Annotated in this window: 49 protein-coding genes (2 of these 49 cut by a window edge); 31 read left to right on the plus strand and 18 right to left on the minus strand. The window is 63.0% G+C overall.

The window, feature by feature from the left end; genetic code table 11:
- Nucleotides 1-461: the final stretch of a 1-deoxy-D-xylulose-5-phosphate synthase gene (gene dxs / locus HX613_RS07200; RefSeq protein ID WP_235344712.1), read on the plus strand. The gene continues 1,480 nt to the left of window position 1, outside the view; 461 of the gene's 1,941 nt are visible here — the last part of the coding sequence; the start codon falls outside the window, past its left edge; its stop codon occupies nt 459-461.
- A 29-nt stretch (nt 462-490) separates the two neighbouring features.
- Here the strand turns inward: dxs and HX613_RS07205 are convergent, their stop codons facing one another.
- Together HX613_RS07205 and HX613_RS07210 are read right to left on the minus strand one after the other, a co-directional pair.
- On the minus strand, nt 491-1,666 hold the full coding sequence (locus HX613_RS07205; RefSeq protein WP_235344713.1) for an HRDC domain-containing protein: 1,176 nt from the start codon (nt 1,664-1,666) through the stop codon (nt 491-493).
- On the minus strand, nt 1,663-2,277 hold the full coding sequence (locus tag HX613_RS07210; protein WP_235344714.1) for a DUF3000 domain-containing protein: 615 nt from the start codon (nt 2,275-2,277) through the stop codon (nt 1,663-1,665). Before HX613_RS07210 ends, HX613_RS07205 begins: the two co-directional genes overlap by 4 nt.
- Before the next feature lie 150 nt (nt 2,278-2,427).
- Between HX613_RS07210 and hemE the strand changes: the two genes are divergently transcribed.
- From hemE to HX613_RS07230, 4 genes are read left to right on the plus strand one after another with little or no spacing between them, the layout of a single operon-like run.
- Complete coding sequence (hemE, locus tag HX613_RS07215) at nt 2,428-3,474, plus strand: uroporphyrinogen decarboxylase (RefSeq protein ID WP_235344715.1); 1,047 nt, start codon at nt 2,428-2,430, stop codon at nt 3,472-3,474.
- 4 nt (nt 3,475-3,478) lie between these two features.
- A complete protein-coding gene (hemG, locus tag HX613_RS07220; protein WP_235344716.1) occupies nt 3,479-4,873 on the plus strand; it encodes a protoporphyrinogen oxidase in 1,395 nt (464 codons plus the stop codon).
- A gap of 45 nt (nt 4,874-4,918) precedes the next feature.
- A complete protein-coding gene (gene hemQ / locus HX613_RS07225) occupies nt 4,919-5,629 on the plus strand; it encodes a hydrogen peroxide-dependent heme synthase (protein WP_235344717.1) in 711 nt (236 codons plus the stop codon).
- 44 nt (nt 5,630-5,673) lie between these two features.
- Nucleotides 5,674-6,444, plus strand: a complete 771-nt coding sequence (locus HX613_RS07230) for a class I SAM-dependent methyltransferase (RefSeq protein ID WP_235344718.1) — start codon at nt 5,674-5,676, stop codon at nt 6,442-6,444.
- A 17-nt stretch (nt 6,445-6,461) separates the two neighbouring features.
- Here the strand turns inward: HX613_RS07230 and HX613_RS07235 are convergent, their stop codons facing one another.
- Nucleotides 6,462-6,674: a hypothetical protein gene (locus HX613_RS07235; protein WP_143921870.1), complete on the minus strand. Its 213-nt coding sequence runs from the start codon at nt 6,672-6,674 to the stop codon at nt 6,462-6,464.
- Nucleotides 6,675-6,798: 124 nt separating this feature from the next.
- On the opposite strand from HX613_RS07235, the gene HX613_RS07240 reads away from it, so the two are divergent.
- The gene (locus tag HX613_RS07240; RefSeq protein ID WP_235344719.1) at nt 6,799-7,251 is read left to right on the plus strand and encodes a MarR family winged helix-turn-helix transcriptional regulator; all 453 of its coding nucleotides are present in this window, start codon (nt 6,799-6,801) and stop codon (nt 7,249-7,251) included.
- A gap of 32 nt (nt 7,252-7,283) precedes the next feature.
- On the opposite strand, the gene HX613_RS07245 is transcribed toward HX613_RS07240, so the two are convergent.
- Nucleotides 7,284-7,811 (minus strand): GNAT family N-acetyltransferase, encoded by a 528-nt coding sequence (locus HX613_RS07245; RefSeq protein ID WP_235344720.1) that lies wholly within the window; start codon nt 7,809-7,811, stop codon nt 7,284-7,286.
- The gene (gene msrB / locus HX613_RS07250; RefSeq protein WP_198396365.1) at nt 7,808-8,233 is read right to left on the minus strand and encodes a peptide-methionine (R)-S-oxide reductase MsrB; all 426 of its coding nucleotides are present in this window, start codon (nt 8,231-8,233) and stop codon (nt 7,808-7,810) included. The genes HX613_RS07245 and msrB overlap by 4 nt, the downstream gene beginning before the upstream one ends.
- 183 nt (nt 8,234-8,416) lie before the next feature.
- On the opposite strand from msrB, the gene HX613_RS07255 reads away from it, so the two are divergent.
- Complete coding sequence (locus HX613_RS07255; RefSeq protein WP_235344721.1) at nt 8,417-9,616, plus strand: alpha/beta hydrolase; 1,200 nt, start codon at nt 8,417-8,419, stop codon at nt 9,614-9,616.
- Nucleotides 9,617-9,632: 16 nt separating this feature from the next.
- On the opposite strand, the gene HX613_RS07260 is transcribed toward HX613_RS07255, so the two are convergent.
- Nucleotides 9,633-12,287 (minus strand): penicillin acylase family protein, encoded by a 2,655-nt coding sequence (locus HX613_RS07260; protein ID WP_235344722.1) that lies wholly within the window; start codon nt 12,285-12,287, stop codon nt 9,633-9,635.
- 26 nt (nt 12,288-12,313) lie between these two features.
- Complete coding sequence (locus HX613_RS07265; protein WP_235344723.1) at nt 12,314-13,183, minus strand: DUF817 domain-containing protein; 870 nt, start codon at nt 13,181-13,183, stop codon at nt 12,314-12,316.
- A gap of 118 nt (nt 13,184-13,301) precedes the next feature.
- Between HX613_RS07265 and HX613_RS07270 the strand changes: the two genes are divergently transcribed.
- Nucleotides 13,302-13,970: an NAD(P)-dependent oxidoreductase gene (locus HX613_RS07270; protein WP_235344724.1), complete on the plus strand. Its 669-nt coding sequence runs from the start codon at nt 13,302-13,304 to the stop codon at nt 13,968-13,970.
- Between the two features lie 37 nt (nt 13,971-14,007).
- Here the strand turns inward: HX613_RS07270 and HX613_RS07275 are convergent, their stop codons facing one another.
- Together HX613_RS07275 and HX613_RS07280 are read right to left on the minus strand one after the other, a co-directional pair.
- A complete protein-coding gene (locus tag HX613_RS07275) occupies nt 14,008-14,556 on the minus strand; it encodes a dihydrofolate reductase family protein (protein ID WP_235344725.1) in 549 nt (182 codons plus the stop codon).
- 10 nt (nt 14,557-14,566) lie between these two features.
- Entirely contained in the window at nt 14,567-15,382 is an 816-nt protein-coding gene (locus HX613_RS07280) for a L,D-transpeptidase family protein (RefSeq protein ID WP_235344726.1), read from the minus strand.
- A 60-nt stretch (nt 15,383-15,442) separates the two neighbouring features.
- Here HX613_RS07280 and HX613_RS07285 point away from each other — a divergent pair, with 60 nt between their 5' ends.
- The 4 genes from HX613_RS07285 (at nt 15,443) to HX613_RS07300 (ending at nt 20,249) form a co-directional block, all read left to right on the plus strand.
- Nucleotides 15,443-16,618, plus strand: coding sequence for a DUF6636 domain-containing protein (locus HX613_RS07285; protein ID WP_235344727.1), 1,176 nt, complete (start codon nt 15,443-15,445; stop codon nt 16,616-16,618).
- A gap of 244 nt (nt 16,619-16,862) precedes the next feature.
- On the plus strand, nt 16,863-18,635 hold the full coding sequence (gene leuA, locus HX613_RS07290) for a 2-isopropylmalate synthase (RefSeq protein WP_235344728.1): 1,773 nt from the start codon (nt 16,863-16,865) through the stop codon (nt 18,633-18,635).
- Between the two features lie 112 nt (nt 18,636-18,747).
- Entirely contained in the window at nt 18,748-19,476 is a 729-nt protein-coding gene (recO, locus tag HX613_RS07295) for a DNA repair protein RecO (protein WP_235344729.1), read from the plus strand.
- The gene (locus HX613_RS07300; protein WP_235344730.1) at nt 19,473-20,249 is read left to right on the plus strand and encodes an isoprenyl transferase; all 777 of its coding nucleotides are present in this window, start codon (nt 19,473-19,475) and stop codon (nt 20,247-20,249) included. The genes recO and HX613_RS07300 overlap by 4 nt, the downstream gene beginning before the upstream one ends.
- A 352-nt stretch (nt 20,250-20,601) precedes the next feature.
- Here HX613_RS07300 and HX613_RS07305 read toward each other — a convergent pair whose 3' ends face one another.
- Nucleotides 20,602-22,422 carry a DEAD/DEAH box helicase gene (locus HX613_RS07305; RefSeq protein ID WP_235344731.1) on the minus strand — a complete coding sequence of 607 codons (1,821 nt, stop codon included), beginning with the start codon at nt 22,420-22,422 and terminating at the stop codon, nt 20,602-20,604.
- Between the two features lie 337 nt (nt 22,423-22,759).
- Here HX613_RS07305 and HX613_RS07310 point away from each other — a divergent pair, with 337 nt between their 5' ends.
- Entirely contained in the window at nt 22,760-24,139 is a 1,380-nt protein-coding gene (locus HX613_RS07310; protein ID WP_235344732.1) for a glycine--tRNA ligase, read from the plus strand.
- A gap of 178 nt (nt 24,140-24,317) precedes the next feature.
- The gene (locus HX613_RS07315) at nt 24,318-25,577 is read left to right on the plus strand and encodes a YibE/F family protein (protein ID WP_235344733.1); all 1,260 of its coding nucleotides are present in this window, start codon (nt 24,318-24,320) and stop codon (nt 25,575-25,577) included.
- A gap of 96 nt (nt 25,578-25,673) precedes the next feature.
- Here HX613_RS07315 and HX613_RS07320 read toward each other — a convergent pair whose 3' ends face one another.
- Both HX613_RS07320 and HX613_RS07325 read right to left on the minus strand, forming a co-directional pair.
- Nucleotides 25,674-27,065: an aspartate aminotransferase family protein gene (locus HX613_RS07320; RefSeq protein ID WP_096177750.1), complete on the minus strand. Its 1,392-nt coding sequence runs from the start codon at nt 27,063-27,065 to the stop codon at nt 25,674-25,676.
- Nucleotides 27,062-27,547 carry an Lrp/AsnC family transcriptional regulator gene (locus HX613_RS07325; RefSeq protein ID WP_096167274.1) on the minus strand — a complete coding sequence of 162 codons (486 nt, stop codon included), beginning with the start codon at nt 27,545-27,547 and terminating at the stop codon, nt 27,062-27,064. The genes HX613_RS07320 and HX613_RS07325 overlap by 4 nt, the downstream gene beginning before the upstream one ends.
- A gap of 192 nt (nt 27,548-27,739) precedes the next feature.
- Here HX613_RS07325 and HX613_RS07330 point away from each other — a divergent pair, with 192 nt between their 5' ends.
- The gene (locus HX613_RS07330) at nt 27,740-29,068 is read left to right on the plus strand and encodes a M24 family metallopeptidase (protein ID WP_235344734.1); all 1,329 of its coding nucleotides are present in this window, start codon (nt 27,740-27,742) and stop codon (nt 29,066-29,068) included.
- A 34-nt stretch (nt 29,069-29,102) separates the two neighbouring features.
- Here HX613_RS07330 and HX613_RS07335 read toward each other — a convergent pair whose 3' ends face one another.
- Nucleotides 29,103-30,491, minus strand: a complete 1,389-nt coding sequence (locus HX613_RS07335; RefSeq protein ID WP_235344735.1) for an L-lactate permease — start codon at nt 30,489-30,491, stop codon at nt 29,103-29,105.
- A 78-nt stretch (nt 30,492-30,569) separates the two neighbouring features.
- Here HX613_RS07335 and HX613_RS07340 point away from each other — a divergent pair, with 78 nt between their 5' ends.
- The 9 genes from HX613_RS07340 to HX613_RS07380 all read left to right on the plus strand — a co-directional run bounded on the left by HX613_RS07340 (nt 30,570) and on the right by HX613_RS07380 (nt 41,713).
- On the plus strand, nt 30,570-31,118 hold the full coding sequence (locus tag HX613_RS07340) for a helix-turn-helix domain-containing protein (RefSeq protein WP_235344736.1): 549 nt from the start codon (nt 30,570-30,572) through the stop codon (nt 31,116-31,118).
- Between the two features lie 178 nt (nt 31,119-31,296).
- Entirely contained in the window at nt 31,297-32,949 is a 1,653-nt protein-coding gene (locus HX613_RS07345) for an ATP-binding cassette domain-containing protein (protein WP_235344737.1), read from the plus strand.
- 57 nt (nt 32,950-33,006) lie between these two features.
- Complete coding sequence (gene dusB, locus HX613_RS07350) at nt 33,007-34,197, plus strand: tRNA dihydrouridine synthase DusB (RefSeq protein ID WP_235344738.1); 1,191 nt, start codon at nt 33,007-33,009, stop codon at nt 34,195-34,197.
- 2 nt (nt 34,198-34,199) lie between these two features.
- Nucleotides 34,200-35,507, plus strand: a complete 1,308-nt coding sequence (locus HX613_RS07355; RefSeq protein WP_235344739.1) for a deoxyguanosinetriphosphate triphosphohydrolase — start codon at nt 34,200-34,202, stop codon at nt 35,505-35,507.
- Nucleotides 35,508-35,510: 3 nt separating this feature from the next.
- Nucleotides 35,511-37,691: a DNA primase gene (gene dnaG, locus HX613_RS07360; RefSeq protein ID WP_235344740.1), complete on the plus strand. Its 2,181-nt coding sequence runs from the start codon at nt 35,511-35,513 to the stop codon at nt 37,689-37,691.
- Nucleotides 37,692-37,781: 90 nt separating this feature from the next.
- The gene (locus HX613_RS07365) at nt 37,782-38,426 is read left to right on the plus strand and encodes a TetR/AcrR family transcriptional regulator (protein WP_235344741.1); all 645 of its coding nucleotides are present in this window, start codon (nt 37,782-37,784) and stop codon (nt 38,424-38,426) included.
- 11 nt (nt 38,427-38,437) lie between these two features.
- Nucleotides 38,438-40,204 (plus strand): MDR family MFS transporter, encoded by a 1,767-nt coding sequence (locus HX613_RS07370; RefSeq protein ID WP_235344742.1) that lies wholly within the window; start codon nt 38,438-38,440, stop codon nt 40,202-40,204.
- Nucleotides 40,146-41,111, plus strand: a complete 966-nt coding sequence (locus HX613_RS07375) for a D-2-hydroxyacid dehydrogenase (protein WP_235344743.1) — start codon at nt 40,146-40,148, stop codon at nt 41,109-41,111. The genes HX613_RS07370 and HX613_RS07375 overlap by 59 nt, the downstream gene beginning before the upstream one ends.
- Nucleotides 41,108-41,713 (plus strand): hypothetical protein, encoded by a 606-nt coding sequence (locus tag HX613_RS07380; protein ID WP_235344744.1) that lies wholly within the window; start codon nt 41,108-41,110, stop codon nt 41,711-41,713. Before HX613_RS07375 ends, HX613_RS07380 begins: the two co-directional genes overlap by 4 nt.
- 159 nt (nt 41,714-41,872) lie before the next feature.
- On the opposite strand, the gene HX613_RS07385 is transcribed toward HX613_RS07380, so the two are convergent.
- Nucleotides 41,873-43,300 carry a glyceraldehyde-3-phosphate dehydrogenase gene (locus HX613_RS07385; RefSeq protein WP_235344745.1) on the minus strand — a complete coding sequence of 476 codons (1,428 nt, stop codon included), beginning with the start codon at nt 43,298-43,300 and terminating at the stop codon, nt 41,873-41,875.
- 53 nt (nt 43,301-43,353) lie between these two features.
- On the minus strand, nt 43,354-44,394 hold the full coding sequence (locus HX613_RS07390; protein WP_235344746.1) for a YhjD/YihY/BrkB family envelope integrity protein: 1,041 nt from the start codon (nt 44,392-44,394) through the stop codon (nt 43,354-43,356).
- Nucleotides 44,395-44,496: 102 nt separating this feature from the next.
- On the opposite strand from HX613_RS07390, the gene HX613_RS07395 reads away from it, so the two are divergent.
- On the plus strand, nt 44,497-45,198 hold the full coding sequence (locus HX613_RS07395) for a DedA family protein (RefSeq protein ID WP_235344747.1): 702 nt from the start codon (nt 44,497-44,499) through the stop codon (nt 45,196-45,198).
- 55 nt (nt 45,199-45,253) lie between these two features.
- Here HX613_RS07395 and HX613_RS07400 read toward each other — a convergent pair whose 3' ends face one another.
- Both HX613_RS07400 and HX613_RS07405 read right to left on the minus strand, forming a co-directional pair.
- Nucleotides 45,254-46,270, minus strand: coding sequence for a glutathione S-transferase family protein (locus HX613_RS07400; protein ID WP_235344762.1), 1,017 nt, complete (start codon nt 46,268-46,270; stop codon nt 45,254-45,256).
- A 112-nt stretch (nt 46,271-46,382) separates the two neighbouring features.
- A complete protein-coding gene (locus HX613_RS07405) occupies nt 46,383-48,191 on the minus strand; it encodes an AMP-dependent synthetase/ligase (protein ID WP_235344748.1) in 1,809 nt (602 codons plus the stop codon).
- A gap of 190 nt (nt 48,192-48,381) precedes the next feature.
- Between HX613_RS07405 and leuS the strand changes: the two genes are divergently transcribed.
- Both leuS and nadE read left to right on the plus strand, forming a co-directional pair.
- Complete coding sequence (gene leuS, locus HX613_RS07410) at nt 48,382-51,306, plus strand: leucine--tRNA ligase (RefSeq protein ID WP_235344749.1); 2,925 nt, start codon at nt 48,382-48,384, stop codon at nt 51,304-51,306.
- 39 nt (nt 51,307-51,345) lie between these two features.
- The gene (nadE, locus tag HX613_RS07415) at nt 51,346-52,173 is read left to right on the plus strand and encodes an ammonia-dependent NAD(+) synthetase (RefSeq protein WP_328284925.1); all 828 of its coding nucleotides are present in this window, start codon (nt 51,346-51,348) and stop codon (nt 52,171-52,173) included.
- Between the two features lie 34 nt (nt 52,174-52,207).
- On the opposite strand, the gene HX613_RS07420 is transcribed toward nadE, so the two are convergent.
- A complete protein-coding gene (locus HX613_RS07420) occupies nt 52,208-52,903 on the minus strand; it encodes a hypothetical protein (protein WP_235344751.1) in 696 nt (231 codons plus the stop codon).
- A gap of 94 nt (nt 52,904-52,997) precedes the next feature.
- Here HX613_RS07420 and HX613_RS07425 point away from each other — a divergent pair, with 94 nt between their 5' ends.
- The 4 genes from HX613_RS07425 to HX613_RS07440 all read left to right on the plus strand — a co-directional run.
- Nucleotides 52,998-54,305, plus strand: a complete 1,308-nt coding sequence (locus HX613_RS07425) for a UDP-glucose dehydrogenase family protein (RefSeq protein ID WP_235344752.1) — start codon at nt 52,998-53,000, stop codon at nt 54,303-54,305.
- Nucleotides 54,302-55,177, plus strand: coding sequence for a DegV family protein (locus tag HX613_RS07430; protein ID WP_235344753.1), 876 nt, complete (start codon nt 54,302-54,304; stop codon nt 55,175-55,177). The genes HX613_RS07425 and HX613_RS07430 overlap by 4 nt, the downstream gene beginning before the upstream one ends.
- Before the next feature lie 146 nt (nt 55,178-55,323).
- Nucleotides 55,324-56,214 carry a helix-hairpin-helix domain-containing protein gene (locus HX613_RS07435; protein WP_235344754.1) on the plus strand — a complete coding sequence of 297 codons (891 nt, stop codon included), beginning with the start codon at nt 55,324-55,326 and terminating at the stop codon, nt 56,212-56,214.
- Between the two features lie 40 nt (nt 56,215-56,254).
- Nucleotides 56,255-57,671 carry the 5' portion of a ComEC/Rec2 family competence protein gene (locus HX613_RS07440; RefSeq protein WP_235344755.1) on the plus strand. 854 nt of this gene lie beyond the right edge of the window, so only the first 1,417 of its 2,271 coding nucleotides appear in the window; it begins with the start codon at nt 56,255-56,257; its stop codon lies beyond the right edge, outside the window.

Here is a 57,671-nt window from a genome sequence, read left to right on the forward strand (position 1 = left end):
GCCTCGATGATGGCGTCGACGTTCTGCGAGAGGTCCCAGCAGGTTCCTCCAAAGACGTGCTCATCGTCTCCGTCGGGCCGTTCGCCGGGCGCGCCCAGGAAGTGGCCGAAGAACTGGCCGACCAGGGAATCGCCTCAACGATCGTCGACCCGCGTTGGGTTCTGCCTGTGCCAGGCGGAGTCATCGACATGGCCGTCGAGCACAGCCTCGTTGCTGTCATCGAGGACGGTGTCAAGGTCGGCGGAATCGGTTCGCAGATCCGCAGCGACCTACGGGCGGCCGACTCGCGGGTCGGAGTCCTCGAACTCGGTGCCCCAGATGAGTTCCTGCCGCAGGGCACTCGCGACGAGATCCTGGAATACGCAGGACTCGACGTGGCCACAATCGTCTCCGAGATCGTTCATATTCTGCCGTCAGAGGTCAGGAACCGGGTCCAGCAGGGATCACGCAGAGCCGTCTGACTAGCAGGGCCGTCTGACCGGCAAGAACCTCAGGCTGCAGGCAAGGTCTCGATGGCGTCTCTGAGCACCGGTGCGCTCAATTCGACCTGCCATGGCCTGGCCCCGCGTTCGACGAGGAACTCCTCGACGTTGACTCGCGGCTGAGCGCCGAGGGCCTTGACGATGGCGGGCTGCAGCAGCACGTCGTGAGGAATGTCGTGCTCTTCGGCCAGCTCTGCCATCGCAGCTTTGAGAGCCGAGACCCGATCCTTGATATCTGTGTGGCTGAACGGCGTCCGTGTCTGAACTATGTTGGCTTCCCTCCGCCCCGGCAGCTCGTCAACCGTCAGTCGGGTCGCTTTGCGGTAGGCCCGGTAGAGCCGGCCGGAGTCGGCGCGGGAGAGTTTGGGCCACGTTGCCATGATGTCGTCGCTCGAGTGCACTCGGGACTGAGCGAGGGCGACCAGGTCCCGATCACGCAGAATACGCGATGGAGCGGTATCGGTCTCGGCAGCCATCTCATCGCGAGCAGTCCACAGCTCCCGCACCTTGGCGATGTCCTTGCGTGACTTGAGTTTGGTCAATCCGTGTGTCCGGCGCCAGGGCTCAGCGAAGTGTTTGGGCTCGAAATCAAGGAGATGTTCGAACTCCTGCGAGGCGAACTCCCACTTATCGGCATCGATGAGCGCTTCACGGAGGATGTCGCGGATGGGCAGCAGGACCTCGACGTCGAGGGCGGCATAGTTGAGCCACTCCTTCGGCAGCGGTCGCTTCGACCAGTCGGCAGCAGAATGCTCCTTGGCCAAGCGGACACCGAGAGTCCTCTCAGCCACGGCGGCCAGACCGAACTTGTCCCATCCGAGCATGCGGGCAGCGAGCTCGGTGTCGAAGAGCGCCTCCGGCCGCATGCCGCGCTCCTGCAGGCAGGGCAGATCCTGAGTCACTGAGTGAATGACCCATTCATCTGCGCCGAAAGCCGCGTTGAGAGGGCTGAGGTCCGCAAGCACTTCCGAATCGAGCAGGAAGGTTCCTGCATTCGCGCGTCGCAGCTGAACCAGGAATGCGCGCTGGCCATATCTGATGCCCGATGCGCGCTCGGCATCGATGGCGATGGGGCCGGATCCGTGTGCGAGCTCGTCACAAGCCGTGGAGAATTCTGCTTCGGAGTCGACGAGCGGCGGAACGCCATGAGCGGGTGTGGCCAAGAGCGGTAGTTCGGTTGTCATCGACGTCGCCCGGGCAGGGCTGAAACTCCTTCAGGAAGCGGTGGCAGTCCGGCAACTGTGCACAGCAGATCAATCCAGGCTTCGAAGTGATCGCCGATCAGTTCCGGCTCCGCGATCACGGGGGTCCATGAAGCGCGCAGCTCCAAGTCTATCGTGGACGACCGGTCGGCAAGAGTGCCGAAACTCTCGGAGAGGACGCGGGTCGTCGTGCCTCCAGCGGCGACGACCTCGCAGTCATTTGCTTCGAGGGCCTCTTCGAGCCAAGTCCAGGCCACAGGGCCGAGCATCGTCTCATTGCCGAGTTCGTGCTCGAGCTCGGCGCGGATGTAGGACACGACACGGAACTGGCCCTCCCACTCCTCGGGGGAGCTGGGATCATAGAGGACGACGATGCGGCCCGTAGCCAATTCGTCGATCGCTTCGCCACTGGCTCGAAGAAAGGTCTCATCGGCACTGACCTCGGCACCCAACGCGTAGGAATACGGCGCCAAGCGAGCCGGCGCCGGTATTTCAGAGATCGAGACGTTGTTCGTGTTCCGAGCTTCGCGCAGAACCGAAGTCACGGCGGAGAACTCCGACGGAATGCGATTGAGAGGTGAGGTGTTGACCACACTTGCCACGATAGATCAGGCCACGGTAGAGGTGAATCGTCCACGCCGTGATGGGACCAAGAGTTTTCACCCGCACCTGCGATCAAGACGCAGTGTCTTGAAACCGGAATCCGATGGGCATCCATCCGCCCGAGATGGGAGGATGGGGGCATGACTTCAACCTTGTTGCCCGCCCTGCGCGGAGAGCAGATTGCGCACACTCCGGTCTGGTTCATGCGGCAGGCCGGCCGATCACTTCCCGAATATCGCGAGCTTCGTGCAGGAACTGCGATGCTCGATGCCTGCCGCACCCCGGACCTCGTCTCAGAGATCACCTTGCAGCCGGTGCGCAGGCATGGTGTGGACGCCGCCATCTTCTTCTCCGACATCGTGGTCCCGCTGCAGGCGGCCGGTGTCGACGTGGAGATCGTCCCCGGCACAGGGCCCGTGATCGCGAATCCGATCCGCAGTCGCGCCGATGTCGAAGCATTGGCAGAGCTCGAACCCGACCAGATCCCAGACATCGCAGAATCCATCGGCCGGATCGTCGAAGAACTGGCAGGGCAGACACCACTCATCGGCTTCGCCGGTGCCCCCTTCACACTGGCCAGCTACCTCATCGAGGGCGGACCGAGCAAGAACCATGAGAAGACCAAATCCCTCATGGCCGCGGACCCCGAGACCTTCTCCCTACTGCTGAGCAAGCTCGCTCGGATCTCCTCGACCTTCCTCGACGTGCAGCTGGGCGCCGGAGCCTCCGCGTTCCAGCTCTTCGACTCCTGGGCCGGATACCTGTCCCGACGTGACTACGAAGCCCACGTCCTCGAACACTCCAGCGCGGTCTTCGAATCGCTGCGCCATCACGAGGTGCCGAGCATCCACTTCGGTGTTCAGACAGGTGAACTGCTGACCTCCATGTCGCGAGCAGGCTCCACAGCAGTCGGCGTCGACTTCCGCGTCGACCTGACCGATGCCTCGACACGCGTGCAGCCGGGCCAGCCGTTGCAGGGCAACCTTGATCCGGCCCTGCTCTTTGCTCCATGGGAGGCTCTGGCCCCGCGCATCGAGGAGATCGTGAGGCAGGGACTCGAACATGAGGCGGGATTCGTCTTCAACCTCGGCCACGGAGTCCTCCCCGACACCGATCCCGAAGTGCCCGGACGGATCGTGGCCGAAGTCCACCGCGTCTCCGCAGAGATCCTGTCCGCACGGGGCTGAGACGATGAGCCACATCACGATCGTCGGAGGAGGCATCTCCGGGCTCGTCACCGCCTATCGTCTGGCACCCGACCATCAGATCACCCTCCTCGAGGCCGACGCGCGCCTCGGCGGGTGTCTGCACTCGACGACCTTGGCCGGTGCAGTGTCGGTGGGCCTCGACACCGGAGCCGAAGCCAGCCTGTACCGGCGCCCGGAGACGAAGGACCTCGCCGCGGAACTCGGATTGGACGTCGAATTCCCCTCGACGGCACACAGCTCCCGCGTGCTGTCGAAGGGACGTCTCCACCCGATTCCCAAACGCACCGTCATGGGAGTGCCTGGCAACGGCGCCGAGGTCAGGGACCTCCTCGGCGAAGACGTCAGTGACCGAGTCGCTCGCGAGGTCATCACGGACCCGATCGAGGGTTCGGACGTGTCGTTGGGGGACTTCCTGACGGACCGCCTCGGCGCCGATCTCGTCGATACGCTCGTCGACCCGCTGCTCGGGGGAGTGTATGCGGGACGGTGTCGTGACCTGTCACTGGCGTCGACGGTGCCCGCTCTGCTGCCGGCAGCCCTCGAGGGGACCTCCGTGCTCGACCTCGTTCAGAGCCTGTTCGCTGCGCGTGACGCACAGTCCGCAGCCGGCGCAGAGGCCGCGGGCCCGCATCCGGTGTTCATGAGCCTCGTCGGCGGGATCAACCGCCTTGTCCCGGCGCTCGAGCAACACATCCGCGAACTCGGCGGCACCATCCACTCCGGCGCGCAGGTGACGTCCGTTCAGGCCGAGGGGGACCGATGGGTGGTGGCGACCGAGGACTTCGACGTCGATTGCGATGGCGTCGTCCTCGCCACCCCGGCGCATGTGACGAAGGATCTCCTCGCCGAGGTGGCCCCTGAGTCCGCTTCGATGCTCGCATCCGTGCCCTACGCTTCGACCGCTCTGATCCCGGCCCTCGTCGAAGTCGGAGACCGTGAACTCGAAGGATCCGGATTCCTCGTCCCACCGACAGAGAGCTCATTCATCAAGGCCTCGACGTTCGTGTCGAACAAATGGCCCTGGATGCGTGAGCGCATTCCCGAGGGCACCGCCTTGATCCGGATGAGCATCGGGCGATACGGGGACGGGCCGGGAGGCTGGCAGGATTGCGGGGATGATGAGCTCGTCGCGCGCGCCTTCGCGGACTGGCAGTCCATCGCCGATCGCCGCTCAGATCGGCTCATCGCGGCCGAGGCCCACCGGTGGCAACATGCTCTGCCGCAGTATCTGCCGGGCCATGCCGAGACGGTGGCGAGAATCGACGAGGAGATCGCCGGAATCGCCGGCCTCGAACTGGCAGGTTCGGCATACTTCGGTGTGGGCATCCCCGCCTGCATCGACCGGGCCGAGACGGTTGCCCGGAGAATCACCTTTTAAGAACTGACGCACACAGAAGACTGACACACAGCAGAAGGAGCAGGAATGAGTGAATACTCGAAGCCCACGGACGAGCAGATCGAACAGGCGAACAATGAGACGCGCTATATCGCGTACTCTGTCTTCGCCTCGGCGGGCGAACTCGGCGATGCCGACCGTGCCGAACTCGCCGACGAGGTCCACGAAGCTCTCGCCCCATTGCAGGATCAGGGCCTCGTCGTCCGCGGAATCTACGATGTCTCTGCTCTGCGCGCGGATGCAGATGTGATGTTCTGGTGGCATGCGCCGACCATCGAACTCGTTCAGGCTGCCTATTCGGCAGTGCGTCGCAGCATGCTGGGAGGGATCCTCGAACCGGTCTGGTCGGTCGTGGGCCTGCACCGCCCGGCCGAATTCAACAAGGCACATCTGCCGGCGCTGCTGACCGATGACGAACCGGGCAAGTACATCTGCGTCTACCCCTTCGTTCGGTCCTACGACTGGTATCTCCTCGATCCCGCAGAGCGCTCCACGATGCTGCGCGATCATGGTATGGCTGCCGCGGGCTACAAGGACATCAAAGCCAACACGATCGCCTCCTTCGCCCTCGGCGACTACGAATGGCTGTTGGCCTTCGAGGCCCCGGAACTGCACCGCATCGTCGACCTGATGCGCGACCTTCGCAACACCGAGGCTCGTCTTCACGTGCGCGAGGAGGTTCCGTTCTACACCGGACCGCTCCGTGAACTCGTCGATATCATCAGCGACTGGCGCTGATTCTCACCGGCCGTTTCGAAGTGACGCTCACGTAGCCTGTGGTCATGATGACTGCAGATGGCTCGGCCGGCGACGCCGACTACGGGATGATCGGTTCAGGCTACCGGAAGTTCAGGCGCCCGGAGCCGGAATTTGCTCGCGCAATCCAGACTGCGCTCGGAGATGCCCGAAACATAGTCAACGTCGGCGCCGGCGCCGGATCCTACGAACCCGATGATCGCGAGGTCATCGCGGTGGAACCTTCGGCCGCGATGCGGGCACAGCGGACAATTGATCAGGCACCGGTCGTCGACGCCAGTGCGGAGTCATTGCCGTTTGCCGACGATGCCTTTGACGCGGCCTTGTCGACATTCTCGATCCATCAATGGCAGAATCTCGACGCTGGTCTGCGCGAGATGCGGCGGGTCACTCGCGGCCCCGTGGTCATCATGACCTGTGATCCGGAGCGAGTGGAACGATTCTGGCTCAGAGACTTCGCTCCAGAGGTGATCGGGACCGAAGCGCGACGTTATCCGAGCCTCGAACGCATCACAGCGTGTCTTGGGGGTGCGGTCGAGGTCGAAAGCCTGCCGATTCCCTTCGGCTGCGTCGACGGCTTTGCCGAGGCCTATTTCGGGAGGCCGGAGATGTTTCTTGACCCTGGAGCGCGGAAGGCGAACTCCGCGTGGAGTTTCGTGTCAGAGGATTCGGCCCTGCGTTCGGTGAGGAGCTTGGAACACAGTCTCAACGACGGCAGCTGGGACATTGCGCATGGCGGCTTGCGGACCGCTTCGCACTTCGAAGGATCCCTGGTCCTGATCACAGCAGAAGACTGATCAGAGCGAAGGACTGTTCACTCAGGCTGCTTCTTCTCCACCACGTACGAGTGTCCATTGGCGTCTGTGCGCATCTCCAGCCCCATCGCGTCGAGCCGTTCATGTCGCAGGTGCTCGTCCTCGTAGTAGCCGCCGGGACGGGAATTGTCGACTTGTGCAGGCCCGACGATCTTGCGGAAGAAGCGATTGAGCCACGCAACGCGTCGCTGGGGATCGTGTGAGTCTGACATGAGAGTCCATTCGAAGTCTAAAGGCCGAGCTGCGGCACTCTTGAAGCGAAGCTGATGAATTCATTGTACACTAACCATTAGTGCACTAACTAAATGATGTGCCTCCCCGGAAGGATGAGAAGCGATGTCGACCACCCACGATCCTCTGGCTCTGGAGAGTCAGGTCTGCTTTGCCCTGGCCGTCGCCTCGCGCGGAGTGATCTCCGCCTATCGTTCGGTGCTGGAACCGATTCATCTGACCCATCCGCAGTACCTGGTCATGTTGGCTCTGTGGCAGCATGAAACGCTGCCTGTGAGGAGGATCGCCGAGCTGCTCCGCCTCGAGGCTGCGACGGTGTCGCCGCTGATCAAACGCCTCGAAGCACTGGACTACGTGGAGAAGCGACGCAGCAGCCACGACGAAAGAGTCGTCGAAGTCTCATTGACTGACACGGGTGCGAGGCTGCGGGCGACGGCTGAGACGATTCCTGGGCAGATGATGACTAAACTCGATATGGATGAAACACAGCTACGCGAACTTCACTCCACTATGACGAAGATCATCGCCGCAGCCGACGCCTCTCACGCCGCCGATTGAGCCGCCGCGGGACCCCGGGCGCTCGGAACCCTTTAGGCGGACGAGGCATCCGCCGGGCGTGACATCGGGGTGTGCTCAATCCCGTCCTCGAGGAACCGCGGACCATTCGGGCCGAATCCGAAGCTCATGTAGAACCCCTCGAGGTGAGATTGGGCGTTGAGTGTCAGCAGTCGGTGACTGTGGCCGGCAACGAGCTCGCCGATCAGCCGCCGACTCCAGCCTTGGCCGCGCACGTGCGGGTTCGTCACGACCCGACTGATGCTGCGGGCTCCCGGCTCAAAGGCCGGGCCGTCGGGAAGATCGGGCGGGAGGATACGGGCGTAGGCCCTGGGAGCAAGACTGCGCCCCACCTCGGCGCCGTGGCTGTCCTGCATGGTCCTGGCATCATCGGGGTAGAAGGCGTGCAGGGTCTGCGGCAGCGTGTCGACTCCGTCCTGATCGAGGAAGATGCAGTTCTGCTCGACGACGAAGACCTGGGACCGCAGCTGGACGATCCCGTAGAGCTCAGTGACCGTCAGCTCGTCGAAGGACTTGATGACGAGCGGTGATTCTTCGCTCATTCCTGACCGTCGACGAGTCGCAGAGAGATCGAGTTCAGGCAGTACCGCAGATCGGTGGGGGTGTCGTAGCCTTCTCCCTCGAAGAGGTGGCCCATGTGCGAATCGCAGTTCGCGCACCGGACCTCGACGCGCTCCATGCCCATTGACGAATCGCGGAGGTAGCGGACCCGATCCTCGGCCAGGGGAGCGTAGAACGAGGGCCAGCCGCAGTGCGAGGAGAACTTGGTATCGGAGGGGAACAGGTCTGCTCCACAGGCACGGCACTGGTACATTCCGACGCTGGTCGTGTCGACGTATTCGCCGGTGAACGGACGCTCCGTGCCGCCTTCGCGCAGCACCGCGAATTCATCAGGAGTGAGTACGTCCTGCCAGCGGATCTCCTCGGGATTGTCTTCTGTGTTGACGTTCGGCGACTGACTCATCGCGACCTCCGGTGCTTGTCGATATCTGTTGGAGTCCATTGTCCCACCGCTGCCGGACACGCAGGAGTCCGTCTCCGGCGATGGCTGATGGAGCAGCGAGCTGGCTCTGAGAGCCCTCTCACCTGCACAACAGCGTTTGGAGACTTCTCATTCCTTGGGTGACAATGAAGTCAGGAGGTATTCATGGTTCGCGACACTAAATTCCCGACTCGCCTGCTTCTGGCTTCGGTGGGTGTCGGTGCTGGGATCGGCGCCGTGATCTCGGTGGCGTCCTCGGGGCTGGCCGTCTATTTCGCGCGAAAGATCGTGGTTCCCGAAAACGCGCCGGAAGAACTCGAGGTTCTCCACATCGACGGATTCCCGCCCAATATGCGCATCCATCTGCCCGCCGATGAAGAGACGACGGTGCGAGGCACCTATGGCCTCTACTTCAACCAGGGCGCCGGCCATGCCGTGATCGGTGACATCGTCGAGTATGACCCGCGGTCGAGAACCGTCTCTCGAGAGATCCTCTCGGTCACCCGCGGAGACATCAAGCGTGCCTCTCACGGTCGTTGGACGGGCATCGTGTACCCGGAGCCCTTGGCTGCAGGAGTCAACGCCGAGGACATCGAGATCGAATCCGACGCGGGAAGACTGCCTGCCTGGCTGCTGCCCACTGACCATCCCGAACCTCATGACACCTGGGCGATCCTCGTCCACGGCCGCGCCAGCACCCGAGCCGAGGGCCTGCGAGCCGCCCCAATCCTCAATACGCTGGGCGTCCCGGCGATCGCCATGTCCTACCGCAGCGACGCCGAGGTCAGGGTCGAGACGACCTCCCGCTACGGCCTCGGCGACACCGAATGGATCGATGTGGACGCCGCGATCGACTTCGCTGTGTCACAGGGCGCCCGCGACGTTGTCCTCTTCGGCTGGTCGATGGGTGGGGCCATCGCCCTGCAGGCCGCCTCCCGTGGTCGAAACAGACGGTACGTGAAGGCTCTCGTCCTCGACGGTCCCGTCGTCGACTGGGTGAATGTCCTCGACGGCCAGGCTCGGCGCAATATGCTTCCGACGCCCATCGCCAAACTCACGCTGGAGATGATCACCCAACCGTGGGCGCGACCGATCACCGGACTGCAGACGCCTTTGGACCTCGGCAGGCTGGACTGGGTGACACGGGCTGCGGAACTCGACGTTCCGGTGCTGCTCATCCACTCAGACGACGACGAATTCGTGCCGTCTTCGCCGTCCCACGCGCTGGCGTCAGTGCGTCGTGACCTCGTGACGATGCCCGTCTACGATAAGGCCCGCCACACCAAGGAATGGAACATCGACCCAGTCCGCTGGGAAGACGATGTGGCGAACTTCCTCGAAGCGAAGATCCTGCCCAAGACCTGAGTGTCTCGCTCCTCGGTCAGGGGCGAAGTACCAGCGAATCCTCGGTGTGCCGGTCCAGCGCATCGGGTGTGTACGGCCAGGGCCGGGTTGCGCCGGACGCCCAGTCCTCGGTCTGATCTGCATAGTGCGGGTGGAAGGCGTGGCCCGAAGCCCCCGTGAGGTTGATCCACTGGGAGTGGTTGAAGTCCTTGAGGTCGACGATCTGTCGCATCGAGGGCACCCAGTTCGTCTCGAAGCCCACCGAGGCGTCCCAGCCCGTGGCATTGACTTCTCCGGACCCGCCCGAGACTTCGTAGGGGCCTCGATTGAACAGCCGCTCAATGGGTTTGATCCCTGATTCGCCGAGGCTGGCGTTGCGGGTGGTCAGCCTGTGCAGGATGCCCCACCGCCAGGTCACAGGTTCGGAGCCGAGCAGATCTTCGGTCGTCTTCCATGCAGAATCCATGGCTCGAGCCAGCGCTTCGTCTCGATTCTCGACCTCGTCGTCGGCCCACCACTCGGAGTCGGGATCCTCCAACTGGTTCTTGATGATGAGGTACCAACGTGATCCGCCGGCCGGAGGCACCGCATCGGGCAGCTTCGGAGCGAACACTTCGTCGAGGATCGTCTTCGAGAGGACGTTGAAGTAGGCTGCGGCGGCACTGTTGGCATCATCGTGGCCGTTCCAGTCCGCGAGCAGTTCCTGCGCTTCGGCGATGTCGGTGCCCTCGCCGGCATCGATCTCTTCCAGCAGCGGGATCAGGGTCAGTGCAAGGGGATTGAGGTCATCACCCTGAATGCGAGACATGTCGCCCATCGTGACGTCCCCCTGGGCGATCGTGTCCTGCAGCAGCTTCGTGATCCGCCGCGCCCGGTCACCATCGTTGAAGTCATTGCTCAACTGGACCGACTCTCCTGGAGGGGTGACAGGATTGTTCGCCGTCACGATCCAGCCACGTTCGGGGTTGTACAGACTCGGCAGATCCTCGAAGTCGAGGTATCCCTGCCAATCTTCGTCGGTCTTCCAACCGTGCCGTGGGAGCATGCCGTCGCCCTCGCCGCGTTTGGGGATCCTCCCCGGCGCCTGATAGCCGATGTTGCCTTTGGTATCCGCGTAGATGAGGTTCTGGGAGGGGACGTCGAAGAGAGAGGCGGCCCGCCGGAATTCGGTCCAGTTCGTCGCTGCATTGAGCCCGAAGATCGCCGAGGCTGTGCTGCCCGGTTCCAGGGCTGTCCACTGCAGCGCCAACTGGTAGTGCTCGTCGGCGGGACCTGATTTCGTGTCTTCGGTGTTCGCCCCGGTCGAGGCATCGAGCACATTGCGATAGGTTCCATCGAGGTCCGAGATGAGAGGGCCGTTGCTCGTTGAGCGGATCGTGATCTCGCGAGGTTCCTGTTTCGCTATCTTCACGGTCTCCTTGCGTGTGGTCACGGTTTCGTCCCCGGAATCACGGACGACTTCGCCGTCGCGGACCTTCTCGACCACGAGGTCGGCGACGTCGGGCCCCAGGTTCGTCAGCCCCCAGGCGATGCTCTGGTTGTGGCCGATGATGACCCCGGGCAGCCCGGAGAAGGAGAACCCGGACACGTCGAAGGGGCATTCGGGCGTGATCTCGGTGCAGCGCAGTCCGATCTGATGCCACACGGAGGGCATAGCGGGAGCCAGGTGCGGATCATTGGCCAGCAGCGGGGCCCCGCTGGAGGTGTGCTCACCGGAGACCACCCACGAGTTCGACCCGATGTCACGACTGTTGACTCCCAGGAGCACCGGCAGCGACTTCAGGTGCTCCTTGAGCTCACCGAGGTTGCTGGGAGTCTCGGTCCCTCCGCCGTGTCCCGATTGCTGTGTGTTCACAGCAGTCACCTCGCCCCCGGCACGTGCTTCGTCTTCGTCACGTGCTTCGTCTTCGTCACGTGCTTTGGCACCGGCATTGCCGCCGACGATCGTCGGGCGGGTGTCATAGGGGTATTCGGGATAGATATCGGCCATCTGCTCATCATCGAGCGCGGTCTGGCTGATTGCTCGGTCGATTTCGTCCTCGACATTCGAGCGCAGGTCCCAGGCCATGGCCTTGAGCCAGGAAACACTGTCGACCGGAGTCCATTCCTCGATCTCGACCCCACCGGCCTGCAGACCGACGATGCCGTACTCGAGGGACACCTCGGTGGGGGACTTGTCGCGCAGGTAGGCGTTCACGCCCTCGGCATAGGCCTCGTAGTACGCGCGTGTCTTGTCATCGAGTTCCGCTACCTCCGCCTCGGCGACCTTTCTCCAGCCCAGTGTGCGAATGAACTTGTCGGTGCCGAACTGTGACTCGCCGAAGAGTTCCGAGAGCCGGCCCGAGGTGACATGCCTGCGGAAGTCCATCTCCCAGAATCGATCCTGGGCGTGGACGAAGCCCTGGGCCATGAAGAGGTCGTGGGAGTTGCTGGCCTCAATGGTCGGGACGCCCGAGTCATCGCGGGTGACGCTGACCTCGGCGTTCAGGCCCGACAGTGAGATGTCGCCGTCCGTCGTGGGATAGGACCGTTGGACGAGAAAGACACCGAGCAGGGTGAGGATGAGCAGCAGAACGAGGACGGCCGCGAGGATGCGGATGAGGACCTTCGCGCTCACCAAGCGATGCGCGCCGGACGGCGGTCGGACCGCTTCGACCAGAGCACTGGAATCCTCTGAATCCGCGTCTGCCATGTGTCTCCTTCGACCGAGTCTGAGTTTCAGCTCAGAATATCAGTAGACCTGGCCTTATCAGGCGGTTTGGGAGGGTAGACGAAGGTGACGAGGACGACGGAGATCATCATCAGCAGGAACCACGCCACCAGTTTGGTCATCGGCACCATCTGCCATCCGTCGATCTGGGAGGGGTAGAGCCATGCGCCGGTGACGGTGCCGATGTTCTCAGCGATCCAGATGAAGAACGCCACCAGCACGAACGCAAAGAGCACAGGCATGCGCAGAGTCAGCTTGTGCACGTGGAAGTGCATCCGACATCGGAAGAACACCACCCCGACAGCAAGGACGAGGAAGAGACGCACATCGACTATGTAGTGGTGGGTGAAGAAGTTGAGGTAGATCGCGGCGGCGATGACCGCGGTGATCCACCTCGGCGGGTAATGACTGAACCGCAGGTCGAAGAGACGATAGACGCGCACGATGTAGGAGCCGACCGCCCCGTACATGAAGCCCGTGAACAGGGGCACAGCCGCGATGTGGAGGACGCCTCCGGCCGCATAGTTCCACGAGCCCATCGATGTCTTGAAGATCTCCATTCCGGTGCCGACGATGTGGAACAGAACGATGACCCAGAGCTCGCGCCCGGTCTCCAGGCGCAGAAGGAGCATCGCCGCCTGGATCAGGACTGCCAGGATCACGAGGAGGTCATTGCGGGCCAGGCCCGCATCGTCCGGGTACCACCAAGCGGTGAGAATGATCGCGAGCAGCATGAGAGCTCCGAACAGGCAGGCCCACGCCTGTTTGATCCCGAAGACGAGGAACTCCCGTACCCCGTCCGGTACCTGTGAGAGATGCCGATTGGCGAATCGGTCTAGGAGCTGTTCGAGCCGTGTGAGTTCATGCTGATCGGCCATGAGGTCCTTCGACTGAGGGGGAGCGGTCGTGACAGAACCCTATCGCGCCCGGCCCCGCGGTCCTCGGCGCGGGTCGAGCCATCGGAGCAGCGGTCGATTCAGCAAATAGACTCGGGGCATGCACATCCTCATCTTCGGAGCCTCCGGCCACGTCGGCACGGGCCTGGCCCAGCACCTGTCCGCTGACCACCGCATCACCGGCATCGTCCGTTCACAGCCGGAGGCCACGACTGCCTATGAACCCGTCATCGTCCCCGATTGGGTGGATCGACCCCAGGCCGTCATCGACGAACTCCGCCGCTTGGACGCATCGCCGGTCGACGCGGTCATCGCTGCGGTCGGCGGGTGGTACGTGGATAACGCGATGATCGCTCGTGGGATCGTCTCGTTCGATGAGGACTATTCCTCATACCTGCGTGGTCATTTCGCGGCCTGTGCCGTATCGGAGGCGCTCGCCGAGGAATCGGCGGCGATCGCCGAAGAGTCGGGAAGTGCACATGTTCGGCACCTGGCCCTCAACGGTGTGGCCAGCCTCGAGGCCTGCGTCGGATCTGGAGCGATCAGCGTATTCGGCGCCGCACAAGAGATGCTCATCAGGGTGGCCGAGGCCGAGACGGACTCCGTGGACTATCGCGAGCTCAAGGTCATGGCACCCATCGGCGGTGATGACCGCAACGATCTGCGCGGGGGAGTGGAGACGATCAGCCTTCCCAAGGTCGCCGAAGCAGTCAGCGCGGTACTGACTCGACCAGATGAGCACGAGATCAGCACTCGGCTGGGAGTCTAGGCCAGGTCTTGGCCTGTGCTCGGGCTCTGGCTTCTACTCAGGCCTTGGCATAGCGGATGAAGACCTGATCATCGACGGTTCGCACATCGATGACTCGCAAGCTGAGGGTGGCCTCGAGCTGGGAGAAGTGGCTGCCGGTGCCCCGGGAGTAGAGCGGGCTCAGGCTCAGGTGCAGTTCGGCACCCGGGACGGCATCGAGTAGCCGGTAGGCCAGGTTCGGCCCGGACTCGCACACCAGAGTCTCACTCGTGGATTCGACGGTTTCGAGCACCTGCGCGGCAGTGTCGGGAGTGAAGTGCTGAGCTCGGTAGTCGAGGCCGGCCTCGGCGAGCTGCCTGCTCAGTTCGTCCGGGTCCGATTCGGTCAGGACATGTACGGGGGTGTGTTCGAGGGCTTTGCCCGGTGCGTTGATGACCGGCAGTGCGGGATTGAGCGCGGTCCGGCGGTCGATGATGATGGCACCTGATTGTCTGCGCAGGGAGATGAAGTAGTTGAAGTCGGCCTTCGTGGACACGCCTGTCGACCAGCCGTCCAAGGCATACGCTCCGTTGATCGTCTGTACGAGGGAGATGATGAGCTTTCGCATCCCGGTGCCTCTACTTCTGCAGCTGGGACTCGGGTCCCATGGCGATGCGCGGGTGGGCATCGGGGTCGATGGTTCCAAGGATCCATTTGAGGTCCTTCTCCTTGAGCGTCACACAGCCGTTCGTCCCGGAATCGTGGTCGAGGTGCAGCCAGATGCCGCCGCCCTTGTCCCATCCCAGCGGACGAGTCCTGTCGGTGGGTGGGGTGCCCGGCACGCGGTTGTAGTCGATTGCGATGATGTAGTCGAAGACCCGCTCGTACTCGGGACCGTAGGCCACCGTCGCCGAGGAGGGGAGCCGATCATCCTGGGTGTAGGGAAGCGCCGTCCCCGGGTCCTGCTTGTACCCGCCTGCATCGCTGAGAGTGAAGACTCCGACCGGTGAAGTCTTATCGCCCTCCCGGCGATCGGCCAGCCAGCCCTTCTTCCCATTGTGCATGTCAAAGGTCTTGCGCTTCTTCCACTGCCCGTCATCGATGCTGTAGAAGCTCAGCTGCCCGGAATCGGAATTCGCATCCGACCCGCTGGCAACGAGGACCTGTGAGGTCTCTGCGGGAATCTGTGCGGCTGTCTCCGGGCCCAGTCCGGGAACCTGAACGGAGTGGGCTGGACCTGTTGTCTCTGCGGTCGCTGCTCCGGGTGGGGTCATCTGTGCGGGGGCGGCGAAATCCCCGAGGTCATTCTGCTGTGCGGGCGCCGCGACCATCGCGGAATGAGCGGACGCACCATCATCGTCGTCACTGTCGGTCGGCGTCCCGCATGACGACAGCGTCAGGGCCAGAACAGCGATCGTCAGGCTGGTCCCGGCCCGGGTTCCACCACTGAACATGAGGCCATCATCTCACGAACCTTGAGAACACTGCGGTAGTGACTATGCGAAAATGGGCTTATGAGCATTCCACCTGTGCCGAACCACCCTCCGCGCCCCGGGCGTCGGAAACCGGCGGAGGAGTCTCCGGATTCGATCACAACGCAGTTGTTCATCGGCCAGGACAAATCCCCGGCCGCAGATGGCTCGACCCAAGCCCTCAGCGCAGACGAGCTGGCCAGACTCCGGTCGATGGTGTCCTCCGACGGAGCCGATGCCACCGAGGTGCTCAGCCTCGACGAGTTGCGCCAACTCGCCGCAGCCGAGAATGAAGAATCCGCGCTCAGCGGCCCGACACCAAGGAAGGCGAGGTCCGAGGACATCGCCGAGGCGGAGGCCGCCTCCGCACCGAAGCAGTGGAATCCACAGGGTGCCTCGGGCGGACAGTCTCCGAATCCCGAACCCTGGGGCGCCGACTTCGGTGCGCCCGGGCAGCCCGCTCCTCAACCGCATCCCCCCGAGTACCCCGGAAACGAGTCGCACGTGCCCAACGGCGCATCACCCTACGCCCCACATGCTGCAGCCGCCTATGCAGGACACGGTGGTCCCGGACCCGGTGGACCAGCCGGTCCCAACGGCGGCGGTTATGGCCCCGGTGGACCCGGGGGATACGGACCTGGCGGGCCAGCAGGACCCGGCGGACCCTACCGCCGTGAACCCGATACGAAGAAGGTTCCGGGTTGGCTCTGGGCCCTGGCTGCGATCGCACTGGTGATCGCCCTCGGCATCGTCGGCTACATTGCCTGGGACGCGACGCAGGGCAAGGACGACGCCGCGTCCGACTCGTCCTCGCAGGGACCCTCAGACGGTGCAGGCTCCGAGTCCGACGATCCGAGTTCGAAGCCGCCGGTCGCTGCTGAGTCTTTCAAATCTCCGTCCGGCAACATCGCCTGCACCATCGATGCGGATCGCACCCGGTGCGTCATCTCATCCTTCGACTACACGCCTCCCGCAGAACCCGATGACTGCCAGTTGGACAACTGGGGAGGTGTCATAGTGGCCAATGACGAAGGTGCCGGCTTCTCCTGCCAAGAGGCCCCAGGAAATTCCGGCCCCGCTCGGGTGCTCGGCTACGGCGAATCGATCACTGCCGAAGGGATGACCTGCACATCGACCCGCGAAGGTATGACGTGCAAGTCCGATGAGACCGGTGTCGGCTTCAACATGGCGCGTGCCTCGGTCGACTTCCTCGACTAAGGGCCGGGCAGGGAGTGCTGCGAACTGAAGAGCGGCACACGACCACCGGCCACCTCGGCGATATCGGGATCATAATCTTAGGATTTGGACAGGTTTGGGATGGACTGAGCAACCAGGACTATGTTGATTGTGTGGCTCACAGGTTGCTCCTCCTTCCTTGCCGCGACGAGTCCTGATCGGACAGCACACTCGTCGCGGAGTTTTTCCTATGCTGATTAAGCACACGATCAATGAATGAGGAACCATGAAACTGCAGAAGCCGACTCCTATGCCATTCAGCAAGTACAAGTCCTTTCAGGACCGGATTGCTCTCGATATGCGCGACCGGACCTGGCCCGATCAGCTGATCCGGAAGGCTCCGCGTTGGCTGAGCACCGATCTGCGTGACGGCAACCAGGCCCTCATCGATCCGATGACGCCTGATCGCAAGCGCAAGATGTTCGACCTCTTGGTCAAGCTCGGCTTCAAGGAGATCGAGGTCGGATTCCCCGCAGCCAGCCAGGTCGACTTCGATTTCGTCCGCGAGATCATCGAGCAGGACGCAATCCCCGACGATGTGCGCATCTCCGTACTCACCCAGGCTCGTGAGGATCTCATCGAACGTACGGTGGAGTCCCTCGTCGGTGCCCAGAAGCCGACCGTCCACCTCTACAACGCGACCGCGCCGGTCTTCCGCAAGGTCGTGTTCGGCTTCGACGGTGAGGGTTTCGACCAGACTCGTGACATCGCCACCCGTGGCACCCAGGCGGTCATGAAGCACGCCGAGTCACTCCTCGGCGACGCAGACTTCGGCTACCAGTACTCACCCGAGATCTTCGTCGACACCGAACCCGAATTCGCTCTCGACATCGTCGGCAGCGTCCTCGACATGTGGCAGCCGGCCGCGGGCCGCGAGACTGTCGTCAACCTGCCGGCCACGGTTGAGCGCGGCACCCCGAACACCTACGCCGACCAGATCGAATGGTTCTGCCGGAACATGCCCTACCGCGACGAGGTAGCCGTGTCCCTGCACCCCCACAACGACAGGGGAACCGGTGTGGCGGCCGCTGAGATGGGCATCATGGCAGGTGCCGACAGGATCGAAGGCTGCCTCTTCGGCAACGGCGAACGGACCGGAAACCTCGACCTCGTCACTGTTGCGCTCAACCTCTACACCCAGGGTGTCGACCCCGAGCTGGACTTCTCCGATATCGACGAAGTCATTCATACCGTCACCGAATGCAATCAGATCGGCGTCCACGAACGTCACCCCTACGGTGGTGACCTCGTCTTCACCTCGTTCTCCGGCTCGCACCAGGACGCGATCAACAAGGCGTTCGCCGACCGTGAGAAGAAGGCCAACGAGCAGGGCGTGCCTGTGGACCTGATGGAATGGGACATGCCCTACCTGCCGGTCGACCCCAAAGATCTGGGCCGCTCCTACGAGGCGATCATCCGCGTGAACTCGCAGTCAGGCAAGGGCGGCGTCACCTACCTGCTCAAGAGCGAGTACGGTCTGGATCTGCCTCGACGCATGCAGGTCGAATTCTCCCGCGCCGTCCAGCACCACACCGAAGGCGGGGGAGAAGTCTCCGCCGAGGAGATCCGCCGCATCTTCAACTACGAGTACCTGCCCAGCGATGATCAGGACAACGCCTGGGGCCGGTTCCAGATCGTGGGCCTTCGCACCGACTCGGGCACGGTTGATGACTCGGGCGCCTCGGAGCGCGTCGAGGTCGACCTCATCGTCGACGGCCAAGAGCGCACCTACGAAGGACGCGGCAAAGGGCCCATCGATGCACTGGTGAAGGTGCTCATCGACAACTTCGACGTCGACGTTCGCCTCCAGGACTACACCGAGCACGCCATCGGGTCCGGTGCTGACACCATGGCAGCAGCGTACGTCGAGCTCACCGTCGAAGACCGTGTCGTCTGGGGTGCCGGACTCCACCCGAACATCACGAAGGCCTCACTCAAGGCCGTCGTCTCGGCGGTCAACCGTGCCGCCCGTGATCGCGAGGGTGAGCGCGAGCGCTGATCCTTCGAGAGTGGACAATCCGGGCCGGCTCCACCGCCTCGGGGCGCAATCTCACAACTGACACAGAGTGCGGCGGGGATCATTCCCCGTCGCATTCTGCGATAATGGGCAGGTGCACAATTATCGTGATGAAGGCATCGTGCTCCAAGGGCACAAGCTCGGCGAAGCCGACCGCATCGTCACTGTTCTCACCCGCAGCCACGGGCTGATCCGAGCAGTAGCGAAGGGCATTCGCCGCACCAAGTCACGCTTCGGTTCCCGGCTCGAACCCTTCATGCTCGTCGATCTGCAGTGCCACGTCGGCCGCAACCTCGACATCGTCACCCAGGTCGAACTCATCGAGCCCTTTGCACGCGGCATCGGCGCCGACTATGACGCTTACTCGGCCGCGAGTGTGATGGCGGAGACCGCCGCCAGGATCACCGAGGTCGAACCCCAATCGCGCACCCATTTCCTGCTTCTCGTCTCGGCCATCCGGTCCCTGTGCAATGGCGAGCATTCGCCGAGGCTGGCCCTCGACGCGTATCTGCTGCGGGCAATGTCTGTGGCCGGCTGGGCGCCGAGCCTGCTCGACTGCGCACAGTGCGGCAGCCCGGGCCCGCACCGTGCGTTCTCAGCCTCCTTGGGCGGTGCCGTGTGCACCTCCTGCCGACCCAGCGGAGCGGCTCTGCCGGACACCGACGCACTCGAACATATGGCCGCACTGCTCTCCGGTGACTGGGAGCGAGCGGAATCCTCGGACCTCCACGACCAGATCGACGGTTCCAAGCTCGTCTCTGACTGGGTGTCATGGCACTTGGAACGCAATATCCGATCACTGAGAGTTCTGGAGGCCAGATGAGCTATCCCGCGCCGCCCCCGCATCCCAGCGGAGCCCGACCCCCGGGCATCGAGGCGAAGTTCGTCCCGAATCACGTCGCGGTGGTCATGGACGGCAATGGACGTTGGGCCAACGACCGCGGACTGCCGCGCACCGAAGGACACAAAGCCGGAGAGGCCTCACTCCTCGAAGTCATCCACGGTGCCATCGAGATGGGTGTCGACTATCTCTCCGCCTACGCCTTCTCCACTGAGAACTGGAAGCGTTCCCCGGACGAGGTCCGCTTCCTCATGGGCTTCAACCGTGATGTCATCCGACGTCGCCGCGATGAGCTCAATGAGCTCGGCGTACGGATCGTGTGGGCCGGACGCCGTGGTCGCCTGTGGCGATCGGTCATCGACGAACTCGAGTCCGCGGCGGAGATGACCAAGCACAACACCGGCTTGGTCCTCCAGTTCTGCGTCAACTACGGAGGTCGCTCGGAGATCGTCGACGCGGTCAACCAGATCACCGCCGAGGTAGCCGCTGGCAAACTCAAATCGGGCAAGGTCAGCGAGAAGACCGTTCGCTCGCGCCTGTACGCTGCTCAGGTGCCAGACGTCGACCTGTTCCTGCGCTCCTCTGGCGAGCAGCGCACCTCGAACTTCCTGCTGTGGCAGTCCGCCTACGCGGAGATGGTCTTCCAGGACGTCCTCTGGCCCGATGTCGATCGCCGCACCCTGTGGGCCGCGATCGAGGAATACGCCCGCCGTGACCGGCGATTCGGCGGTGCCGTCGACAGCCCCAGCGCCTAACACTCAGGTTTCGACGTTCAGCGCTGCCCACGAAGGATCCTCCCGGCACCAGAAGTCCCAGCGGTTTCGCCGTCGATCACGTTTGGTGCAGTGGAGCAGTTTGCGAACTGCTTGACTGCACCAAACGTGATCGAGGAGTGCATCAAACGTGATCGAATATTCCGCGGTCCTCCATGAGAGGGGGACGCGGAAGGGCAGACTCGTCGTACGGGTGCACTCGTCGTATGCGTTCAATCGCCGTACGGGACGAGATACAGATCGGGCCCGCATCAGACGATGAGGGCCCGAGTCGGCTCTCAGCGCCGGGGGAGTCGGATAGCGGACGCCCCCATACGCTCAGGCTCAGCGATACTCAGTAGCGGTCGCTTGAGCGTTCGCCGCCGAAGCGGTCATTGCTGAACTTCTTGGCGCCTCCACGACGATCGTTGCGGAAGTTGCGGCTGTCGCCGGGCTGCTTGTCGAAGTTGCGCTTTTTGAACGGGCGAGCCGGACGGCCCGAATCCGGACGAATGTCGATCGGGCGGCCCTGGATCTGCGTGCTGGAGAGTTTGCGCATGACGGAGGAATCGAGATCCTTGGGCAGATCGACAAGGGTGTGGTTCGACCGGATGTCGATGTGACCGATCTCCTTCGAGGTCAGGCCGCCTTCGTTGGCGATGGCGCCGACAACGGCACCTGGCTGCAGGCGTTCGTTGCGGCCGATGGCCAGACGGTAGGTGGTCATATTCTCATCACGCGGACGGGATGAGCGTTCACGCCCCGGCTTGCCGTCGCGTCCGCCGCCGTCACGGTCACGAGCAGGCTTGCCACGCGAAGGCTCCGGCATGGGATCGGCCTTGAGGGTGTTCGACTCGAGCACCAGGGACGCCAGCGCTGCGGCGATGTCGGTCGCAGGCACGTTGCGGGAGAGCTCGTACTGCTCGATGACGGTCGCGAGTTCGGTCAGTTCGGTCGTCGCGAGCACATCGTCAATGCGCTTGGTGAACTTCTCCACACGGGTGTTCGTCAGCTCTTCGACGCTGGGCATCGACAGCGGCTCGACCTTCTGCTTCGTGGCGCGCTCGATGGAACCGAGCAGACGCTGCTCACGCGGGGTGACGAACAGAATAGCCTCGCCGGAACGCCCTGCGCGGCCGGTGCGGCCGATGCGGTGGACGTAGGACTCGGTGTCGTGCGGGATGTCGAAGTTGACGACGAGGGTGATGCGCTCGACGTCGAGACCGCGGGCTGCGACATCGGTAGCGACGAGGATGTCGACTTTGCCGCTGCGCAGCATATCGATCGTGCGCTCACGAGCCTGCTGTGGGATGTCACCATTGATCGCCGACGCCTTGAAGCCGCGGGCACGCAGCTTCTCAGCGAGCTCCTCCGTGGCCTGCTTGGTGCGCACGAACATGATGATGCCTTCGTACTCCTCGACCTCCAGGATCCGAGTCAGGGCATCGAGCTTATGCGAGTGCTGGACCATGTGGTAGCGCTGGCGGATGTTCGATCCGGTCTGCGACTTCGAAGCGACCCGGACCTCTTTGGGGTTGTTGAGGTATTTGCCGGTCAGGCGGTGGATCGATGTCGGCATCGTGGCGGAGAACAGAGCCACCTGACGCGAGTCGCCGGACTGGCTGAAGATCTCTTCGATGTCCTCGGCGAAGCCCATCTTGAGCATCTCGTCGGCCTCATCGAGGATGAGGTGACGGAGGTTTTCGAGCTTGAGCGATCCCTTTTTGAGGTGGTCGATGACACGACCCGGCGTTCCCACGACGACCTGAGCACCGCGCTTGAGGCCGGACAGCTGAGGGCCGTAGGCCTGGCCGCCGTAGATCGGGAGGACGGAGAAGTCGTTGAGATTCGTCGCATACGAGGTGAACGCCTCGGCGACCTGGATCGCAAGCTCACGGGTGGGGGTCAGGACCAGAGCGAAGGGACCGTCGTTGGCGCGGCCGGCCTCGGCGAGGTCGGACAGTGCTGGAAGAGCGAAAGCGGCGGTCTTGCCGGTGCCGGTCTGGGCCAGGCCGATGACATCGCGGCCGTCGACCAGCGCGGGGATCGTTTCAGCCTGGATCGGGGTCGGGGTTTCATAACCCTGAGCCTCGACTGCCTGGAGGACGAGCGGGTGGAGACCCAGCTCGGAGAACTTCGGTGTTGTCGGATTGTCGGATGTGGACACATCTGTCATGAGTCTTCTCTCTCACGTCGGCACACACTTGATCGCAGATGACTGTAGTGGCGATCTACCCTGCGGCCGCTTGTGCAATCATCGTGAGCAATCCGGGCCGAAACCGTATGCGATCCAAGGCTTGCTTGGACAGACTTGAAAACCGTCAGTACGGAGAAAGGTTTGGGTGTGCCTCAATCCTACATGCCCCACGTCCGCCGAGGCGGTAATGCGGCCCGGATTAAGTGTGAGTTCCGTCGCCCATGAGTCGAGAACCTCGGACGGGAGCTGAACAGATAGGCTGTACCTGCGAGCCACGGCAGCCGGCCGTCGGCGAACTACCTCAAGGAGAATAAACGTGGCACAGTCCAAGTTGGATGCCGTCATCGCCCTGGCCAAACGCAGAGGATTCGTCTTCCAAGCCGGAGAGATCTATGGCGGGTCCCGTTCGGCCTGGGACTACGGGCCCTTGGGCGTTGAGCTCAAGGACAACATCAAGGCCCAGTGGTGGCAGACCTTCGTCCGCGGTCGCGAAGACGTCGTCGGACTCGACTCCTCCATCATCCTGCCCAAGCGCGTGTGGGAGGCCTCCGGACATGTGGAGACCTTCGTCGATCCGCTCGTCGAATGCCTCAACTGCCACAAGCGCCACCGCGAGGACCACCTCGTCGAAGCCTACGAAGCCAAGCACTCGAAGACACCCGAGAACGGTATGGCCGACATCGTCTGCCCCGACTGCGGGAACCGTGGACAGTGGACCGAGCCGCAGGAGTTCTCCGGCCTGGTCAAGACCTTCCTGGGACCGGTGGAATCGGAGGCAGGTCTGAACTATCTGCGCCCCGAAACCGCACAGGGAATCTTCGTCAACTTCAACAACGTCGTCACCGCGGCACGGAAGAAGCCGCCGTTCGGCATCGGCCAGATCGGCAAGGCCTTCCGCAACGAGATCACTCCCGGAAACTTCATCTTCCGCACACGTGAGTTCGAGCAGATGGAGCTCGAGTACTTCGTTCGTCCCGAAGAGGCCGACGCCTACTATCGTGAGTGGGTCGAGGCCTGCTGGAACTGGTTCATCGACCTCGGCATCTCCGAAGACAACGTGCGCCGCCTCGACGTTCCCGAAGATGACCGGGCACACTACTCCTCCGGCACGATCGACGTTGAGTACCGCTTCGGCTTCCAGGGATCGGAATGGGGTGAGCTGATGGGCGTGGCCAACCGCACCGATTACGACCTCGGCACCCACACCGAGGCTTCGGGTGCGAAGCTGCAGTACTTCGATCAGGCCAGTGGCGAACGCTTCACTCCCTACGTGATCGAACCGTCCTTCGGTCTGACCCGTTCGATGATGGCCTTCCTCGTCGATGCCTACACTGAGGACGAGGCACCCAACACCAAGGGCGGCGTGGACAAGCGCATCGTGCTTAAGCTCGATCCGCGCCTGGCTCCTATCAAGGCGGCCGTGCTGCCGCTGAGTCGCAACGAGAAGCTGACACCGGCGGCCAAGGAACTCGCGGCTCGACTGCGCAGGCGTTGGAACATCGACTTCGATGATGCCGGCGCGATCGGTCGTCGGTACCGCCGTCAGGACGAGATCGGCACCCCGCTGTGCATCACGTTCGACTTCGACTCGCTCGACGACGACGCGGTCACAATCCGCAAGCGCGACGATATGAGCCAGGAGCGCGTCAGCTTCGATCAGGTCGAGAATTACCTGGCCGAGCACCTCGGCATCTGAAAGTCCGCTGGGCTCTGACCACCAGTTGGAGCCTGTCACCGGTGGCTCCTGAGAATCGGGCCCGGTCGGTCGTGAAATCGACCGGCCGGGCCCGTTCGGTTGCGCTGCCGTGGGCACCATCATTGACATCGCCATTCAATTCGCACACCGAGCCCGCGCATCGACACGAAGGTCCGCCATGCATATGACGCTCCAAGGGAAGCCCACAGCCTCGCCGAGGGTCCGCCTGATCATGATCGTGTGTCTCCTTCCGCTGGTCCTCATCACGATCGGGGGCCTGGTCCTACTGTGGCCGCAGGGACCGGAGCAGGACCTGCCCGGCGGCGGTCCGATGACGAATTCAGCACCGGGAGTCTCCCACGCTGAAGCCAGAGTCACCGCCGTGGACGCGTCGAACTGCGAGACCAGTGAGCCCGATCCGATGCTCGAGGCCGACTGCATGGAGTTCACGGCCGAAGTGGATGGGCAGGAGGGGAGCCTCTATGTGACTCCCGACGCCATCGTGTCCGGGGTCGGTGTCGGAGATTCGCTCAAGGTCCTCGACTTCACTCAGTCGAGCGACCGCGCAGAGACCGAGACTGACTATGTGTTCATCGACTACGACCGAGATGTCCCGATCCTTGCCTTGGTGATCATGTACGGGGTCGTCGTTCTCGCCGTCGCAGGTTTTCGAGGCCTGCGTGCATTGACAGGCCTTGCCTTCGCCGGTGCCGTGCTGATTGTGTTCATGCTCCCGGCGATCCTCGACTCCAAGCCGCCGATCCTCGTGGCAATGGTCGCGGCGAGTGCGATCATGATCATCGCCCTGTATCTGGCCCATGGCGTGTCGACGCGGACGACCACGGCACTTTTCGGGACCGTCGCCGGCATCGTCATCACGGGGCTGCTCGGGGCATGGATGACGTCCTGGGCCAATCTCGGCATCGCCTACTCCGAAGAGGGATTCCTCCTCACCGGCACCACGGACGTGTCGTTGGCTGACCTGATCGTCTGCGCGATCCTCGTGACCGGACTCGGTGTTCTCAACGACGTCACCATCACCCAGGCGTCGGCGGTCTGGGAGCTGGCCACGGTGGCACCAGATCTCAAGTCCAGGCAGCTCTTCGCCCGAGCGATGCGCATCGGTCGCGACCACATCGCCTCGACGGTGTACACCATCACGTTCGCCTATGTGGGGTCCGCGCTGACCACACTCCTCATCGTCTCCGCCCACCACCAGTCGTTCTTCGAGACCCTGACATTGGGGGAGATGGCACTTGAGGTCGTGAGCATCCTCGTGTGTTCGATCGGCTTGGTCATCGCCATCCCGCTGACGACTGCTTTAGGGGTGCTCGTCGTACGATCGGGCCTGCGGCCGCCGCCACGCGTTGCACCGACGCAGAGCAGCATCCCACCCTCGCAGGAGCAGAATTCCACGGCCGACCCAGCCCTGGACTGACGCCTGACATGAAGTGCGGATGCCCGATACGAAACTGCCCCGAGACCTCAAAGAGGAATCGGGGCAGTTTCCATGCGACCGAGCTTCAGGCTGCGATCAGAGCTTCGTCCAGGCTTCCGAGAGGACGCCGCGGATGATCTGCTCCATCTCGTCGAACTCCTTCTGACCCACGGTCAGGGGAGGCGAGAGCTGGATAACTGGATCCCCACGGTCATCGGCACGGCAGTACAGGCCGTTTTCATACATCTTCGCGGACACGAAGTTCTTGAGGATGCGCTCCGACTCCTCCTCTGTGAAGGACTCCTTGGTGTCGCGATCCTTGACGAGTTCGATGCCGTAGAAGAAGCCCTCACCGCGAACGTCACCGACGATCGGCAGGTCCTTGAGCTTCTCGAGCGTGAACTTGAACGCGGCGGCATTCTCGTGGACGTGATCGTTGAGCTTCTCTTTCTCGAACACGTCGAAGTTTGCCATCGCGGCGGCACAGGCGACGGGATGACCGCCGAAGGTGTAGCCGTGGTAGAAGGTCTCCTCGCCACCGGGGCCGAAGGGCTCGAACAGGCGATCCGAGGCGATCATCGCACCCAGCGGAGCGTACCCTGAGGTGATGCCCTTGGCGCTGGTGATGATGTCGGGGACGTAGCCGAAGTCGTTGCAGGCGAACATATCGCCGATGCGACCGTAGGCGCAGATGGTCTCATCGGAGACCATGAGCACGTCGTACTCGTCGCAGATCTCACGCACCCGATCGAAGTATCCGGGTGGCGGTGGGAAGCAGCCGCCGGAGTTCTGCACCGGCTCGAGGAACACGGCCGCAACCGAATCGGCGCCTTCGAACTCGATGGCCTCGGCGATGCGGTCGGCTGCCCAGCGGCCGAAGGCCTTCTCATCGTGGGCGTAGGGCTGCGGCGAACGGTAGAAATTCGTGTTGGGCACCTTGATCGCACCAGGTACCAGGGGCGCAAACTGTTCGCGCAGATCCGGCAGCGAGGTCACGGACAGGGCACCGTGCGGCGTGCCGTGGTAGGCGGTAGCGCGTGAGATGATCTTGTGCTTGCCCGGTTTGCCGGTGATCTTGAAGTAGTTCTTCGCCAGCTTCATCGCGGACTCGACCGAATCACCGCCGCCGGAGGTCAGGAAGACGCGGTTGAGGTCGCCGGGAGCGTAGCTGGCCAGGCGCTCTGAGACCTCGATGGCCTGCGGATGGGCGAAGGACCACAGCGGCATGAACGGCAGCTTCAGCGCCTGATCGTACATTGCCTTCGCGATCTCCTCGCGACCGTGGCCAACTTGGACAGTGAACAGTCCGGCCAGGCCGTCAAGGTACTTGTTGCCCTTATCGTCGAAGATGTGGTGGCCTTCGCCACGGGTGATGATCGGTGCTTCACCACCGTTGAACAGTGACTGGTGCGGAGCCATGTGCATCCACACGTTGTTGCGGATGGCATCCTGATAGCCGGTGCCAGCTCTGGTGACATTCTCTGTCATCGCGTCCCCCAATTGTATTTTTGCTTTTCGAGTGAGAGGTACATGAAGAGCTCCGTGTCCACGACTGCGTCGATCGAACGGAGCTCTTGGTTGACGAATTCGATCAGGTGGCGATCCGATTCGCAGACGATCTCGACCAGGATGTCGAACGACCCTGCGGTCACGACGAGATAGTCGATCTCGTCGTATCCGTGAAGTCTGTCGGCGACCTTGGAGATATCGCCCCGAACCTTGACTCCCACCATGGCCTGTCGGGCGAAGCCCAGACTCAAGGGATCGGTCACGGCGACGATTTCCATCACGCCGGAATCGATGAGCCTGGAAACCCGCTGACGGACTGCGGCTTCGGACAGCCCGACAGACTTGCCGATTGCCGAATATGACTTGCGTCCATCGTGCTGCAACTCGACGATGATCGCTTTCGATTTCTCGTCAAGATTGCCCAGGCGGTGACTGCTTCCGCTCGGCATCAAGTGGGCCATTCTTCACCTCCGTGATTTGGGTCTCAGCACAATCTATCATCAATTCGGTCGGAATGCGCATCCTGGTGTGCGAATTCCGTCGAATCCTAAAAAGATTGATTCTGGATCCGTCATGAATCTGCATTTCTACCCGCGACAACACGCGTGTCGCAGTGATTGACATGGTGTGATGCGGCTCACCACACTGTAATCATGAATGAGGGTGAGCTGTTCTACGCCGGAGAAGACAACCGGCCGGATGTGCAGGGAATGCGGCCCGGTGCCCAGCAGGGCCGGGCAGGACAGGAAGTCAGAGCTCGCCCACAGCCGCGGCCAGGCGAGGTCGACACGATCGGCGCGAACAATCTGTCGTTCTCTCCGGACGAGTACTTGGGGCGCATCGCCTCGGTGCGCAATCGGATGGTCGATCAGGGACTGTCTGCGCTCATCGTCACTGATCCGGCGAACGTCTACTATCTGACCGGCTACAATGCCTGGTCCTTCTACACCCCGCAACTGCTGTTCGTCCCGGCTGCGGGTCCGCTCACACTGTTTCTGAGGGACATGGACGCCAAGGGAGCTATGCACACCTCGTGGCTGCCGCCCGAGGACATCGTCGGATATCCCGAACGCTATGTGCAGAGACCCCACATCCACCCCTTCGACTGGGTGGCCTTCGCGCTCCGGCAGCGTTGGGAGGTCGCCCGGGCGTCCTCATCGCCGGTCGGCGTTGAGATGGACTCGCACTTCTTCTCGCCGCGAGCTTTCCGATCGCTGGTCAACGGCGTGCCCGAGTGGAGGCTCGTCGACTCCTTCGAGCTGGTCAACTGGATCCGGGCGATCAAATCTCCGTCCGAGGTGGCGCTGATGCGCAATGCCGCCGAGGTGACCACGGAGTCGATGAACGCGGCACTGGGAACCATCGGGGTCGGTATCGCGCAGAACGAGGTGGCGGCGGAGATCGCTGCCGCGCAGGCTCGCGGACGCGGCAGCTCCTGGGGTGACTATCCGGCCATCGTTCCGCTGCTGCCCACGGGGGAGAGCGCTGACACTCCACACCTGAGCTGGACGGACCGCAAGTTCATCGACGATGAGTCGGTGAGCATTGAGCTGGCCGGCGTCCACCGCCGATACCACGTGCCCTTGGCTCGGACTGCCGTGGTCGGAAAGCCGAAGCAGGAGCTCATTCGTCTCGAAGGCGTCGTCGCCGAGGCGCTGTCCGCGGTTCTCGAGGTCGCCGCACCTGAGGTGCCCACCGCTGAGCTCGCCCGGACGTGGAACCGCGTGCTGGCGCTGGCGGGCCTGGAGAAGCCGAGCCGCCTGGGGTACTCAATCGGAATCGGCTATCCGCCCGATTGGGGCGAGCGCACGATCTCGATTCGGACCGAGGACGATCAGTTCCTCGAGGCGGGAATGACCTTCCACCTCATCTGCGGAATGTGGATGAACGGGTACGGCTACGAACTGTCCGAGTCCATTCTCATCACCGACACCGGCTGTGACACATTCACCGCATTCCCCCGCGAGCTGATCCGGGTCTGACAAGCACCTCGGCGCCGGCAGATCGATGCGGATCTCAGGCCATGAACTGGATCCAGAGACCGAGCGCCACCGCGTTGACTCCGGCTACAGCCAGAGCCCGCCCCTGAACCCAGGCGATGTCATTTGCCGAGGCGGGCGCAGAAGGTTCGGCCATCTGCACCGACATCGCCACACGCGGAGGGGCAGCCAGTGCTGCGAGCGAAGCGGCGGCATTGCCTGCTGCCACCACGGGCAGAGATGGAACGTGGGACGCTGTCGCAACCGCGTCGATGGTGCCGGTGAACATGGAGTTCGCGCCGGTGTTCGAGCCGGTGACGACGGCTCCGGTCGCCGTCAGCCATGGTGTGAAGAGGACGAGTCCGGCGGGCACAAGCGTCCCGATGGCTGCGCTCATCCCGGTTGTCGTCATGATCCATCCCATGAGCATGAACGCGGCAGTCCCGGCGCCGATGGGCAGCCAGGAGCGCACGGCGGACACAGTGACACTGCTGCGAGAGGTGACTCTGAGTGCGGCGATCACACAGGCGGCGGCCAGCCAGAACGGAGGAGAGGCAGCGATCTGAGTCAGCAGGGAAGGGAACGCCGACTGCAGCGCGCGTGCGATGAGCAGGCCCACGGTGAGGGTGGTGTACGGCAGGACTGCCAGGCCCAATCTGTGTGTGAAGCCGGTTCTGCGGCGGCGGATGATGAAGAGGGTGCCCATCACAGCGATGACGAGGAGTGAGCCGATGATGCCAGCCGGAGCCATGCCGACCAGGATGTTCGCGGCGAGGATGCCTGTCCACAGGAGGGCCGCAGCGGCGCCGATTCCGAGGCACGAGGTCAGCCTGGGGCGCATGACGAGGATCACCGAGGTTGCCACGATGATGACCGGTATCGCATTGATCCACGCTGTTGCCACACCGAGATCGTCTACGTTGACGCCGGTGAGCGCGGCTGCGACCGTGGTCCCGGGGCCGAGTGCGCCCCACGGTACGGCGATGAGTCCCAGGAGTCCGAGGATCGCTGATTGACGCAGCGAACAGCCGAGCAGACGGAGAACGGGGACTCCGATAGTCACCCCGATGCCGAAGCCGGTGACAGATTCGGCGAACGGGACGAGGCCGAAGACGACGAGGGCCACGCCGAGCGGTCGGCTGGGCGCCGCCGATTCGACCCAGGCGGAGATCTCGCCCATCGAGCCTGCTGCTTCAAGCAGACGAGCGAGGACCATTCCGAAGAGGAGGATGAGGGCGACTTCGAGGATGAGGGGGAAGTAGTCCGCCCCGGATTCGAGCAGAACCGACATCGACGTCGGAAAGAAGAAGATGACTGCAAGACCGGCGGCGATGACCCCGGCTGCGGCGGAGACCCACGAACTCTGTTTGAGGATGAGCAGGGCGATGGCGAGCATAATGGGGGCAAGCGCCAGCAGTGGAGTCATATGAGAAGTTCCATCATGTGAAGAAGTTTATGTTGATGGAAACAACTCTACTATTCAAGAATAAACTATGATGTCACAATGGCGAACACAGAGGACCTCGGAGCCCGTGTATTCGGCGCGCGGATCAGAGCCCGCCGCAAGTACAACGACTTGACTCTCAACGAACTCGCAGTCCGTGCTGGAATCTCCCGGGCGGCACTGTCGAAGATCGAACGCGGCGAACAGGACACGTCGGTCTCGAACGCCATGGGCCTCTCCCGAGCACTCGGCGTCGAGGTGGGAGAGCTCCTCGCCCCGCCGGAGGTGGTCATCGCCCGGAGCAGCTCCATCCCTGCCCACAGCGGATACGGCAGGGGCACCCTGCGGCGAGACCTTCCCGCGCCGCAGGAGAACATGGAAGTCGTCCACTACAAACTCGATCCGCACTGCGAAACCGCGTCGTTCGCGGCACACCGCAGCGGCTCACGTGAGTCCTTCTTCGTCCTCGCCGGCACGATCGAAATCGTCACCATCGATCGCCGGACGACTCTGCGAGCGGGAGACTGTGCGCAGGCGCCGGGCGATGTTCCCCATCAGCTGACCAACCCGGGTGACGAGCCGGCGGAACTCATGCTCATCATCGTCTGAGACGGCAGAAAGCTGAAGGGCCTGAAGGTGCCCTTGACGAAGCGAACCGACCTCGGGCATCCTGGTGCTGATCCATTCCCGGCGAAAGACAGTCACTTCGTGAAGTAATTCCTCATTTCCGCATCACGCGGGTGCAACGGACCCGCAGCGCACTTCTGTGCACGAAATGAGGACACACATGACTGCTGCCGTATCCATCTCCAATCTCGGCTACCGCCTCGGCGACGACACCGAGATCTTCACATCACTGAGCGCCACTATCCCTGCTGCCACCGTCGGCCTGGTCGGCGACAACGGGGTCGGCAAATCCACTCTCGCCAGGATCATCGCCGCTCTGCTCAGGCCCACTGCCGGGAGCATCACCGGTGCCGAGGGTGCCGTCTACATCGATCAGCTGCTTCCGCACACCGACGACAGCGTCGCCTCGGCGCTGGGAATCACCCCCATCAGGACTGCACTGACGAAGGCGCTGGCCGGTGACGCCGGACTCGAAGACTTCGAGATCATCGGCGGCGACTGGGACATCGAGGAGCGGGCGTTGGAGGCTCTGGCCGACCTCGGTCTGAAGCTCGACGCCGACGCCCTGGATCGTCGGCTGTCCACCTTCTCGGGAGGTCAGGCCATGCGCATCGGTCTGGCCAGAGCCGCGCTGGCGGGCGACCGCTGGCTGATCCTCGACGAACCCAGCAACAACCTCGACGAGGCAGGGCGTCGACGCCTGGCCGCTCTGCTCCAGGGCCGGTCCGGACCGACCCTGGTGATCTCGCACGACCGCGCACTTCTGTCGACCGTCTCGACGATCGTCGAGATGGCGGACCAGCTGCGGGTGTACGGAGGAGACTTCGATGACTACGAGGCCATGGTTGCGGCCGAGGAAGAGGCGAAGCTCGCGGACCTCGTCGACGCCAAGAAGTCACTGGCAATAGAGAAGCGCCAGCGCATCGAACTCGAGACGAAACTGGCCAGGGCGGACCGGAAGGCGGCCAAGGACAAGGAGAACAAACGTCGACCGAAGATCGTCATGAACGGTCTGACGGACTTCGCCCAGAAAAGCGCAGCGAAGCGTCGAGGAGACAAAGCCGCCGACGAGGAGCAGGCCCGCTCCTCGGTTCACTCTGCCAAGGACGCCCTGCGCAGGGACTCGAGCATTCGCCTTGATCTGCCGGAGACCGCGATCCATTCCGGTAAGCGAGTCCTCGACATCTCCGGGGGAGCGCTGGACCAGCCGCGCACGGTGGTCGGACCCGAGCGCATCAGGCTGACCGGTGCCAACGGCTCCGGGAAATCGACGTTGCTGACCGCAATCGCCGGCAGACACGACACCGGTGCGCCTATACACGAGCTGTTTCCGAACATGTCGATGACAGTTCCGGTCCCGATCGGCATCCTCGACCAGCAGTACAGGCTGCCGCCGACACTGACCGTAATGGAGGCGGTGAGGGAGAACAACCCCAGTCTCGGTCCGCACCGCGTCCACGAGGTACTGGCTGCGATGGGGCTGCGAGCGGGCCGGACCGATCAGCTCTGCTCGACCCTGTCGGGAGGGGAACGGTTCCGTGTGGCACTGGCGACGAGTCTGCTCCAGGACCCCGCTCCGCAGCTGCTCGTACTCGACGAACCGGGCAACAACCTGGACCTGTCATCGCTGACCGCGCTCGTGACCGCTCTGGACGGATTCGGCGGATCCATGATCGTGGTCACCCACGATGATCGTCTCGCCGAGGAGCTGCGTCTCGACGTCGAATGGGACATCCGGGAGTTTCTGGCCCAGGAACAGGTTGAAGCGGACAAGGATGAGAAAGAGACGGAGGGGCCATATGCGCGATCGTGAGTCGGCGACATCTGCTTGTGCAGGTGGTCCATCATTTGACGGCTCGGGGATAATGGCATGGTGAGTGTCATCAGCCCTGCCCCAGAATCCGCATCCCCAACCACCGTCGAGCCTCTGCGCATCGGACCCATCGAGCTGTCCTCGCCGGTGGTGCTGGCTCCGATGGCGGGAATCACCAACACCGCCTTCCGCCGCCTGTGCCGCGAGTACGGAGCCGGTCTCTATGTGACAGAGATGGTGACGTCCAGGGCGCTTGTCGAACGTAGCCCCAAGAGCATGCGGATCATCCAGCATGAGCCGTATGAGACACCGCGCTCGGTGCAGCTCTACGGCGTCGACCCGGAGACGATCGGGCAGGCCGTGCGGATGCTCGTGGACGAAGACCGCGCCGACCACATCGATCTCAACTTCGGCTGCCCCGTGCCCAAGGTCACCAGGAAGGGCGGCGGTTCGGCCCTGCCCTGGAAGAAGGACCTGTTCAAGGCCATCGTCACAACGGCCGTGACCGAGGCGGACCGCGGCGGCATCCCTCTGACGGTGAAGATGCGCAAAGGCATCGACAAAGACCATCAGACCTTCCTCGACGCCGGAGAGACGGCTCGCAATGCGGGTGTGGCAGCGGTTGCCCTCCACGGTCGATCCGCGGCGGACCTGTACTCCGGCCAGGCTGACTGGGACGCCATCGCCCGACTCAAGGACCACCTCGGCGACACCGTTCCGGTTCTGGGTAACGGTGACATCTTCGCGGCAGAGGATGCACTTGAGATGATGCGCCGCACGGGATGCGACGGAGTCGTCATCGGCCGTGGATGCCAGGGCCGGCCCTGGCTGTTCGGTGACCTCGCCAACGCACTGGGCGGCAGCGATGAGCGCTTCCGACCCGGCCTCGCCGAGGTTGCCCGCGCCGTCTACAAGCACGGTGAATACCTGGCCGAATATTATGAGGACGAGTTCTACGGAGTCCGTGACCTGCGCAAACACATCGCCTGGTATTTCAAGGGCTATCCGGTCGGGGGAGACCTGCGTCGTCAACTGGCGATGGTCTCCTCGCTCGAAGAGCTCGAGGGGCTGCTGGCCCAACTCGATCAGAACGCACCGTATCCTGGTACAGATGCGGAAGGCTCCCGGGGGCGGACCACCCGCCCGAAGAAGCCGCATCTGCCCGAAGGGTGGCTCGACTCCCGCATCTTCGATGTCAGCGGGAAGTCTCTGCTCTCCGAGGCGGAACTCGACATCTCGGGAGGATGACAATGCCATTCGAATCTCACCCACGCACCTCGGTGCGCTCGGGGACCGTGGCGACCTACACGCCGTGGGACGAGGAACGATGGGTGAGCGAACCGGCGAAGAATCCACGCCGTTCGGCCTTTCAACGTGACCGGGCACGGGTTCTGCACTCCGCGGGTCTGCGCCGACTCGGCGCCAAGACTCAGGTCGTCGAACCAGGCACCGACGATTTCGTCCGTACTCGGCTCACGCATTCCCTCGAAGTCGCCCAGGTCGGACGCGAACTCGCCCGCTACCTCGGCTGCGACCCCGATATCGTCGACACCGCCTGCCTCAGCCACGACCTCGGCCACCCACCCTTCGGCCACCACGGTGAGACCATTCTCGACGCACTTTGCATCGACATCGGCGGATTCGAGGGCAATGCGCAGACGCTGCGTCTGGTCACCCGGATCGAACCGAAGGTGATTGCCGATGACGGTCGCCCGGCCGGGCTCAATCTGACACGGGCGAGCCTCGACGCGCTGACCAAATACCCGTGGTCGCGGAGCGAGGCATCCGTCGGTCGGCGTGACTCCGGTGTCAGGAAGTTCGGCGTCTACGACGACGACAGAGGAGTCTTCGACTTCTACCGCGAGGGGATCGAAAACGGGAAACGGTGCATCGAAGCCCAGGTGATGGACCTCGCCGATGACATCTCCTACTCCGTCCACGACGTCGAAGACGCGGTCGCCGGCGGCCATCTGCACCTGGGAGATTTCGCTGCTGTGAACCGCCGCGCAGAGCTCTTCGACATCACCCGGAAGTGGTATCTGCCGACCACGAGCGATGAGGAGATGGACAAGGCTCTGTCGAGGCTGCAGGCCGCAGCATACTGGCCCTCGGAGACCTATGACGGATCCAGGCGGGCCCAAGCGGCACTCAAACACATGACGAGTCAGCTCATCGGACGGTTCGTCGGTGCAGCGGAGGCCGCAACGCGTGAGGAATTCGGGTGGGAGCCCTTGTCTCGTTACGCAGCCGCCCTCGTGGTCCCCGAACCTACGGCTGTCGAGATCGCCGTTCTCAAGGGAATGGCGACGCTGACGGTGATGGTCGCCGAGGATCGTCTGCGTCTCCATGACATCCAGTCTGCCGTCATTACCGAGCTGTCCCAGTGGTACTCCGAGTCGCCGACAGATCTTGAGCCGATGTTCAGGGCCGACTACTTCGAGGCCGCCGACGATGCGGCCAGGCTGCGCGTCGTCGTCGACCAGATCGCATCTCTGACCGATCATTCCGCCTGGGCCCTGTACCACCAGCTCAAAGCAGGGGCGGAGGATCGTCTCTAGACCATGGCCGGACTGATCAGACGCGAGGACATCGACGAGCTTCGAAGTCGAACCCGCATCGACGAGGTGGTGGGTGAGTTCGTCACGCTCAAGACCGCGGGAATCGGCTCGCTCAAGGGCCTCTGCCCCTTCCACGATGAGAAGACCCCGTCGTTCACCGTTCGTCCTCAGGTCGGGATGTATCACTGCTTCGGCTGCGGTGAGTCAGGCGACGTCTTCGCTTTCCTACAGAAGATCGAACAGCTCAGCTTCGTCGAAACCGTCGAATCTCTGGCCGGCAAGATCGGGATGCATCTGCGTTATGAAGATGGCAAGGGTCCCGATCGTGAGCAGGCCAGCCGGCGCCAACGGCTGCTGGAGATGCACGAGGTGGCGCAGCGCTTCTTCACTCAGTCGTTGGAGGGCGAGCAGGGACAGATCGGTCGGGAATTCCTCGAAGGCCGTGGCTTCCCCAGCAGCTCGAGCCGTGAATTCGGTCTCGGCTTCGCTCCCAAATCCTGGGATTCGCTGACCAGCCAGCTCAAGCGAGCCGGTTTCAGCGAGGAGGAGATTCTTGCCGGAGGTTTGGCCAGTGAGGGTGGCCGCGGCATCTACGACCGTTTCCGTGGCAGGGTCGTCTGGCCCATCAAGGACATGACCTCTCGGACCATCGGCTTCGGCGCCAGGCGCCTGTTCGACGACGACCAGGGGCCGAAGTATCTGAATACTCCGGAAACCGCGCTCTATCACAAGAATCAGGTGCTCTACGGGCTGGATCTGGCCAAGAAGGACATCGCGAAGACCAAGCGTGTGGTCATCGTCGAGGGCTACACAGATGTCATGGCCGCACACCTTGCTGGAGTCACGCAGGCGGTGGCCACATGTGGAACGGCCTTCGGGCCTGAGCATGTGAAGATCGTGAGACGACTGCTCGGCGACGACCCGACGGGACAGGTGATCTTCACCTTCGACGGAGACGCAGCCGGACAGAAGGCGGCACTGCGGGCCTTCGAATTCGAGAGTGAGTTCACCGCCCAGACCTTCGTCGCAGTCGAACCGGATGGGCTCGACCCCTGCGACCTGCGGATGCAGAAGGGCGACGGTGCGCTGCGCGAACTCATCGATGGTCGCAAACCGCTCTTCGAGTTCGTCATCACCACCGCGATCTCTCGCTACGACCTCGACTCGGTCGAGGGCAGGATCGCTGCAGTCAAGGCCAGTGCCGAGGTCCTGACCGACATTCGTGATCGCAACAGCCTCAGCCACTACTATCGCTTTGTCGCCGGCCGCATCGGCGTCGACATCGACGAGGTGGAATCAGCGGTCAGGGATGCCCGAAAGAGGCCGAAGAAATCGCAGCCTCACCAGTCTCGTCAGACTCCGGGCGGATCACCGCAGGCCCCGCCGGAGACCCCTCCCGGACCGGCCCCGGCACAGCCCGGAGCGGCCCAGCGGGTTCCCTTCGGCGCGCAGCGGACGCAGATGAACGGATCGCAGGGTCAGCCTGCCGCGTGGAAGCAGAACCAATCGGCTCCGGTGCAGGCCCGGCCAGGGCAGCAGGCAGCCGGAGCGCAGGCGCCCGGAGCGCAGGCGCCCGGAGCGCAGGCTCCAGGACAACCAGCACCGGACTCCGCCGGGGGAGTCTCCGGCAAGGACGACACCGCCATCGAATACGTCTACGATGAGCGCCCAGATGTGTCGAACCTGTCGGCCCCGATCAGCCCCGCTCGCCTGAAGACGGAGAAGGGGGCCTTGATGGTGGCGCTGCAGCATCCCGAGTTCGTCAATGCCAAGCTCTTCGACTCCCTGTCTGCCCGAGCCTTCGAACACCCGGGCTACCGCCGGATCCAGTCCGCGATCAAGGCTGCCGGAGGACTGAAATCTGCGGGAGGTGTGAACTCAGCCGGATCCGCCGACGCCACGCGCTGGGCGGAAGCCGTCCTCGCAGCCAGTGACGAGGATCTCAAGCCCTATGTCATGCAGCTGCTCGTGTCTCCCTTGCCGGTGGCAGACGGTGTCAGCGCGGAGGGATTCGCCAGAGGCATCGTGGCCCGCCTCTTCGACTACGACCTCGAACGGATCGCCAAGGAGCTGCACTCACGACTGCAGCGCCAGGACACCACGGACACCGATGCGCAGACGACGCTTCTGGGGCAGCTGCAGGTTCTCGAACAGCACAGGGCACGGTTGAAGACACTGATGTGAAGGTGGCGGTTCTCGCCTGAGAACGTGAAATAGTGCACAATTGCAATTTTGCAGTTGGTGAAAAGTTGCATGAGATGCAAAAATGGTCTCATGCGTGAATCCGAACCCGAATCCCTCCGTGTCAAAAAGGCGCGTCAGACGCGTCATGCGCTGCACGACGCGGCAATCACTCGGGTTCTCGACGAGGGACTCGAATGCGCGACGGTGGCGAATATCGCCGCCGATGTCGGCGTATCCACACGAACCTTCTTCAACTATTACGCGACGAAGGAAGACGCCATCGTCGGGCTCGACGAGTCGAATATCGACGCCAAGCTGGTTGATGACTACGTCCACTCTGATTCAGGAGTGGAGGATCTGGCCGAGGACACTGCCCGTTTCGTCCGCGAAGTGCTGCTCATGGGTTCGATGGATCCCAGCCTGCCGGCACGGCGCAGGAAACTGTTCGCCCGCTATCCGGAGCTGGTCAGCAAGCGCTTCGATCGGGCCGAGGCTCTTGAAGAGCTCGTGGCCGAACACGTGTTGGCTCGTCTGCGCTTCCTGGGGCAGGAGTTCTCGACCGAAGAATCGGCCTGGCGCAGCGCCAGGATGCTCACCCAACTGTGCCGGGTGCCCCTGAACCACGCTGGTCAGACGGTCAAGCGCTCACCCGAGCGCATTGACGAGAAGTCCGGCACGCAACCACTCTTCGAAGAATCATTGGGACTCTTCCTCAAGGTTCTGGACCGACTATGACAAAGGCTGAAATGAGAAGCAATCAAGGACTGAGAGCCGGCGGAATGCCGAAGACCCCGGAAGACCGCAGTGAACCCGAGCAGATGAAGACATCTGCGATCATCCTGTTGTTTGTGGGACTGATGATCGCGATGTTCATGTTCTCCCTCAACCAGACGGTGCTGGCGACCGCCCTGCCGACGATCGTCGGTGAACTCGACGGTGTGGACCAGATGCTGTGGGTGTCCACAGCGTTCATGCTCGCCTCGACGATCATGATGCCCATCTACGGCAAGGTCGGCGACCTGTTCGGTCGCAAACCGCTCTTCATGTTCGCGATCTGCTGTTTCCTGCTCGGCTCGGTCTTCGCACTCATCGCAAACGACATGTCGATGCTCATCTTCGGTCGTGTGCTCCAGGGCATCGGCGGCGGCGGCATGATGATCCTGTCGCAGTCCATCATCGCCTCTGTGGTCCCGGCCCGTGAACGTGGCAAATACATGGGCATCATGGGTTCGGCCTTCGCCGTGTCCTCAGTCGCCGGCCCACTCATCGGCGGTTGGCTGACGGAAGGTCCCGGCTGGCGCTGGGCCTTCGCCATCAACTTCCCACTGGGCATCATCGCTCTCATCGCTGCCGCCATCTTCCTCAAGGTGCCCAAACGCGCTCCCGGACCACGTCCGAAGATCGACGTCATCGGCATGGCCCTGATCTCGATCGTCACTTCCTGCATCGTCCTCGTCTCCGCGTGGGGCGGACACGACTACGAATGGGGATCCTGGCAGATCAACGGCCTCATCATCGTCGGTGTCCTCGCGATCATCGGGTTCATCCTCGTCGAGCTCAAGGTCAGCGAGCCGGTCATCCCGATGTACCTGTTCAAGAACCGCGACTTCCTGCTGTGCACCGTCGCAGGCCTGTTCATCGGCGTCGGAATGTTCGGTGTTCTCTCCTACATGCCCACCTATCTGCAGATGGTTCACGGCATCGATGCCACAGTGGCAGGCCTGATGATGGTTCCTATGATGGGCACGATGCTCATCTCCTCGACCCTCATCGGCTTCGTCGTCTCCCGCACCGGCAAGTACAAGAAGTATCCTCTTATGGGCATCCTGATCATGGCTGCCTCTCTCGTGCTGCTGTCGCAGCTCAAAGCAGACAGTGCCGCTTGGGAGACCATGGGCTGCTTGGCTCTGCTGGGACTCGGACTGGGACTGAGCATGCAGACCCTCGTGCTCGTCGTCCAGAACGCATTCCCCGTTGCCATGGTCGGCACTGCCACAGCATCGAACAACTACTTCCGCCAGGTCGGAGCGACCTTGGGCATGGCCTTCATCGGTTCGGTATTCACACAGCGCCTCCTGGACAACATCAAGGACGGGATGGGTGAGTTGGCGAAGGCCAATCCCTCGCAGCCACTGCCCAAGGTGTCCTCGACGGGGCTCACACCCCAGATCGTCGCCGAGATGCCCGAGCCGCTGCACACTCTCATCATCACGTCGTACAACGACGCCTTGGTGCCGCTGTTCCTGTGGGTTGCCCCACTGGCAGTCCTCGGGTTCGTCTTCCTGTGCTTCCTGCCCAACACACCGCTGGCGCAGACCTTGAAGGCTGACCCTGCGAAACGCGAACTCGTGCGTGTCGGCGCAGACTCATCCGCCAGTCTGACGGACGTTTCCCAGAGTCACACCGACTCATCCGATAGTCTGGCTGAGAAGGCTAGGCTGAAGGAGTCGACTCATGACGGTACTGACCATACTCAACGCTCCTGGGACGGAAGTTCCGGACCAGCTCACTGACCTCGGTCGGAAGGAGGACGTCGAGCTGCGGATCGTCGAGGCCCACGAGTTGGGCTCCGCTCTCCCCGGCACCGATGTCCTCCTTCTCTGGGACTTCTTCTCGAAGGCGCTGCGCAGCGAATTCGGACACGCCGACAGCCTGAAGTGGATCCACGCGGCCGCGGCGGGGGTGGACTCGCTGCTGTTCGACGAACTCTCGGCTTCGGAGGTCGTGGTCACGAATGCACGCGGCATCTTCGACCGTCCGATCGCGGAATTCGTGCTCAACTACATCCTGATCCATGCGAAGAACTCGCTGCGATCACTTCAGGATCAACGGGAATCCGCCTGGAACCGTCGATCGACCAAGAATCTGGCCGGATCGCAGGCTCTGATCGTCGGCACAGGTTCGATCGGCCGGGAGATCGCCAGGGTCCTCAGCGCCCTCGACGTCAATGTCACCGGCGCCGGCAGCCACGCACGGACCGGAGACGCTGACTTCGGGTCCGTCATCGACTCGTCTCAGCTGAGTTCTCACCTGTCCGGCGTCGACTGGGTCATCAACATCGCGCCGCTGACGGACAGAACGAAGAACCTCTTCGACGCCGAGGTGTTCGCCGCCATGGACCCGAGTGCCTACTTCGTCAATGTCGGTCGTGGCGAAGGTGTTGTCACCTCCGACCTCGTCAACGCGCTCGAGTCAGGCCAGATCTCCGGTGCAGGGCTCGACGTCTTCGACGAAGAGCCGCTGCCAGCCGACCACCCCTTGTGGCAGGCCGACAACGTCATCGTCACCCCGCACATGAGTGGGGACACTGATGGATGGCGTTCACGTCTGGCCGACCAGTTCGTCGACCTGTTCGAGAAGTACGCGGCAGGGGAGACGTTCCCGCATGCGGTCGACAAGGCGGCGGGCTACGTACGATGACCGAGAAGTCAGACCATGCTGCCCAGCGAGCGTTCCTCGCTCAGGTTGTCAGTGAACTCATTGCGGTGCGCAGGGCACGACTGCTGAGCATGCTCGTGTTGGCCCTTGCCATGCTCGTAGCTGGTCTCGGCGCGGCAATGCAGGCGCAGGGGACCCAGGTGGACACGGTCCTGCTGTTCTCAGCGTTCAGTCTCATCATGATCGGAATCGTGTGTGCGCTGGGTGCGATCATCGCGTGGACGAGGATCAATCGTGACGTCCTCGACTCAGTCGCCTCCGCTAGACCGGCCCGTGCCCGCGCACCCAGAAGCCGCAACGCGGGTATGGCTGTGGCAATCGGCTTTGCGGTGATCGGACTTCTGTTCGGATGGATGCTGTTTTCAATGACACCGATCTTGGCAGTTGCGGTTGTCCTGGCATGTGCGATCCTTGCCTGTCTGGGACCTGTTTGGGCCAATGAACTCTCCAGCGCTGATGATCGCTTCGCCGTGATTCTCGACAGCGACGACGAGCTGGCCGATCGGTTCCGCACCTATACCCCGATCTGGCTTCACGACGCGTTCGAGAATGAGAAGGCAGGCAGCGGCAGAGACCGAACCTGAGCAGGTTCGCCGTTCACCGGTCACATACGGACAGGACATCTCAGCCGCGGTAGGCAGAGAAGCACTCGAGGCGAGCCGACACTTTCAGACAGTGAAGCGCCCGCAGCCATTCATGCTGCGGGCGCTTACGCATGCGATCAGACCCTCGGATCGATCAGATCAGGGGAACGCAGGAACGTCGACTCCGGCCATCTTCGCCACACAGCGAATGACTTGGCAGCTGTAGCCGAACTCGTTGTCGTACCAGACGTAGACGACGACGCGGTCGTCATCGACGATCGTGGCGAGACCATCGACGACGCCTGCTCGCTTCGATCCGACGAGGTCGCTGGAGACCAGTTCGGGGGAGGAGACGTAGTCGATCTGATTGCGCAGCGGCGAATTCATCGAGGTCTCACGCAGGAACCCGTTGAGCTCATCGACGCTCGTCGCATTCTCAAGGTTGAGGTTGAGGATCGCCATCGACACGTTCGGCGTGGGAACCCGGATCGCGTTGCCTGAGAGCTTGCCTTTGAGCTCTGGCAGAGCCTTCGCCACGGCCTTGGCGGCTCCGGTTTCGGTGAGCACCATGTTGAGGCCGGCAGCGCGGCCACGACGGGACCCCTTGTGGAAGTTGTCGATGAGGTTTTGGTCGTTGGTGAACGAGTGCACCGTCTCGACGTGACCGTTGCGGACCCCGTACTTGTCATGGAGAGCCTTGAGCACCGGGGTGATTGCGTTCGTGGTGCACGATGCCGCCGACATGACAGTATCGTCATCGAGGATGGCTGCGTCGTTGACACCGTAGACGATGTTCTTGACGTCGCCCTTGCCCGGTGCAGTGAGGATGACCTTCGAGGCGCCGGGGCACTCCAGGTGCTTGGACAGACCTTCTTCGTCACGCCATTTGCCGGTGTTGTCAACGATGACGGCATCGTTGATTCCGTACTCGGTGTAGTCGACCTGCGAGGGATCGTTGGAGTAGATGACTTGGATCAGCGTGCCGTTGGCCTGGATCGTGTTGGCCTCTTCGTCGACGACGATGCTGCCGTCGAAATTGCCGTGCACGGAGTCACGTCGCAACAGCGATGCGCGCTTGACGATGTCATCGTCGCTGCCCTTGCGCACGACGATTGCTCGCAGACGCATACCTGTGCCGCCAGCGCGATCAATGAGGATGCGGGCCAGCAGACGGCCGATGCGGCCGAAGCCGTAGAGCACGATGTCGCGAACTGCACCGTCTTCACCATTGGTACCCGCGACTGAGGCGAGTTCAGTGGAGAGGAAGCTCTCAACGGAGTCGGACTGCTCCTGCTGTTTCTGGATCAGACGACCCAAGTCGATTCGGGTGGGTCCCAGATCGAGCTCGGTCAGAGCCCGAACGATCTTCAGCGTCACCTCGATGTCAAGATCCTCGCCGAGGAAGTGGCGGGCGTAGCGGTGCGCCTTGATCATTCCGATCACTGACTTATTCAGCAGCGATCGGCCGAACAGCGTCAGCAGCACGTCGTTCTCGCGGTACAGGCGTCCGGTCAGTGGGATGAGTTCTTCGGCGGCTGTCTGCTTGTTCGCCCATTCGTTCAGGCGAGCCGTCGTTGCGTCAGTCAAAGGTCGTGTCTCCTCGGTCAGTTAGCGAATTCTCGCCCAGTCTAACGGGTTGTCTACTCGCGTTTCGTCTGGTGCTCGTCGAAGCGTCGGAATCCGAGCAGCGTGAGTGCGACGATGCCGGCTCCGGCCAACAGGGCGCCGAGGCTCTGGATCTGGACGCGGGGCTCGACGAAGCGGTATTCGGGCGCGGAGTCCTCCTGGAGACGCGGTGGGTTCGCGGTTCCGATCCAGGCCGCCACGAACAGGATGATCCGGGCGAAGATATTCATCGTCAGCATGATCGCGATGATCGATCCGAACACACCAGCAGCTTTGTTGCCGGAGAAGATGTCGATGAGCACAGTGGCTAAGTTGATGAGAATCGTGAAGGCCACAGCACCGAGGAGCGAGCCCCTGATCTTGGCTCTCTTGCCCACAAGGTGGTCGGGCAGCATGGTGAAGAGGAACATGAAGATCAGCCAAGCAGCGCCCAGCGTGATGATGAACGGCACCACCCTGATGACCAATGACCCGAACCCGCCGAGGTGGAGCATCTCACTGATGGCCGATCCCAGGCCGGTGCCGATGACGGTCAATGCCACGGTGAGCAGCAGGCCGATGATGAGGCCCAGGAGAGTCGCAACGTTGTTGAGGATCTTCTTGACGAATGACTTATCGGGCACGACATCGTCGAAGTCTGCGTGCAGCTGTGCTCTCACCGCGGCACCGAGGTTGCCGATGAATCCCTGGCCCGTGTAGAGAGCGGCCAGGATGGCGATGATGCCGACCGACTGCCAGCTGGTGAGGAAGCTCTCCAGTTGTTCCGTTAGCGATGAGTTTCCGCCCACCTGCTTCTCGATCTGCTCGACGACGATCGGAAGAAGGTCCGGACGTGCAACGTCAAGAACGAAGCCCAGACTGGCGAAGGTGAACATCGCGATCGGCATGACTGCGAGGACCAGGAAGTAGGTGATTGCTGCACCGAACTGGTTGCCCAGTCGATCGCCGAAGCGTTTGACGGCGCGCATCAGGTGCGCAGGTCCCGGCTGGTTGATAGCGGTGTGGCCGACTTCGGCGACCGTGTTGCGTGAGGCCAGTACTTTGGCTGGTGCCACTTCGTGCTCCTTCGATCTTGACCCGCAGGTGTCTGTTTCAACACTAGCCGCTGGGAGGGTCCTGGGAGTGGTGGGCCGCGCCTGTAATCTAGACTTTTGACCATGCCGACACCAATTTCGACAGTCCTGCCTTCCGATCTGACGTTGTCCGCAGGCTCTTCAGCGGCAGACAATCTCAGCGGCTTCTCCGCCTGGGCCGTGACGCTCATGGAGACGTTGGGCCCGATCGGTGTCGGCTTCTTGGTGTTTTTGGACAACATCTTCCCGCCGATTCCCAGCGAACTCGTGCTGCCGCTGGCGGGCTTCACCGCCAGCCAGGGAAACATGAACATCGTCCTGGCGATCATCCTCGCCACTGTCGGCTCTGTCGTGGGTGCAGTCATCCTGTGGGCGCTGGGCAAATGGATCGGCCTTGAGCGCATCAGCCGCGTTGCCGTGAAGATGCCGCTGGTCGACGTCGATGACGTGCACAAGACGGTTGGATGGTTCGACAAGCACGGTGACAAGGCAGTGTTCTTCGGCCGGATGATCCCCATCTTCCGGTCCCTGATCTCCATCCCCGCTGGCATGCGGAACATGTCGATCATCAAGTTCCTGGTGCTGACCACCGCAGGAAGCGCAATCTGGAACTCCATCCTCATCGTCGCCGGCTTCTACCTCGGCGAGAACTGGTCGGTTGTTGAAACCTTCGCAGGCTACTTCCAGACGCTGGTCATCGTTGCCGTGGTCGTCTTCGTCGCGGTGTGGATCGTGATCAAGGTCCGCAAGCGCAGGAGGGCAAAGGCTGTGCGGTCTGGAAGCTGAGCCTTCGGCTCGCATCGCTGCGCGGCCGGTATCACTGCACGCCCCGCAATCATCATCACAGCCAGGCGGCAGCGGTGTGCTCCTCCGGAACTTCCTCACCGGCGCGGACAGGTCCCGGGGCGGTGCCGTCGCCGAAGGGTGAGCCACACAGCCTCTCTCGGCCATGAGGCGAGAGCCAACCGGCGAGATCGGGACCCTTGGGAACGATCTGCGTCGGGTTCACATCGACGTGGACGATGTAGTAGTGCTGTTTGATCTGAGTGAAGTCCACGGTGTCTCCGAATCCCGGAGTCTGGTAGAGATCACGGGCATAGCCCCAGAGACTCTCGAAGTCCCGCAACGTCTGTCGATTGCACTTGAAGTGTCCGAAGTAGACGGGGTCGAAGCGAACCAGCGTGGTGAATAGACGGACATCCGCCTCGGTGATGGAGCCGCCCATGAGGTACCGGGAACTGCTCAGACGTTCCTCTATCGTGTCGAGAGCAGCGAAAAGTCGGTCGAAGGCAGCTTCGTAGGACTCCTGAGAGCCGGCGAAGCCACAACGGTAGACCCCGTTGTTGATCTCGGTGTAGATCAGGCGCATAACCTTCTCCATCTCCTCCCGAGACTCGTCGGGCCAGAGATCCGGGGCGCCCTCTCTGTGATATTGCCTCCACTGAGTGGAGAAGTCCTCGGTGATCTGCGGGAAATCGTTCGTCACGACAGCACCACTGGCGATTTCGACCATTGCAGGGACGGTGATTCCGCGGGGGTAGTCCGGGAAGCGTGCGAAGAACGCCTGCTGCAGACGCTCGATGCCCAGCACTGGGTCGACTCCGCCGGGGTCGAGGTCGAACGTCCATGACCGAGCATCGTGCGTGGGACCCGGCATTCCGATGGAGATGACGTCCTCGAGGCCAAGCAGCCTGCGGACGATGATCGTCCGGTTCGCCCACGGGCAGGCACGAGCGGCAATGAGCCGGTAGCGACCGGGTTCGACCGGCCACTGCGAGTCGGGATCGGCAAGGATCCGGTCTTCGATGTAGTTCGTGTCTCGGGCGAATTCCTCGTCCTTGGCCACATAGCTGTTCATCTGGCTGCTGTCATCGGACACGGTCCACTCCTTCGCTCAGGTGCCTCAGCGGTCTCCTCTGAGTCCCAGCCTACGTCTCCTTGCGGGCCTGCGTCCCCTCGCCGGACTGTGGTCAGTCGGCGTAGAGCGCGTCGATGTCGGCGGCGAAGTCCTTGCCGACGAGGTGACGCTTGACCGACTGCTTTGCCGACAGGTAGCCGTTGTCTTCGGTGAGCTCAACGGGCAGGATTGTGAACTTCTTGATGCCCTCCGCCCGTGACACGGTTCTGTTGACGTTCTCGACTGCCTGCTCGATGGTGGCTCTCACGGTTTCGTCGGCAGAAGCCTGGCGCAGGTCCATCTCCGGCAGATCATGATTCTTCAACCATGTCGGCAGCATCTCCGAGTCGAGGAAGATGAGTGCAGAGATGAACTTCCGGTTGTCGCCGACGACCACAGGCTGGCCGATGAGCGGGTGGCGGCGCAGTGCATCTTCGAGAGGTGCTGGCGCGATGTTCTTACCGCTCGAGGTGACGATGAGCTCCTTCTTGCGGCCGCTGATCGTGAGGTAGCCGTCCTCGTCGAGTGAGCCGAGATCGCCGGTGGCGAACCATCCGTCGTGGAATTCCTTGTCGGTGGCCTTGGGGTTGTTCCAGTATTCGCGGAAGACAGGGACGCCCTTGGCCAGAATCTCCCCATCGGGTGCGATCGCCACGCTGACACCGGGAAGGGGAACGCCGACGGTGCCGATTTTGGCCTTTTCCGGCACATTGACAGTGATCGGGGCGGTCGTCTCCGTCAGGCCGTATCCTTCGAGGACGACGAGGCCGACTCCGCGGAAGAAGTGACCGAGGTGGGCGCCGAGGGGGCCGCCGCCGGAGACCGCGGCGCTGACGTTGTTGCCCATGACCGTGCGGAGCTTCGAATACACGAGTTTGTCGAAGAGCGCATGCTGCAGCTTGAGCGCGACCGGGACCTTGCCGGCATCCGTGGCCTTGGAATAGGAGACCGCGACCTGTTCTGCCCGACGGAAGATCTTCTCCTTGCCGCCGGACTGGGCCGTCGCCAGTGCCGAGTTGAAGACCTTCTCGAAGACACGAGGAACTCCGAGGATGAATGATGGACGGAAGCTGGCGAGCGCATCGGTGAGCTTAGTCAGGTCGGACTGGTGGGCCAGCAGAGCACCGGAGCTGATAGCAAGGACCTCGATGAAGCGGGCAAAGACATGTGCCTGCGGTAGGAACAGCAGGGCGCGCATGCCTTCGGTGAAGATCTCAGGGATCTGCTTCTGAGCAGCTTGCACCGTCTGCACGAAGTTCCCGTGTGTGAGGACGCAGCCCTTGGGCTTGCCGGTGGTGCCGGAGGTGTAGATGAGGGTGGCGACCGATTCGCCGGTGACCTGTGAGCGCTGAGCTTCGAGGGCGTCATCGCTGATCTCTCGCCCGGTAGCTTCGAGCTCCGCGAAGGCTCCTTGGTCCCACACCCATAGCTGTGGGGCAGCGATTCCGGCGGCAGCCGCGGCGGCTTCGACCCGGTCGGCGTGCTCACGTGTACTGACAAGGCCGCGGCCGACTTCCGCGTCTTTGATCATCCAGGCCAGCTGGTCTTCGGAAGAAGTGTCGTAGAACGGAACGGAGATCGCGCCGGCGAACCACACGGCGTAGTCGCTGAGCGTCCATTCGAAGGAGGTGGGACCGAAGATCGCGATCCGGTCCCCGACCTCGGCTCCGGAAGCAATGAGCCCCTTGGCAGCTGTGCGGACCTGGGTGAGGAATTCGCCGGCGCTCACTTCCTCCCAGCCGTTCTCAACTGGTTTGGCCAGCAACGGCAGATTCGCGTCCTCGGCAACCTTCGCGAGGAAGACATCGGTCGTCGATGACGTCGTATCAACCTTGAAGTCGACGACCGGGGTCGTGGATTGGGGCATTGTCGCTGGGCTCATGAGGTCTCCTTCGTGGCGTAAGTTACTGCCCGGTTATCCTACTGGTCTGGCGTTGTGAGGTGAAATCGCTCACGTTTGGAGGCTCAAAACCACTTCACGCCTCTATCTGGCAGTCTAGCCAAGTCGAAGCAGGGAATGTTCAGAGTACGATGGTCGAAACCCGCTCACGCCCAGTCAGTGAAGGAAGGTAATGACGACGAATCCTGAGGAGACCGGTTTCCGCTATGACGCGGTGCTGGCCGAGAAGATCGAGAAGTCATGGCAGCACACATGGGAACAGGCGGGAACTTTCCACGCGCCGAACCCCACCGGTGATCTGAGCCGGGCTGACGGAAGTCTCGGTCGACAGGATTCGGAGTCTGCCTACGCTCCGCCACAGGCACTCGGTGAGCGTGAATCCCTCTACATCATGGACATGTTCCCCTACCCTTCAGGGGCGGGACTGCACGTCGGTCACCCCTTGGGATACCTGGGCACGGACGTCTACGGGCGCTATCAGCGGATGCGCGGGCACAACGTCATGCACGCACTGTCCTATGACGCCTTCGGACTGCCCGCCGATCTGTACGCGGTGCAGACGGGACAGCACCCACGCATCACGACGGATGCGAACATCAAGAACATGACACGTCAGCTGCGTCGGCTGGGGCTTGCCCACGACGCACGCCGCAGCTTCGCGACCACCGACGACGACTTCGTCCGGTGGACCCAGTGGATCTTCCTGCAGATCTTCAACTCCTGGTACGACCCGGAGGCAACCACCGAGGGAGAGGACTCCGTCGGTGCCGCACGGCCGATCACCACTCTGGTCGAGGCATTCGAGCAGGGAACCAAACAGACACCTGACTCTCGTCCCTGGGTCGAACTGAGCCCGTCGGAGCAGGAGAACATCCTGCAGGACTACCGTTTGGCCTACGTCTCGGAATCCCCGGTCAACTGGTGCCCGGGACTGGGCACAGTGCTCGCGAACGAGGAGGTCACGGCCGAAGGACTGTCCGAACGTGGCAACTTCCCGGTCTACACCCGCCGTCTGCGGCAGTGGAACATGCGCATCACCGCCTACGCCGACCGCCTCATCGATGACCTGGACGACTTGGATTGGCCTTCTGCCGTTCGCAGTATGCAGGTCAACTGGATCGGCCGTTCCAAGGGCGCCCTGCTGCGCCTGCCTGTGGCCGCATCAGATACTCAGGTCGAGGTCTACACGACCCGTCCGGACACGCTCTTCGGTGCCACCTATCTCGTCCTCAGCCCGGAGCATCCGCAGGTCGCTGAGCTGACTGCAGCTGAGTGGGATGAGCAGACGCCCGATTCGTGGCGCGGTGGTCAGCCCAGCCCCGCCGAGGCGATCGCCTCCTACCAGCGGGACGCGGCGGCGAAGACTGACGCGGATCGTCAGCAGAGCAAGGACAAGACGGGAATCTTCACCGGTTCCTATGCGATCAATCCTGCGACCGGTGAGCATATCCCCGTCTTCGTCGCCGACTATGTGCTGATGGGCTATGGCACTGGCGCGATTATGGCCGTTCCGGCAGAGGATGCCCGTGACTGGGACTTCGCGAAGTCCTTCGGACTGCCCTATGTGCGCACGGTGCAGCCTCCAGCCGACCACGATGAGGACACTCCCTTCACCGGCGCCGGCGTGATGATCAACTCCGCCAACGACGAGATCGACATCAACGGTCTCGAAGTCGATGCGGCGAAGGCGGCGATCACCGACTGGCTGGCCAAGCAGGGTCTGGCCACCGAGTCGACCCAGTACCGACTGCGGGATTGGCTGTTCTCACGCCAGCGCTATTGGGGCGAACCGTTCCCGATCGTCTACAACGAGGCCGGCACACCCATCGCACTGCCCGATTCCATGCTGCCGGTGGATCTGCCCGAGGTCGACGACTTCGCACCTCGGACGTTCGCCGCCGATGATGCCGACAGCCATCCGGAACCTGCCCTGGGGCGCAATCGCGATTGGGTCGAGGTCGAACTCGACCTGGGCGATGGTCCGCAGAGGTACTACCGCGAGACGAACACGATGCCCAACTGGGCCGGATCGTCTTGGTACCAGCTGCGCTACGCCGACCCGCATAGCAGCGATCGTCTCGTGGACCCGGTCAACGAGAACTACTGGATGGGTCCACGCGAATCCAAGCCGCGCGGCGGCGCCGACCTCTATGTCGGCGGTGCCGAGCACTCGGTTCTGCACCTTCTCTACGCCCGGTTCTGGCACAAGATCCTGTTCGACCTGGGCCACGTCACCTCATCGGAGCCGTTCCATCGTCTGGTCAATCAGGGCTACATCCAGGCCTACGCCTATACCGACTCACGTGGGGTCTATGTCCCCGCCGCCGAGGTGGAGGAGAGGACCGATGACAAGGGCGAGTCGAGCTTCTGGTACGACGGTTCGCAGGTCAACCGTGAGTACGGCAAGATCGGCAAGTCGCTGAAGAACTCCGTCTCTCCCGATGAGATGTATGACGCGTACGGTGCTGACACGTTCCGCGTCTACGAGATGTCGATGGGACCGATCGAACAGGCTCGCCCCTGGGAGACACGTGCCGTCGTCGGCGCGCAGAGGTTCCTGCAGCGCGTATGGCGTCTGTTTGTGGATGAGACCACCGGTGAGTCCGTCATCAGGGACGGTGTGGCCGATCCGGAGACGCTCAAGGTCCTTCACCAGGTCATCGCCGGCGTTCGAGACGATATGGACCACCTGCGCTTCAACACCGCGATCTCGAAGCTGATCGTGCTCACGAACCATGCGACGAAGCAGGGTGGAGCCACGGCCGACGTGCTCGAACCGCTGGCCATCATGCTTTCGCCCTTCGCGCCGCACCTGGCCGAAGAGCTGTGGACGAAGCTGGGACGCACATCGACGGTGACCTATGCGTCCTTCCCTGTCGCGGACCCACAGCACCTGGTCGCCGACCAGGTCACCTGTGTCGTCCAGGTCAAGGGCAAGGTGCGTGCCAGGCTCGAGGTCGATCCCGATATCTCGGCAGAGGATCTGGAGAAACTGGCACTGGAATCACCGAATGCCCTCAAGGCGCTCGACGGGGCTGGAGTACGCAAGGTCATCGTTCGTGCGCCAAAGTTGGTCAACATCGTCCCCGACGCCTGAGCGTCGGCGTCTGCCCGGAAGGGTTGGAAACATATGTCAATGGAAGCCACACGGGACGAGATCCGGCACACCTTGGGTGTGAGGCCGACAATCGATCCGGCGACAGAGGTCGCTCGTCGTGTCGAATTCCTTGTCGACTACATCCTGACGACAGGCGTCAGAGGCCTGACCCTGGGCATCAGCGGCGGCCAGGATTCGACCCTGGCCGGACGCCTGTGCCAACTGGCGGTCGAGGAGCTGCGTCGGCGGGGAGCGGGAGCAGAATTCTGGGCGATCCGCCTGCCTCATCACGTTCAGGCCGATGAGAGCGACGCTCAGGACGCAATGGGATTCATCCGCGCCGATCACGAAGTCGTCATCAATATCGGTTCCGCCACAGACGCGGCGGCGGCTGAATATGAGAACGCCACCGGAGACGCCATCAGCGACTTCGGCAAGGGCAACGTCAAGGCGCGGATGCGGATGGTCGCTCAATTCGAGCTGGCGGGGGAGAAGCGGCTCCTCGTCGCGGGCACCGATCACGCTGCCGAGGCGGTCACCGGCTTCTTCACCAAATTCGGTGACGGCGGTGCCGATGTGGTGCCGCTGGCAGGACTGAACAAGCGGCAGGGTCGAGCACTGCTCGACCACCTCGGCGCCCCTGAACATCTTGTGCGAAAGGCTCCGACAGCGGACCTGCTCGATGACGAACCGGGCCAGACGGATGAGTCGTCACTGGGGGTCAGCTATGACCAGATCGACGACTTCCTCGAGGGCAGAGACATCGAGAAGTCCGCGGCTGCGACACTCATCGAGAAGTACCGTGCCTCCGAGCACAAGCGTCGGACTCCGGTGACACCGACCGATTCGTGGTGGATCCGCCACTGACTCGGCTCAGGCGCCTCGGCTCGGGCGACTCGGCTCAGTCGACGAGTCCGAGCTCCAACGCTGTCTGGTTGAATTCCCACCGAGCGGAGACGAACCTGTCGCCCAAGCTCTCGCCGCGGCTGCGTGCCTCTGTGTACTCTCTCCAGCCACCCTTGCGGGAGTCACCTGGACGGATCTCTCGCTTCGTCTTATCGTCAGCCAGCGGCCGCGTCTCTTCGTTCACCCAGATCGAGAGAGCCTCGGCTGAGCGATAGAGATTCATGAATGCGGTGTGCGAGCGCGAATTGTCGAAGCTGGACTTCGAGAATTCCTGCCTGAACGTGTGCAGCGGCTCGAGCTCGTCGACTTCGAGCGCCCCGTAGGTCGCGTCGAGACGCAGCGACTGCACCAAACCGTCAGAATCCGGGAGCAGACCCAGGATCCGCTGTGCTCGCTCTTCGTCGGGCAGCGCAGTGACCTCTTCATCGACGGGGGTCAGCCCCAGAGTGTCGAGGCGCCCGCGCTCGGTGCTCAGCAGCTGGCGCAGGGAATCGATCTGTCTCTGCGCCCGCCGCCACTCGCCATGGAACATGAGCAGGGCGCCGATGACTCCCAGGCACAGAACAAGGCCGAGGATCCAGGCGATCGGATGCAGTCCGGGAACAGCGAAGACCACGATGCCCAGAACGCTGAGCACCGCGAATGTCACGGCTGCCGGTGAGTTGGTCAGGAAATCAAAGAAACGCTTCACAATTCCAAGGGTACTGTTTCAACCTGCAGATATCGTGGAACCTAGTGGCATATAGTGTGGCTGAAATGCCGGGACGAAGCAGGGAGAACACGGGTTGAAGATTTCAGTCATCGGGTGCGGATACTTGGGCGCCGTGCATGCGGCGGCTATGGCATCACTGGGACACGAGGTCGTCGGCGTCGACGTCGACGCCGACAAGATTGCGGCGCTGACCTCTGGTCGGCCGCCCTTCTTCGAACCGGGCCTGAGCGAATTGCTGGTGAAGGGTCAGAATCTCGGCAGCCTCGAGTTCACCACCGACGTCTCGCGTGTCGCGGATTCGGCGATCCATTTCGTGTGTGTCGGGACTCCGCAGAAGCCGGGGGAGTTCGCAGCCGATGTCACGTATGTCGATGCCGCAGCGAATTCGCTGGTTCCCCACCTGACTTCGACGTCGGTGGTTGTGGGTAAGTCCACGGTTCCTGTCGGCACCGCTGAGCGTCTGGCCGCTGTGCTGGTTCCCACGGGTGCGTCTCTGATGTGGAATCCGGAGTTCCTGCGTGAGGGCCATGCCGTTGAGGACACCCTGCACCCGAATCGTCTGGTCTACGGCGTTGCTGAGGGTGAGGCCGGTGAACGGGCCACAGCAGTCCTCGACGAGGTGTATGCGACGATGCTGGCGGACCAGACCCCGCGAATGGTCACAGACTTCGCGACGGCCGAGCTGGTCAAGACCGCTGCGAACTCGTTCTTGGCCACGAAGATCTCGTTCATCAATGCCATGGCTGAGCTGTGCGAAGCCTCGGGCGCGGACGTGACTCAGCTGGCCGATGCGATCGGGATGGATGATCGCATCGGGCGGAAGTTCCTCAATGCCGGCCTCGGCTTCGGCGGTGGGTGTCTGCCCAAGGACATCCGTGCATTCATGGCGCGTGCCGGTGAGCTGGGGGCCGACCAGGCGGTGGCATTCCTGCGTGAGATCGATTCGATCAACATGCGACGGCGCGTGCGCATGGTCGACATTGCCCGGGATACCTTGGACGGCTCGTTCATCGGGAAGAAGATCACGGTCCTCGGTGCCGCGTTCAAACCCAACAGCGACGATGTCAGGGACTCTCCTGCTCTGGCGGTGGCACGGCTGATCGCGACACAGGGCGGTGTGGTGACGGTGACGGATCCGCAGGCCATCGACAATGCCGCACGATCGTTTCCCGAGCTGAACTATGTGGCTGATGCCTCTCAGGCGCTGGCTGGTGCCGATGCGGTGCTGCTGCTGACGGAATGGCAGGAATATCGGGATCTTGATCCTATCGCCACGGCGTCGCTGGTGGCGGGCAAGGTCCTCATCGATGGCAGGAATGTGCTGACACCGCAGGTGTGGCGCTCGGCTGGATGGACATATCGGGCTCTGGGCCGTCCATGAGGATCGGCCTGGTCACTGATTCGACGGCACAGCTGTCGGATGCAGAGGAAGCCTCGCTGCGTGAGATCACCGGTGATCTCTTCGCCGTCGTTCCCCTGACGGTGTTCGTCGGAGGGGTCGCCTTCACTGACGGGGAACTCGCCGCTGGAGACCTGTGCCGGAAGATGGACGAGGGCGCCGAGGTGTCGACGTCCATGGCGTCACCCGCCCAGTTCGCGAACGCCTATTCGACGCTGCTTGATCATGGTGCCGAGTCGATCATCACCGTGACCATGTCCGGAGATCTCTCCGGGACCCGCGACTCGGCCGTGGCCGCAGCACAGAACGAAGAGTCGCTGATCAATGTCGTCGACTCCCGAACCACCTCGGCGGGACTGGCCGGTGCCCTGGCGATCGCGGCCGCTGGAATCTCGCAGGGACACGACGTGGCAACGATCGCTGGCACAGTCGCCGACTGGTGCGCTGGCGAGACCCGAACCGCCTTCGCTCCGGAGACCTTGGAGCACCTGCGCCGAGGTGGTCGCATCGGCGCCGCCTCCTCACTGCTGGGCCGGGCCCTGCAGATCGTTCCGGTGCTCGGACTCAACGCCGGTGTCGTAGCTCCTGTCGCAAGGGTCCGGACACGCACGAAGGCACTTGAGCGCATGGTTGCGCTGGCCGGTGATGCCGCGACAGAGATCAACTCCGATGAGCAGGACGTCTACGTGGAGATCCAACACGCGGACGGTGAACCCTCCCACCCTGATGTGGTCATGTTGCGCGAGAAGATCGAAGGCGCCGGTCTGCCGACGACGTTTCGAACCTTGTCGACCATCATCACCGCCCACGTCGGCTCCGGCACGATCGGCATCACGGTCCAGACCAGACCCTGATCTGTTCACCGCAGGACCACTCACGTTCGTTGAATTGTGGACGACGGGCCGACTCATGTGCGTTTGACGTGTGGACCGGTGAACGGTTTCCACAGGCGGCATTTCGCCCCTGGTGCGATCGAAGCGGGTGCCCTTAGCTTGTCGACATGGCTGTCTCTCCCGATGATCGCTTCGCAGGCCTCATCAACTCCAGCGCCGAACGAGGCGGATGGGTCCCAGGAGACGTCTTCGGAAGCGACAGCGAAGGCGAAGAGGAACCGGTCGAGCCGCGCCGAGTGCGCCTGCCGATCCTCGTCGCGCTGACCGTCGCTGCCATTGCTGTGCTCGTCATGGCCTTTCTCATTCTGCGCCCGGCGCCACAGCATGCCGCCACTGGGGACCAGGCGGGTTCGGCCCCCGGTGGAGGAGCGACGTCGACCGAGACGAAGACGGGAGCATCTCCAGGACAGAACCAACCAGCTGCAGACGAAGCCACGTCTGCAGCCCAGAGCGCCGGTCCCGGCACTGTCGTCGTCCATGTCACCGGGGCGGTGAGCAGACCCTCAGTCGTGAGCCTGAGCACCGGAGCTCGAGTCCAGGACGCCGTGGAGAAGGCAGGCGGACTGAAGGAACAGGCAGATGCGGAGGCCATCAACCTCGCTCGCGTCCTCCAAGACGGCGAGCAGATCCACATCCCCGCCCACGGAGAGGAACCAGAACCCGGAGGCGCCGATCCCGGCAGCGGGGCATCGAACGCGGCAGGGGGCGCAGGGACCGGCAGTGAGGGAGGCAACGCAGCTGGTGCTCCCGGCGGTGGGGCAGACAGCGTTGCCGGTGCCTCCGGCGGAGGGGCTGCAGAGCAGGGCGCGAAGGTGGATCTCAACACGGCTGATCTCGCGACTTTGGAGACGCTGCCGGGAGTCGGACCGGTGACGGCGGAGGCGATCATCGCCCACCGCGAAGAACAGCCATTCACCAGCATCGAAGATCTGCTGCTTGTCCAGGGGATCGGTCCCAAGACATTCGAGAGCCTCAAAGATCGTGTCTCGGTCGGATAGGGCCCAGCGAGAGCGAACGAACTGTTCGAAGGCTCAGTGGGTGAGAGATCGGTGGAGAACCGTACTCAGCTGGGCGCGCTCGGCTGCGAAGGTCTGGCCAGGATCCGTTCGCCTGCTCATCTGCGCGCTGGGCCTGTGGATCACCGCGCTGGCGGATCCAGGGCCATGGGCGCTCCTCGCCGCTCCGTTCCTCGTCAGCCTCGGCTTCCTCTGTCTGCGCAGACACCACCACCTGGGCGTGCTCCTCATAGTGTTCGCATGTCTGTTCACGATTCAGACCACCATGCTCGGTGCCGGCCGCGGAACTGAAGAAGTCACCGATGTGGAAGGCATCGTGGTCGGCCACAGCCAACCAGGGCCTTCGGGCTGGTCTCGGTTGACGGTGCTCACCTCGGGAGGCTTCACCGAGGTGCTCAGCCCCTCCGCTCCACCCGAAGGATCGCACGTGACCATGCGCACGGAGGCTCTCGACGACATCCGCATCAGCAGCAATGATGCGACGATCCTGCGCACACCGAACAGGCTGTGGACGTGGCGAGGAGACCTGCGCATGCAGCTGCGGCATGATTCCCTGGCCTCAGGACACAACGGCGGTGCACTGCTGCCGGGCCTCGTGGTCGGTGACACCGAGCCTCAGGATGCACGGATGGAAGACGATATGCGTGTGGTGTCCCTGACCCACATTTCGGCTGTTTCAGGCAGCAATGTCACGATTGTCAGCCTCGGCGCCGGACTGCTGGCCGGACTGTGCGGGGCCGGTCCACGGACTCGCGTCGGTATCGGGGTGCTCACCTGCATGGGGTATGTGTTCGTGGTCGGATTCGAACCCAGCGCCATCCGTGCGGCGGGTATGGCGATCGCGGTCGCCCTCGTCTTCCTCCGTGGGGGAGGGATCTCACCGGTGGCGGTGATGAGTTCGACCGTGTGCGTCCTGCTCACCGTTGTCCCTGTGCTGGCGACCTCGGTAGGGTTCGTGCTCTCCGTCGTCTCGACCGCCGCAATCATGTTCGTCGTTCCAATCATTCTGCGGCGACTGAGCCTGCGCCTGTCGATGGTCCCCGCCATCGTCCTCAGCGCCCTCATCGTGCCCCTGGTCGCCCAGCTGGCCTGCACCCCGGTGCTCGTGGCCATCGATCCCCGGATCGGGCTGTGGTCGGTGGCGGCGAACGCCCTGGCCGCACCCGCAGTCCTGCCGGCCACTGTCCTCGGGTTCCTATCGTTGGTGTGCGGGGGACTCGGTCTCGTCGGAGTCCCCGGGCTCCTGTGGTGTGCTCAGCTTCCCGCCTGGCTCGGCTCGCTGTGCGCATGGTGGATCGTGGCTGTGGCCAGGATCTGTGCCGGACTGCCCGGAGCTGCCCTCGACTGGCCCGAACCTCCGTGGGGGACACTGGCCGCGCTCGGACTCCTCATCGTGCTGGGTGCAGGCTCCTGGCTGTTGGTGCGCAGAAAGCTGTGGG

The sequence above is a fragment of the Brevibacterium sp. UCMA 11754 genome, assembly GCF_021532275.1.
GTDB lineage: Bacteria > Actinomycetota > Actinomycetes > Actinomycetales > Brevibacteriaceae > Brevibacterium.

Bases quoted from the DNA above. Each gene is read 5' to 3' on its own strand.
- leuS (WP_235344749.1), top strand. From the start codon at position 48,382: ATGACGACGAATCCTGAGGAGACCGGTTTCCGCTATGACGCGGTGCTG.
- HX613_RS07330 (WP_235344734.1), top strand. From the start codon at position 27,740: ATGAATGAGGGTGAGCTGTTCTACGCCGGAGAAGACAACCGGCCGGAT.
- HX613_RS07305 (WP_235344731.1), bottom strand. From the start codon at position 22,422: ATGACAGATGTGTCCACATCCGACAATCCGACAACACCGAAGTTCTCC.
- hemG (WP_235344716.1), top strand. From the start codon at position 3,479: ATGAGCCACATCACGATCGTCGGAGGAGGCATCTCCGGGCTCGTCACC.
- msrB (WP_198396365.1), bottom strand. From the start codon at position 8,233: ATGAGTCAGTCGCCGAACGTCAACACAGAAGACAATCCCGAGGAGATC.
- HX613_RS07205 (WP_235344713.1), bottom strand. From the start codon at position 1,666: ATGACAACCGAACTACCGCTCTTGGCCACACCCGCTCATGGCGTTCCG.
- nadE (WP_328284925.1), top strand. From the start codon at position 51,346: ATGGAAGCCACACGGGACGAGATCCGGCACACCTTGGGTGTGAGGCCG.
- HX613_RS07315 (WP_235344733.1), top strand. From the start codon at position 24,318: ATGCATATGACGCTCCAAGGGAAGCCCACAGCCTCGCCGAGGGTCCGC.
- HX613_RS07325 (WP_096167274.1), bottom strand. From the start codon at position 27,547: ATGGCCCACTTGATGCCGAGCGGAAGCAGTCACCGCCTGGGCAATCTT.
- HX613_RS07240 (WP_235344719.1), top strand. From the start codon at position 6,799: ATGTCGACCACCCACGATCCTCTGGCTCTGGAGAGTCAGGTCTGCTTT.
- HX613_RS07275 (WP_235344725.1), bottom strand. From the start codon at position 14,556: ATGCGAAAGCTCATCATCTCCCTCGTACAGACGATCAACGGAGCGTAT.
- HX613_RS07265 (WP_235344723.1), bottom strand. From the start codon at position 13,183: ATGGCCGATCAGCATGAACTCACACGGCTCGAACAGCTCCTAGACCGA.
- HX613_RS07335 (WP_235344735.1), bottom strand. From the start codon at position 30,491: ATGACTCCACTGCTGGCGCTTGCCCCCATTATGCTCGCCATCGCCCTG.
- HX613_RS07285 (WP_235344727.1), top strand. From the start codon at position 15,443: ATGAGCATTCCACCTGTGCCGAACCACCCTCCGCGCCCCGGGCGTCGG.
- HX613_RS07405 (WP_235344748.1), bottom strand. From the start codon at position 48,191: ATGAGCCCAGCGACAATGCCCCAATCCACGACCCCGGTCGTCGACTTC.
- HX613_RS07230 (WP_235344718.1), top strand. From the start codon at position 5,674: ATGATGACTGCAGATGGCTCGGCCGGCGACGCCGACTACGGGATGATC.
- HX613_RS07340 (WP_235344736.1), top strand. From the start codon at position 30,570: ATGGCGAACACAGAGGACCTCGGAGCCCGTGTATTCGGCGCGCGGATC.
- HX613_RS07320 (WP_096177750.1), bottom strand. From the start codon at position 27,065: ATGACAGAGAATGTCACCAGAGCTGGCACCGGCTATCAGGATGCCATC.
- HX613_RS07430 (WP_235344753.1), top strand. From the start codon at position 54,302: ATGAGGATCGGCCTGGTCACTGATTCGACGGCACAGCTGTCGGATGCA.
- HX613_RS07300 (WP_235344730.1), top strand. From the start codon at position 19,473: ATGAGCTATCCCGCGCCGCCCCCGCATCCCAGCGGAGCCCGACCCCCG.
- HX613_RS07255 (WP_235344721.1), top strand. From the start codon at position 8,417: ATGGTTCGCGACACTAAATTCCCGACTCGCCTGCTTCTGGCTTCGGTG.
- HX613_RS07270 (WP_235344724.1), top strand. From the start codon at position 13,302: ATGCACATCCTCATCTTCGGAGCCTCCGGCCACGTCGGCACGGGCCTG.
- HX613_RS07400 (WP_235344762.1), bottom strand. From the start codon at position 46,270: ATGAACAGCTATGTGGCCAAGGACGAGGAATTCGCCCGAGACACGAAC.
- HX613_RS07365 (WP_235344741.1), top strand. From the start codon at position 37,782: ATGCGTGAATCCGAACCCGAATCCCTCCGTGTCAAAAAGGCGCGTCAG.
- HX613_RS07375 (WP_235344743.1), top strand. From the start codon at position 40,146: ATGACGGTACTGACCATACTCAACGCTCCTGGGACGGAAGTTCCGGAC.
- HX613_RS07245 (WP_235344720.1), bottom strand. From the start codon at position 7,811: ATGAGCGAAGAATCACCGCTCGTCATCAAGTCCTTCGACGAGCTGACG.
- leuA (WP_235344728.1), top strand. From the start codon at position 16,863: ATGAAACTGCAGAAGCCGACTCCTATGCCATTCAGCAAGTACAAGTCC.
- HX613_RS07370 (WP_235344742.1), top strand. From the start codon at position 38,438: ATGAGAAGCAATCAAGGACTGAGAGCCGGCGGAATGCCGAAGACCCCG.
- HX613_RS07235 (WP_143921870.1), bottom strand. From the start codon at position 6,674: ATGTCAGACTCACACGATCCCCAGCGACGCGTTGCGTGGCTCAATCGC.
- hemQ (WP_235344717.1), top strand. From the start codon at position 4,919: ATGAGTGAATACTCGAAGCCCACGGACGAGCAGATCGAACAGGCGAAC.
- HX613_RS07260 (WP_235344722.1), bottom strand. From the start codon at position 12,287: ATGGCAGACGCGGATTCAGAGGATTCCAGTGCTCTGGTCGAAGCGGTC.
- hemE (WP_235344715.1), top strand. From the start codon at position 2,428: ATGACTTCAACCTTGTTGCCCGCCCTGCGCGGAGAGCAGATTGCGCAC.
- HX613_RS07280 (WP_235344726.1), bottom strand. From the start codon at position 15,382: ATGTTCAGTGGTGGAACCCGGGCCGGGACCAGCCTGACGATCGCTGTT.
- dnaG (WP_235344740.1), top strand. From the start codon at position 35,511: ATGGCCGGACTGATCAGACGCGAGGACATCGACGAGCTTCGAAGTCGA.
- HX613_RS07435 (WP_235344754.1), top strand. From the start codon at position 55,324: ATGGCTGTCTCTCCCGATGATCGCTTCGCAGGCCTCATCAACTCCAGC.
- HX613_RS07395 (WP_235344747.1), top strand. From the start codon at position 44,497: ATGCCGACACCAATTTCGACAGTCCTGCCTTCCGATCTGACGTTGTCC.
- HX613_RS07355 (WP_235344739.1), top strand. From the start codon at position 34,200: ATGCCATTCGAATCTCACCCACGCACCTCGGTGCGCTCGGGGACCGTG.
- HX613_RS07345 (WP_235344737.1), top strand. From the start codon at position 31,297: ATGACTGCTGCCGTATCCATCTCCAATCTCGGCTACCGCCTCGGCGAC.
- dusB (WP_235344738.1), top strand. From the start codon at position 33,007: ATGGTGAGTGTCATCAGCCCTGCCCCAGAATCCGCATCCCCAACCACC.
- HX613_RS07380 (WP_235344744.1), top strand. From the start codon at position 41,108: ATGACCGAGAAGTCAGACCATGCTGCCCAGCGAGCGTTCCTCGCTCAG.